The organism is Streptomyces indicus, assembly GCF_900100315.1.
GTDB lineage: Bacteria > Actinomycetota > Actinomycetes > Streptomycetales > Streptomycetaceae > Streptomyces > Streptomyces indicus.
Genome location: NZ_FNFF01000019.1, coordinates 55,846 through 112,841, shown reverse-complemented (window position 1 = coordinate 112,841; position 56,996 = coordinate 55,846). Strand labels below are relative to the sequence as shown.

48 protein-coding genes and 1 pseudogene (2 of these 49 only partly in view) are annotated in these 56,996 nt (G+C 70.9%); 22 read left to right on the top strand and 27 right to left on the bottom strand.

All coding sequences use genetic code 11. The features are described 5' to 3' along the window. From BLT97_RS32300 to BLT97_RS32280, 5 genes are all read right to left on the bottom strand, one after another. Positions 1-405, bottom strand: the 5' portion of a protein-coding gene (locus BLT97_RS32300) for an SDR family NAD(P)-dependent oxidoreductase (protein WP_093616674.1). The gene continues 342 nt to the left of window position 1, outside the view; the window shows 405 of its 747 coding nt (coding positions 1-405); the start codon lies at positions 403-405; its stop codon lies beyond the left edge, outside the window. Continuing rightward, the gene (locus BLT97_RS32295) at positions 402-1,751 is read right to left on the bottom strand and encodes a class I adenylate-forming enzyme family protein (RefSeq protein ID WP_093616672.1); all 1,350 of its coding nucleotides are present in this window, start codon (positions 1,749-1,751) and stop codon (positions 402-404) included. The genes BLT97_RS32300 and BLT97_RS32295 overlap by 4 nt, the downstream gene beginning before the upstream one ends. A gap of 44 nt (positions 1,752-1,795) precedes the next feature. Beyond that, positions 1,796-2,527 (bottom strand): HAD family hydrolase, encoded by a 732-nt coding sequence (locus BLT97_RS32290; protein WP_093616670.1) that lies wholly within the window; start codon positions 2,525-2,527, stop codon positions 1,796-1,798. Between the two features lie 572 nt (positions 2,528-3,099). Beyond that, positions 3,100-4,551: an MFS transporter gene (locus BLT97_RS32285; protein ID WP_093616668.1), complete on the bottom strand. Its 1,452-nt coding sequence runs from the start codon at positions 4,549-4,551 to the stop codon at positions 3,100-3,102. Between the two features lie 168 nt (positions 4,552-4,719). After that, positions 4,720-5,589, bottom strand: a complete 870-nt coding sequence (locus BLT97_RS32280) for a helix-turn-helix transcriptional regulator (protein WP_093616666.1) — start codon at positions 5,587-5,589, stop codon at positions 4,720-4,722. 179 nt (positions 5,590-5,768) lie between these two features. On the opposite strand from BLT97_RS32280, the gene BLT97_RS32275 reads away from it, so the two are divergent. Then, complete coding sequence (locus BLT97_RS32275) at positions 5,769-6,419, top strand: TetR/AcrR family transcriptional regulator (RefSeq protein WP_245769663.1); 651 nt, start codon at positions 5,769-5,771, stop codon at positions 6,417-6,419. A gap of 28 nt (positions 6,420-6,447) precedes the next feature. Here BLT97_RS32275 and BLT97_RS32270 read toward each other — a convergent pair whose 3' ends face one another. Continuing rightward, entirely contained in the window at positions 6,448-7,347 is a 900-nt protein-coding gene (locus BLT97_RS32270; RefSeq protein ID WP_093616662.1) for an NAD(P)H-binding protein, read from the bottom strand. Next, the gene (locus tag BLT97_RS32265) at positions 7,344-7,988 is read right to left on the bottom strand and encodes a ScbR family autoregulator-binding transcription factor (RefSeq protein WP_093616660.1); all 645 of its coding nucleotides are present in this window, start codon (positions 7,986-7,988) and stop codon (positions 7,344-7,346) included. Before BLT97_RS32265 ends, BLT97_RS32270 begins: the two co-directional genes overlap by 4 nt. A gap of 119 nt (positions 7,989-8,107) precedes the next feature. On the opposite strand from BLT97_RS32265, the gene BLT97_RS32260 reads away from it, so the two are divergent. The 3 genes from BLT97_RS32260 to BLT97_RS38115 all read left to right on the top strand — a co-directional run bounded on the left by BLT97_RS32260 (position 8,108) and on the right by BLT97_RS38115 (position 10,948). Next, the gene (locus BLT97_RS32260; protein WP_093616658.1) at positions 8,108-9,088 is read left to right on the top strand and encodes a ScbA/BarX family gamma-butyrolactone biosynthesis protein; all 981 of its coding nucleotides are present in this window, start codon (positions 8,108-8,110) and stop codon (positions 9,086-9,088) included. 107 nt (positions 9,089-9,195) lie between these two features. Continuing rightward, on the top strand, positions 9,196-9,744 hold the full coding sequence (locus BLT97_RS38750; protein ID WP_245769662.1) for a transposase family protein: 549 nt from the start codon (positions 9,196-9,198) through the stop codon (positions 9,742-9,744). Between the two features lie 739 nt (positions 9,745-10,483). Then, positions 10,484-10,948 carry a hypothetical protein gene (locus BLT97_RS38115; RefSeq protein WP_176953960.1) on the top strand — a complete coding sequence of 155 codons (465 nt, stop codon included), beginning with the start codon at positions 10,484-10,486 and terminating at the stop codon, positions 10,946-10,948. Between the two features lie 98 nt (positions 10,949-11,046). On the opposite strand, the gene BLT97_RS32250 is transcribed toward BLT97_RS38115, so the two are convergent. Then, on the bottom strand, positions 11,047-11,436 hold the full coding sequence (locus tag BLT97_RS32250) for a RidA family protein (RefSeq protein ID WP_093616656.1): 390 nt from the start codon (positions 11,434-11,436) through the stop codon (positions 11,047-11,049). 65 nt (positions 11,437-11,501) lie between these two features. On the opposite strand from BLT97_RS32250, the gene BLT97_RS32245 reads away from it, so the two are divergent. From BLT97_RS32245 to BLT97_RS32235, 3 genes are all read left to right on the top strand, one after another. Then, complete coding sequence (locus BLT97_RS32245; RefSeq protein WP_176953966.1) at positions 11,502-12,104, top strand: CGNR zinc finger domain-containing protein; 603 nt, start codon at positions 11,502-11,504, stop codon at positions 12,102-12,104. A gap of 137 nt (positions 12,105-12,241) precedes the next feature. Further along, positions 12,242-13,234 (top strand): sigma-70 family RNA polymerase sigma factor, encoded by a 993-nt coding sequence (locus BLT97_RS32240; RefSeq protein ID WP_176953965.1) that lies wholly within the window; start codon positions 12,242-12,244, stop codon positions 13,232-13,234. Positions 13,235-13,401: 167 nt separating this feature from the next. Next, positions 13,402-13,752: a hypothetical protein gene (locus BLT97_RS32235; protein WP_093616650.1), complete on the top strand. Its 351-nt coding sequence runs from the start codon at positions 13,402-13,404 to the stop codon at positions 13,750-13,752. Between the two features lie 11 nt (positions 13,753-13,763). Here the strand turns inward: BLT97_RS32235 and BLT97_RS32230 are convergent, their stop codons facing one another. Further along, positions 13,764-14,477 (bottom strand): D-alanyl-D-alanine carboxypeptidase family protein, encoded by a 714-nt coding sequence (locus BLT97_RS32230; RefSeq protein WP_093616648.1) that lies wholly within the window; start codon positions 14,475-14,477, stop codon positions 13,764-13,766. An 86-nt stretch (positions 14,478-14,563) separates the two neighbouring features. On the opposite strand from BLT97_RS32230, the gene BLT97_RS32225 reads away from it, so the two are divergent. From BLT97_RS32225 to BLT97_RS32215, 3 genes are all read left to right on the top strand, one after another. Then, positions 14,564-15,343, top strand: a complete 780-nt coding sequence (locus BLT97_RS32225) for a response regulator transcription factor (protein ID WP_245769661.1) — start codon at positions 14,564-14,566, stop codon at positions 15,341-15,343. Beyond that, positions 15,336-16,511, top strand: a complete 1,176-nt coding sequence (locus BLT97_RS32220) for a sensor histidine kinase (RefSeq protein WP_093616644.1) — start codon at positions 15,336-15,338, stop codon at positions 16,509-16,511. Before BLT97_RS32225 ends, BLT97_RS32220 begins: the two co-directional genes overlap by 8 nt. Before the next feature lie 127 nt (positions 16,512-16,638). Continuing rightward, positions 16,639-17,625, top strand: coding sequence for an endonuclease/exonuclease/phosphatase family protein (locus BLT97_RS32215; protein ID WP_425442793.1), 987 nt, complete (start codon positions 16,639-16,641; stop codon positions 17,623-17,625). Between the two features lie 57 nt (positions 17,626-17,682). On the opposite strand, the gene BLT97_RS32210 is transcribed toward BLT97_RS32215, so the two are convergent. Then, entirely contained in the window at positions 17,683-18,231 is a 549-nt protein-coding gene (locus tag BLT97_RS32210) for a hypothetical protein (protein WP_093616642.1), read from the bottom strand. 139 nt (positions 18,232-18,370) lie between these two features. On the opposite strand from BLT97_RS32210, the pseudogene BLT97_RS39020 reads away from it, so the two are divergent. Further along, positions 18,371-21,454, top strand: a pseudogene (locus BLT97_RS39020) (AfsR/SARP family transcriptional regulator); the annotation flags it as partial. A gap of 115 nt (positions 21,455-21,569) precedes the next feature. On the opposite strand, the gene BLT97_RS32200 reads toward BLT97_RS39020, so the two are convergent. Next, positions 21,570-22,814: a DegT/DnrJ/EryC1/StrS family aminotransferase gene (locus BLT97_RS32200; protein WP_093616640.1), complete on the bottom strand. Its 1,245-nt coding sequence runs from the start codon at positions 22,812-22,814 to the stop codon at positions 21,570-21,572. Positions 22,815-22,895: 81 nt separating this feature from the next. Beyond that, positions 22,896-23,993, bottom strand: a complete 1,098-nt coding sequence (locus tag BLT97_RS32195; protein ID WP_245769660.1) for a GNAT family N-acetyltransferase — start codon at positions 23,991-23,993, stop codon at positions 22,896-22,898. A 391-nt stretch (positions 23,994-24,384) separates the two neighbouring features. Here BLT97_RS32195 and BLT97_RS32190 point away from each other — a divergent pair, with 391 nt between their 5' ends. Next, positions 24,385-26,046 carry a TlrC/CarA/OleB/SrmB family ABC-F type ribosomal protection protein gene (locus BLT97_RS32190; protein WP_093616638.1) on the top strand — a complete coding sequence of 554 codons (1,662 nt, stop codon included), beginning with the start codon at positions 24,385-24,387 and terminating at the stop codon, positions 26,044-26,046. A gap of 28 nt (positions 26,047-26,074) precedes the next feature. Here BLT97_RS32190 and BLT97_RS32185 read toward each other — a convergent pair whose 3' ends face one another. Continuing rightward, entirely contained in the window at positions 26,075-26,503 is a 429-nt protein-coding gene (locus BLT97_RS32185; RefSeq protein WP_093616636.1) for a protein-tyrosine phosphatase family protein, read from the bottom strand. 120 nt (positions 26,504-26,623) lie between these two features. Between BLT97_RS32185 and BLT97_RS32180 the strand changes: the two genes are divergently transcribed. After that, on the top strand, positions 26,624-27,520 hold the full coding sequence (locus tag BLT97_RS32180) for a MerR family transcriptional regulator (RefSeq protein ID WP_093616634.1): 897 nt from the start codon (positions 26,624-26,626) through the stop codon (positions 27,518-27,520). A gap of 75 nt (positions 27,521-27,595) precedes the next feature. On the opposite strand, the gene BLT97_RS32175 is transcribed toward BLT97_RS32180, so the two are convergent. Then, on the bottom strand, positions 27,596-30,043 hold the full coding sequence (locus tag BLT97_RS32175) for a D-alanyl-D-alanine carboxypeptidase (protein ID WP_093616632.1): 2,448 nt from the start codon (positions 30,041-30,043) through the stop codon (positions 27,596-27,598). 262 nt (positions 30,044-30,305) lie between these two features. On the opposite strand from BLT97_RS32175, the gene BLT97_RS32170 reads away from it, so the two are divergent. The 3 genes from BLT97_RS32170 (at position 30,306) to BLT97_RS32160 (ending at position 32,865) form a co-directional block, all read left to right on the top strand. After that, complete coding sequence (locus BLT97_RS32170; RefSeq protein WP_093616630.1) at positions 30,306-31,049, top strand: GOLPH3/VPS74 family protein; 744 nt, start codon at positions 30,306-30,308, stop codon at positions 31,047-31,049. Positions 31,050-31,465: 416 nt separating this feature from the next. Beyond that, positions 31,466-32,326, top strand: a complete 861-nt coding sequence (locus BLT97_RS32165) for a helix-turn-helix domain-containing protein (RefSeq protein ID WP_093616628.1) — start codon at positions 31,466-31,468, stop codon at positions 32,324-32,326. Positions 32,327-32,655: 329 nt separating this feature from the next. Beyond that, positions 32,656-32,865, top strand: coding sequence for a DUF397 domain-containing protein (locus BLT97_RS32160; RefSeq protein WP_093616626.1), 210 nt, complete (start codon positions 32,656-32,658; stop codon positions 32,863-32,865). A 140-nt stretch (positions 32,866-33,005) separates the two neighbouring features. On the opposite strand, the gene BLT97_RS32155 is transcribed toward BLT97_RS32160, so the two are convergent. Next, entirely contained in the window at positions 33,006-33,845 is an 840-nt protein-coding gene (locus tag BLT97_RS32155) for a hypothetical protein (RefSeq protein ID WP_093616624.1), read from the bottom strand. 115 nt (positions 33,846-33,960) lie between these two features. Between BLT97_RS32155 and BLT97_RS32150 the strand changes: the two genes are divergently transcribed. After that, the gene (locus BLT97_RS32150) at positions 33,961-34,743 is read left to right on the top strand and encodes an SDR family oxidoreductase (RefSeq protein ID WP_093616622.1); all 783 of its coding nucleotides are present in this window, start codon (positions 33,961-33,963) and stop codon (positions 34,741-34,743) included. Between the two features lie 240 nt (positions 34,744-34,983). Beyond that, complete coding sequence (locus BLT97_RS32145; protein WP_093616620.1) at positions 34,984-36,558, top strand: sodium:solute symporter family protein; 1,575 nt, start codon at positions 34,984-34,986, stop codon at positions 36,556-36,558. A 96-nt stretch (positions 36,559-36,654) separates the two neighbouring features. Here BLT97_RS32145 and BLT97_RS32140 read toward each other — a convergent pair whose 3' ends face one another. Further along, positions 36,655-37,767, bottom strand: coding sequence for an ADP-ribosylglycohydrolase family protein (locus BLT97_RS32140; RefSeq protein ID WP_093616618.1), 1,113 nt, complete (start codon positions 37,765-37,767; stop codon positions 36,655-36,657). A gap of 249 nt (positions 37,768-38,016) precedes the next feature. Continuing rightward, the gene (locus BLT97_RS32135; RefSeq protein WP_093616616.1) at positions 38,017-38,919 is read right to left on the bottom strand and encodes a LysR family transcriptional regulator; all 903 of its coding nucleotides are present in this window, start codon (positions 38,917-38,919) and stop codon (positions 38,017-38,019) included. Between the two features lie 137 nt (positions 38,920-39,056). On the opposite strand from BLT97_RS32135, the gene BLT97_RS32130 reads away from it, so the two are divergent. Together BLT97_RS32130 and BLT97_RS32125 are read left to right on the top strand one after the other, a co-directional pair. After that, a complete protein-coding gene (locus BLT97_RS32130) occupies positions 39,057-39,569 on the top strand; it encodes a nuclear transport factor 2 family protein (protein WP_093616614.1) in 513 nt (170 codons plus the stop codon). Positions 39,570-39,628: 59 nt separating this feature from the next. Then, positions 39,629-40,363, top strand: coding sequence for an SDR family oxidoreductase (locus tag BLT97_RS32125; RefSeq protein WP_093616612.1), 735 nt, complete (start codon positions 39,629-39,631; stop codon positions 40,361-40,363). Between the two features lie 193 nt (positions 40,364-40,556). Here the strand turns inward: BLT97_RS32125 and BLT97_RS32120 are convergent, their stop codons facing one another. After that, positions 40,557-43,163 (bottom strand): bifunctional FO biosynthesis protein CofGH, encoded by a 2,607-nt coding sequence (locus BLT97_RS32120; RefSeq protein WP_093616610.1) that lies wholly within the window; start codon positions 43,161-43,163, stop codon positions 40,557-40,559. A gap of 90 nt (positions 43,164-43,253) precedes the next feature. Beyond that, positions 43,254-44,090 (bottom strand): LLM class F420-dependent oxidoreductase, encoded by an 837-nt coding sequence (locus BLT97_RS32115; RefSeq protein WP_093616608.1) that lies wholly within the window; start codon positions 44,088-44,090, stop codon positions 43,254-43,256. Positions 44,091-44,252: 162 nt separating this feature from the next. Between BLT97_RS32115 and BLT97_RS32110 the strand changes: the two genes are divergently transcribed. Next, positions 44,253-45,806 (top strand): CehA/McbA family metallohydrolase, encoded by a 1,554-nt coding sequence (locus BLT97_RS32110; RefSeq protein WP_176953964.1) that lies wholly within the window; start codon positions 44,253-44,255, stop codon positions 45,804-45,806. Between the two features lie 85 nt (positions 45,807-45,891). On the opposite strand, the gene BLT97_RS32105 is transcribed toward BLT97_RS32110, so the two are convergent. The 8 genes from BLT97_RS32105 to BLT97_RS32070 form a co-directional block, all read right to left on the bottom strand. Then, a complete protein-coding gene (locus tag BLT97_RS32105) occupies positions 45,892-47,460 on the bottom strand; it encodes an APC family permease (protein ID WP_093616604.1) in 1,569 nt (522 codons plus the stop codon). Positions 47,461-47,696: 236 nt separating this feature from the next. After that, the gene (locus BLT97_RS32100) at positions 47,697-49,154 is read right to left on the bottom strand and encodes an aldehyde dehydrogenase family protein (RefSeq protein WP_093616602.1); all 1,458 of its coding nucleotides are present in this window, start codon (positions 49,152-49,154) and stop codon (positions 47,697-47,699) included. Next, positions 49,151-50,890 carry an N-acyl-D-amino-acid deacylase family protein gene (locus BLT97_RS32095; protein ID WP_093616600.1) on the bottom strand — a complete coding sequence of 580 codons (1,740 nt, stop codon included), beginning with the start codon at positions 50,888-50,890 and terminating at the stop codon, positions 49,151-49,153. Before BLT97_RS32095 ends, BLT97_RS32100 begins: the two co-directional genes overlap by 4 nt. 218 nt (positions 50,891-51,108) lie before the next feature. Then, positions 51,109-52,230 carry an LLM class flavin-dependent oxidoreductase gene (locus BLT97_RS32090; RefSeq protein WP_093616598.1) on the bottom strand — a complete coding sequence of 374 codons (1,122 nt, stop codon included), beginning with the start codon at positions 52,228-52,230 and terminating at the stop codon, positions 51,109-51,111. 128 nt (positions 52,231-52,358) lie between these two features. Beyond that, entirely contained in the window at positions 52,359-53,141 is a 783-nt protein-coding gene (locus BLT97_RS32085) for an SDR family NAD(P)-dependent oxidoreductase (protein WP_093616596.1), read from the bottom strand. A 123-nt stretch (positions 53,142-53,264) separates the two neighbouring features. Continuing rightward, positions 53,265-54,206: an LLM class F420-dependent oxidoreductase gene (locus tag BLT97_RS32080; protein ID WP_093616594.1), complete on the bottom strand. Its 942-nt coding sequence runs from the start codon at positions 54,204-54,206 to the stop codon at positions 53,265-53,267. 140 nt (positions 54,207-54,346) lie between these two features. After that, positions 54,347-54,760 carry a PaaI family thioesterase gene (locus BLT97_RS32075; RefSeq protein WP_093616592.1) on the bottom strand — a complete coding sequence of 138 codons (414 nt, stop codon included), beginning with the start codon at positions 54,758-54,760 and terminating at the stop codon, positions 54,347-54,349. A 357-nt stretch (positions 54,761-55,117) separates the two neighbouring features. Continuing rightward, on the bottom strand, positions 55,118-56,350 hold the full coding sequence (locus tag BLT97_RS32070) for an amidohydrolase family protein (RefSeq protein WP_093616710.1): 1,233 nt from the start codon (positions 56,348-56,350) through the stop codon (positions 55,118-55,120). A 249-nt stretch (positions 56,351-56,599) separates the two neighbouring features. Between BLT97_RS32070 and afsR the strand changes: the two genes are divergently transcribed. Next, positions 56,600-56,996: the 5' end (the start) of an SARP-family global regulator AfsR gene (afsR, locus tag BLT97_RS32065; protein WP_093616590.1), read on the top strand. The gene runs 2,537 nt beyond the window's last position; the window shows 397 of its 2,934 coding nt (coding positions 1-397); the start codon lies at positions 56,600-56,602; its stop codon lies beyond the right edge, outside the window.

The following is a 56,996-nucleotide window of genomic DNA, read 5'->3' as shown; positions in this document are numbered from 1 at the left end:
GCTCTTGTCCCGCATCATGAACCGGGCACAGCTCTGGGACAGATGAAGCGGGGCGAGCAGGTTCGTCCCGATGATGTTGTCCATGCGCGCCGGCGCTGTGGTCAGGAACAGCTCCTGATGCAGCACGCCTGCATTGTTGACAAGCAGATCGATCCGCCCGAAGTACTGCGCGGCTGTGCGCCCGAAGCCTCGCACGGCGGTGGTGTCGTTGAGGTCGACCGGCTCCCAGAGGAAGGAGCTGCGGTACTTCTCGGCCGTGGTCTCCGTGAACTCGTTCGGGTTCCTGCTGAACGTGGCTACCCGCCAGCCGTCCGCGAGGAGCCGCTCGACCAGTGCGCGGCCGAGGCCGCGGCTCCCGCCGCTGACGACGGCGACGGGTGTGGAGAGCTCCTCGACCGTGGTCATGCCGCGCTCCTGGTCTTCTTGAAGCGCTGCGAGTGCTGATCGCGCTGGGAGACCTCAACGAGAAGCGGCACCTTGTACGCCTGGAGGCGCTCGCTGCAGTACCGCCGCACCTGTCGGGCCGCCTCACGCTCGTCGAGCGGTCGGGTCAGTTTCACAGTGGCCTGAACCACCTGCCCGGTGATGTGGCTATGGCGCCCGGACACCGTGGCATCGGCGACGATGTCCATTTCCAGCAGAACATTCTCAACCTCGCTGGGATAGACCTTCTCCCCCGCGACGTTGATGACTTCGGATTTACGCCCGAGTATGCGCACGTAATCACCGTCGACCTCGACCGCGTCTTGTGTGTTGAAGTATCCGTCCTCATCGAAGGGCGCGGGTGCGTTCAAATACCCGAGCATGGCGATGTCGGAGCGGATCCAGAGGATTCCGTCACGGATCTGATAGTCGAATCCCTCGCCGCCGAGCTTGACCCAGAGGCTGTTGTTGTCCCGGGACTTCGTGGACAGGATGCCGAGTTCGGACAGTCCGTAGGTCTGCTTGAGGCGCACGTCGGGCAGGGCCGCGTTGAGGCGCTGAAGGACCCCCAGGGGCATTGGTTCGGTTCCGTAGGTGATCAGTTGCAGTGAGCTCAAGTCGTGCCGGGTGTGTGCCCCGGAGATGAGCAGCATGTTGAGGAAGGTGGGCGTGGTCGGCAGAACCTGGATCCGATGTGCGGCAATCGCGGCGCAGACCGATTCGGGGCTTCTCTCGAGAATGGTGACGAGCGCCCCGCCCTGGCTGAGGGTGTGCAGGAGGGTGTTGATGCCTCCAATGTGATCGAGGCTCAGGAACCCCAGGGTGCGCTTGGCTCGTCGCGGTTCGCCGTACTTGCTGAGCATCTTCGCGAAGTTCAGCACCGTGGCCTTGCTGCGCCCCGTGGTTCCCGAGCTGAACAGCACCAGGCCAGGGGCCTTCGCGCTGCGCAGTCGGCGGTACAAGTCGTGGTGTGCGGTCCGGCCGGTGCGCCGCAGTTGCGGACGTTCGGACGGCGCACTGTTCACTTCGATCGTGGCCTCGACCTGTGCGATCTCGTGGAACTCGGCCCGTTTGGCATCGGGCAGCGGCGTCAGCGGAACGACGATGGCGCCACGCGCCATGAGCGCAAGCAGCCCCGCACAGGACTCCACGCCGCTGGGCCCCTCGAGAGCGACGACCTGCCCGGCACGCACGTCCTGCGCGTCGAGGAAGGAATCCCAGCGCGAGATCGCCTCGAGCAGGTCGGCATAGCTGTGTGTTGTGCCGTCGAAGATGATTGCGTCAGCGGAACTGAAGCTGTGCATCCGTTCAATGAACCAGGCAGTCATGTGCCCTCCGTTTGGGGTAACAGGCCAACGAGTAGGAGGATCGGTCAAACAGCGAGCCGGGGAGCCATGGCCATGCCGGCCTGCTGGTGCGGTGTGGGTTGTTCGGGCGGGCCGTCCAGGAGGCGCCATCCACGGGCACGCGCCAGTGCACGCAGTGCCGTGCCACCGCCGACGACGTAGGCCTTGCCAACCGCTTCGAGCATCGGCAGGTCGGAGAGGTGGTCTGCGTAGGCGGCGCAGTTGCCGGGGTCGAGGCCGGCGCGGAGGGCTGCCCGTCTCGCGGCGGCTCCCTTGGCGGGGCCGATCAGCGGTGCACCCTCGAACCCTCCGGTGTAGCGCCCGTGGATCATCTCAGGCTGGGTGCACTGGACATCCTCGACGCCCAGATCTCGAGCCATCGGGAGCACGAGCGCTGGGAAGGAGCCCGACAGGATGGCGATGTGGTCACCACGCTGCTGGTGACGGCGCAGTCGGTCCACCGTTGGCGCGTGGTAGTAGGCCCCGGAGGCTGTTTCTGCTGCGAACCAACTCTGTGCAACAGCGCTTACCGTACCGACGTCAAGGCCCTGGAGGTTTGCGAAGTAGGCGCGGTGGATGGCCTCGCGGCCGCAGCCGATTGCAGCCATGGCCCTGAGTTCGCTTGTCTGCTCCTGGAATTCGCGTCGTGAGCGCCCCATGGCTTCGCAATAGAAGGCAAGGAAACGGAGCATGCTCGACGGGGAAGTCAGGGTGCCATCCACGTCAAAAAAGGCAGCTCGCACAGAATTTCGGCTCATGAGGCAACTATTGCAGCGGCCTTATGAGCGCCCCAGACTTCAATGTCACCGGCTTCGCCGACAGCATCACCAGGGATGGTGTTGCCGCGGGCAACAGGCCTAAAGTAAAAGGATCCGGCACTGATTTCTCAGTGCCGGATCTGTCTTCCAAGAAGTTTCGGTGGATGAGATCACGTGCCCGTGCCCACACACCGAAGGGCACGGCCTGGCCCTGCGCTGGCTGATGCTGGCTCCATCAGTCTTGAGGCGCCCTGCTGCCGTCCGCCCGAGGTGCGTCGCGTGGGGACGACGCTGTTGACCAGTCGGCGCGCTGGGCTTTGGTCGCATCGATGACGCTGTCGTCAGAGAGGCGCCGAGCTCCAGGTCTGGTTCGCAACGCGTGCTTTGTCCCGTTAATCCGCGAGCAGGCGCCGCGCGGCCCTGATGCGGCTGCACCGGCTGGGAGCGAAGCATGGCGGTCTGTTCTGTGGCCGGGGACGGATGCGTGGCGGCGGTGTCGTGCACAGGGAATGTCGGGCCGCTGCCGATTCAGGCGGCCCGACTTCCCTATGTGTGCGCAGCAGTTGAGCAGCTCAGACGGTTTCGCCTGCTCGGCTGCGGGGCTCCGTCGCAGTGGCAGTCTGGGTGTTCTGCGTGTCCTGGGCAGGCTTGCGCAGGCCCAGCGCGATGAGGACAGTGAGCAGGATCAGGGCTGCCGATGTGTAGGTGGCGGCTTGGAGACCGTCGGACAGGTGCGCCTTGTCGGGGTGGGAGCCGGCTACGCCGTTGGAGACCGCGACCAGGACGGCGAGGCCGACGGCTGCACCCACTTGCTGCCCGCTGGTGGCGAGGCCGGAGGCGAGGCCCTGCAGTTTCTCTTCGACACCTGCGGTCGCCGCAGAGAACATGGCCGTCCAGATGACGCCCTGGGCCAGCGAGAAGACCACGATGCCGGGAGCCATTTGCGCGTACGTGGAGCCGTCTCCCAGGAAGGCCGCGAACAGTGCTGTGCCGACGGCTCCCACGACCAGCCCTAGGATCAGGGTGGCGCGCACGCCGTGCGAGGTCGCCAGCTTGCCTCCGATCATGGAGCCGACGAGCACGCAGGCGCACGGCAGGATGAAGGCGAGGCCGGTGGCCAGGGCGTTCCAGTCGCGCACAGTCTGCAGTGCGAGCGTGAGGAAGTACGCACTGGCGCCGAAGGTGGCCATGAACATGAAAGTGATCAGCGAGCCGAGGCGCAGGCTGTTGTAGGAGAAGACGCGCAGGGGGACCAGCGGGTCGGCGGTCCGGGACTCGATGATGATGAACGCCGCGATGAGGGCGACCGCGGCGATGAAGCTGATCACGGTGGAGGGTGCGGTCCAGCCGGATTCCGGGCCCTGGACGAGTCCGAAGACGAGCAGGAGGGCGCCGGCGGTGACGGTGATGCCGCCTGGCAGGTCGAAGCCCTGACGGCGCGCGGTCGGCGGGTCTGCGGGGATGGCGCGCAGCGCGAGCAGGGCGACGCCTGCGGCCAGCGGAACGTTGACGTAGAAGGTCGCGGCCCAGCCGAAGGCCTGGGTGAGAACGCCTCCGAGCAGCGAGCCGACGACCATGCCGCTGCTGCCGGTTGCGCCCCACACGCCGAGGGCGCGATTGCGCTCCTTGCCCTCGGCGAACGTGGTGGTGAGCAGGGACAAGGTGGCGGGTGCGAGGAAGGCGCCGCCGATGCCTTGCAGCCCTCGGGCCCCTACCAGGACTCCGGGGGTTGTGGCGAGACCGCCGATGATGGATGCAATGGCGTAGAGGGCGAGGCCGGTGAAGAACATCCTGCGGCGTCCGACGAGGTCGGCCATGCGTCCGCCAAGGAGCAAGAAGCCACCGAAGGCGACGGCGTAAGAACCGATCACCCACTGCAGTTGCTGCTCCGAGAAGCCGACACCGTTGCCGATGTCCGGCAGTGCGACGAACACGATGCTGTAGTCGAGTGCGATGATCAACTGCGCCAGTGCCAGGGCCGCGAGGATCAGCCCCTGGCGGCGTGTGGAGCCCGACGAGGTCATAAGTCCGTATCTTTCTGGTTGGGTTGGAGAAACCGGTCCGATCCGCCGGCCAAGAGGCAGGCAGGCGTTCGGGTCGTGTCCGGCGGGGTTTTCGGGAACGGCACGGCGCTGCGGGTGAGCTCGTGCACTGCACGCCCTCAGCCCCGCGTCCGGCCGGCGGTGCGGGCGTCAGGCCGGCACGCCGACGGAACGTGCAAGGGGTGCGGGCTGGTCGGCTGCGCCGCCCCCGTGAGGGCTGAGCAGGATCAGCTGGTGCCCTGGGCAGAGGGCGAGATCAAGACGGATCTGGGTGAAGGAGACCTGTCCCAGCCCGGGGTGGCGCACCACCAGTCCCTGCCCCGCAGCGTCGCTGACGCGGTGCTCGGTCCACAGGTCGGCGAAGATCCTGCTGCCCTCGCCCAGGTGTCCCACCAGCGCAGTGAGCCTGGGGTCCCCCAGGAACTCGCCGCTTTGGGCCCGGAACTGGGATACCGCGTCGGCGGCGTCGCGGCTCCAGCAGGGAAACCGGCTTGCCGCCAGCGGATCGAGGAACAGCATCTCCAGGTAGTTGGGATGCGGTCCGTCAAGGCCCAGGAGGTCCACTGCCGCCTGGTTCGCCGCAACGACATCCCAGTAGCGGTCGATGACGTAGGCCGGGCCCGGCAGAAAGCCGTCGACCACCGTGGCGCACAGCCGTCGGCCGGACTCTGCCACGGGCCGGGGGCGTCGGGGCGGCGCATAACCGGCCAGGCGCATCACGTAGCGGCACTGCGCCTCGTCCAGTTTCAGGACGTGAGCGACCGCCCCCAGGATCTCCGGGGAGACGTTCTTCGCCCTGCCCTGCTCGATCCAGGTGTACCAGGAGGCGCCGATGCCAGCGAGCATGGCCACCTCCTCGCGGCGCAGTCCGGGCAGCCGACGTGTGCCACCGCCCGGCAGGCCGACCTGTTCAGGGGTGATCTCTGCGCGTCGTGCAGCGAGGAAGTCACCGAGTTCGGCGAATCTCAGCTCTACCGGACTGGCAACTCGTCGCTCCTGGTTGGTGACTGGCAAGGCCATCCTCCTGAGTGAACGTGTAGGGCACCCCGCGCCCCTCCCGGCACGAGACCTCCATCATCATAGATAGCGTTATTTTTTTTTCAAGCGAAAGAGAGCGTTCTCTATGTTTCATCGCCCGCGAGCCGCCACGGGTAGGCGATCCGGCCACTGACTTGCATCGGAGGGCGCCCCACGGATAAATGAAAGCGATCGCTATCTTTAACGCCGGAGGGCCGGTACATCACATGGTCAGTCAGGAGCGGGCCGAGCGGACGCGGCAACGGCTGCTCCACGCCGCCGCCGAGGAGTTCTCGCTGCACGGATACGGCGGCACTTCGCTGCAGCGCATCAGTGCGGCAGCAGGGGGCACGATGGGGGCGCTCACCTTCCACTTCCCCACGAAGCTGGCGTTGGCCCGGGCCGTGTACTGCTGCGGGTCAGCGCTCACCCGGGATGCCGTGGCCCGGGCAGTCTCCCCCGTAGGCCACGCGGACGCCTCCCGTCTTCACAGGGTGATCGGCATCACTCAGGCGCTGGCTCGGCTGCTGCGCGAAGAGGCAGCCGTGCGGGCGGCCAGCCGGTTGTGCCGGGATCGGGTTCTGGGGCAGGACCACTGGCATGACGCATGGATGCCCGATGTGCGTCGGTTGGCCGAACAGGCCCATTGTGAAGGCGAGTTGCGTCCGGGCACTCCCCCGGACACGGTGGTGCTGCTCACGCGGTTCCTGGTGCTGGGGATGACGGAGCTGGCTCAGGCCGACAGCGAACCGGGTCCGCATGGCCGTGACTTGGAGGAGGTGTGGCAGGTGCTCCTTCACGGAGTGGCGGCCGGCGGCTCGAGCAGGTGGTAGAGCGAGCGCGAGCCCCGGCCGACGGCGGTCAGGAGAAGTGGCGTGTGTGGTCCGAGGCCCAGGCCGCGAAGGTGGCGGGGGGTCGGCCGATCAGCTTCTCCAAGGTCGGGTCGATCCGGGCTGAGGCTCCTTGGGCCCTGCGCCGGGCGCCTTCAAGGAGGGCGTCGGCAATCTGCTCCCCGTACCGGTCGGCCCACCTGGCGCGTGCCTGGTCGGCCGTGAGGTCGATGAATGTCAGCTGCTTGCCGAGGGCTTGAGACAGCAACGCCGCCTGGCTGCGCGCCGACAGTTCCTGCGGGCCGGTCAGCGAGTAGGTGGCGCCTGCGTGCGGGGTGGGTTCGGTGAGGATCTGTACCGCGGCCTGGGCGACGTCGCGGGGGTCGACACAGGCCGTGCGCGCCCCGCCCCCGAAGGCCTGCACCGTGGCGTGTTCACGGATCGAGGGCGCCCAGGCCAGCGTGTTCGACATCGGTGTGCGGATGCGCAGGACGGTCCACGGTATTCCGCTCTCGTGCAGTACCCGTTCACTGCGCCGGTTCCAGTCGGCGACCAGGTCGTCCGCGCCGGGATCGGCGACGCCCAGCCAGGAGAGCTTTACGGCGTGGCGGACGCCCGCTTGGCTCGCCGCGGCAAGGATGCTCTCGTCGTCCTGGGGGCGCAGCGGGTTTGCCGTCACGATGAAGACGGTGTCGGCACCATGGAAGGCCGCGCGCAAGCTGTTGCGGTCCCGGTAGTCGCCCTGGCTGACGGTTCCGGACAGGCCCAGCGCCGCAGCCTTGGCCGTGTCGCGCACCAGGAGTGTCGGCAATACGCCTGCTAGTTCGGACAGGAGCCGGGCCACATGGCGTCCCACTGCTCCGGTGGCCCCGGTGACCACCACCTTCGGGACTTCCGGGCGGTCGGGCGCAGTGGATGCGTGGGGACTCATGCCATCACCTCGCGGGGGTCGTCGACCCGGATGCGCCTGAGTGCGCTGGGCGTGCCGATGGCGGGCAGCAGCACGCTCCACATCTCCCCCACCCGCAGGGGCAGGTCCTGCCGGCCGTTTTCCAGGTAGGTCTGCATCTGCGCGCCGGTACAGGCGTGGACGATCAACCGCGCCACGTTCTCCACGTCGATGCTCGCGCGGACCTCGCGCAGGCGTTGCGCCTCGGTGAGCGATTCGGCGAACACCGTCGTCCACTGCTGGTGCGAGTTGCCGTCAGGGTCGGCAAACGAGTCCTGTTCCATGACCAGCCGCGCCCCTGCCAACAGATAGGGATCTTCAAGCAGTTGATGTGCCCAGGTCAGCGAGATGTCGACGGCACGTTGCAGGCCCTGGGACTCGCGGGCGGGAGTGACCCGCTCCGGCTGCCCTCGGACGATCTCGCGGGCCAGCGCTTCCTTGTTTTCGAAGTGGAAGTACAGCGCACCGAGCGTCAGCCCGGCCCGTTCCGTGATCTTGGTCACGCTCGCGCCGGCGAACCCGTACTCGGCGAACACCTCCGCGGCCGCCCGCGCGATGAGGACTCGTGTCCGGCCTGCACGTTCCTGCTTGATCTCGCGTTTGCCCGCCAGCTCGCGCGCCATGGAAGGTCCCTTCGCTCCTCGACAAAAAATAAGAACAGTCTCTATGTTACTGCTGCTCGCGCAGATCGCTCCGCCACAGCGCTCGAGGCGCGCGACGTCACCTTTCGGAGGTAGCTCGGATGTTTGCAGACATCAGGCGCAGTGTGGGCAAGACCAACCTCGACGAAGTGCTTGTTACCGGCTGGGACCGGCGGGATGACTCCACCCATTCCGCGACCGTGCGCTGGCCGCGTTCTCATACGTTCTATACGCCGACTCCGGTGCGGTACAGCCTGATGCTGTTCACGGAGAGCGTGCGTCAGGCGGTGGCCGTCACTGGTCAGCATGGCCTCGGCGTCCCTGCCGGGCACCGCATGGGCTGGGAGGAGATCTCCTGCACGCTTGCGCCACGCGCTCTGGCCGTCGGCGCCGGACCTGCGGCACTGGACCTGACGATCACTCATGCCCCGTTCGCGCCCCGCAGGTCGGGTTTGTTCCGTCTGACTGCGCACGTCGAAGCGTTCCGGGACGGTGTCCCTGTGGGCACGGCTCGCTTGCGGTACACCGCCTACCCCCCGGCGCTGTACAACCGACTGCGCGGTGAGTACGCGGATGCCCGTACGGCTTTCGCCCGCGCGCTGCCGGTGGGGCCGCCAGTGGAACCTGCCCTGGTCGGCCGCGGCAACCCTCGTGACGTCGTGCTCTCTCCCGAATCACCTGATGCTGCAACCGGCCGGCAACGGCACTGGAGGTTGCGGGCCGACACCACGCACGGGGTGCTTTTCGACCATCCACACGATCACATACCGGGCATGGTGCTGCTTGAGGCAGCAAGCCAGGCCGTCCAGGCAGCAGCGGCCCCCGGGCGGGTCGTGCCGATCGGCTTTGACGCCTCCTTCTTCCGCTACGTGGAGTTCGACCAGCCGTGCATCATCGTGGCCGAACCGTCCCAGGTTGCTTCTGCGAGCCGCCTGTGCCAGACCGTGAACGGCATCCAGGACGGCGAGGCGGTCTTCACCGCGCGGATTACCGGCGCCACGGAACCCTCTGTGCTTCACTCTCCTGTCAGGGCTCCGTCAACTTCCCCGGACGCACGGTTGGTTGGCGATCGGGGCCGGTAGGGGCGGGTAGCAGTGCAGGTACGGGGGTTCGTGATCATTGTGGTGACTAAGCCAGATGATCACGAGGATGTCCCGTGCCTGCCGTTGCATCTTCCCCTACCCCTGCCGTGCTGGAGAAGCTGGGCCCGCTGGATGCGGACCGCATCGCAGACCTGCGCCCTTACCTCGAATCGGTGCCCGATCCGCGCTCACGTCGGGGCCGCTGGTACTCGCTGGTCTCGGTCCTGCTGGTGTGCGCCTGCGCGGTCGTGTCCGGGGCGAAGAGCCTCGAGGAGATCGCCGAGTTCGCCGAGCGGGCCACGAACACGCTGCTGGCTTCCCTCGGAATCCGCCGTCACCTGCTCGGCTGGCGGCGCAGTCCGAAGCCGGTCACGATGGGACGCGTCCTGATGGCGCTCGACGGCGATGCTCTGGACCAGGCCGTCGGCGCCTACCTCGCCGACCAACACCGCACGTCCACGCGCGCGTCGGCGACTCGACCCGGGTGGGTCGTCGCCGTGGACGGCAAGACGCTCAAGGGCTCGGCCCGCCTGGAGGTACCGCGCCGTCACCTTCTCGGCGGTCACGCACCACCCCGTCGCCACGCTCTCCCAGGTCGAGGTCGGCGCGAAGACCAACGAGACGCGGCACTTCAAGCACCTGCTGGCGCCACTTGACCTCACCGACGCCGTGGTCACCTTCGACGCCCTGCACTCGGTGAAGGCCAACATCACCTGGCTGGTCGAGACGAAAAAGGCCCACTACATCGCGGTCATCAAGACCAACCAGCCCACCGCGTACGCTCAGCTCGCCGCCCCGCCCTGGACCTCGATCACAGTCCAGCACACCGCCTCCGCCACCTCTCACAGCCGGCGCGAGTCCCGGTTGATCAAGACCTGCGCCATCGCCGACAATCTCGGCGGCATCGCCTTCCCGCACGCCCGTCTCGCTCTCCGCGTACACCGGCGCCGCAAGCAGACCGGCCGACCGGAGAGCCGCGAAAGCGTGTACAACCTCGGAAGCGAACCGCACCAACACACTCCGAGCTCGGTGGCGTGCTCGTGCACTCCCAGGAAGCACCCGAGCGGGGGCTCATCAGCGATGCGGCTTCCGTGGTTCCCCACTCGCGGCAAGGACTCTCTCGCCGTGGTGGCGTCGCAGAGAGCGACTCCCACTCGGTTGCCGGGTCCTGCCCAGCACTCGAACCCGCACTACCGCATCCCCTTACCGCGCACGGGCACCATCTGCTCGATCGTGACCCGAGCCCCGGGAATACCGGGGTCACGCCGTTTCCCATCTGTCTGGTCTCCCGCCGGGGGCACGGGCAGAAGGGCCGGCTCAGAGGTTCTCCTGAGCCGGCCCTTCTCATGTCCGAGCGATGAAGGACCCACGCGACCTACGCCCTACGATCTCGCGATGAGCTACGACATCTACTTTCTGAGCCGGCACGAAGGGCAGTCCTGGGAAGAAGCCCTGGAGGCCACCGAGGTCGCAGCGGCAAGCACGGGCACTTCGCGCATCCCCGCCGAACTCCTGGCGGCCTGGCAGCGCATCGTGCCGCAGGCCTGCGCGCTGCTCGGCGACGTGGAAATCACGGAGCACGAGCAGGAATCACGCGACCTCAGTCAATCGGACACCGGTATCGACCTGTCCGTGCTCGGGGACGAGGTCAGCATCACCGTGCCCTACTGGCATGCCGACGCAGCTGCCGAGGGGGTAATCGCCCAGCTTCTGGCTCTCTCCGCGATCGTGGAGAAGGAGACCGGGCTGACCGCGTACGACCCCCAGATCGGGATGCCGTTGGCTGACGCGTCCCTGCCGCAGGCGACGGAGATCATGTCCAGCGTCGCGACCGATTTGCGGAGCCGGTACGGGGGATGAGCCCGGGTGGCAGCACCCTTCCGGGGGCACCGCCGCAAAGGCCCGGACCGTGAGCGTCCGGGCCTTTCGCCGTTTCCGAACTTCCGTATCCCGCCAGGTCAGATGACCGCGACCGCGTCGATCTCGACGAGGAACCCGGGGCCCAGGCCCGCCACCACGTGGACCGTGATGGCCGGGGGCGGGTCGGAGCGGTTCCAGACCTCCTGGAAGGCGGCGACGCCCTCGTCGAAGGTGTGGCCGTCCACCACGGCGATCCTCCAGTGGACGATGTCCGCCAGGCTCGCTCCCTCGCTCTCCAAGATGGCCTTGAGGTTCCGGAAGGCCTGCCTGGACTGTTCGCCGACGGTGGGGCCGACGACCTTGCCGTCGGCGTCGACGCCGTTCTGGCCTCCGATGTAGATCGTCTTCGCCGGCTGTTCGACCACGACGGCCTGGCTGAAGGCGGGACTGCGGTGCAGACCCTCGGGATTGATGCGGCGCACACCCATGTCTTGCTCCTCCGTGAGCGAAACCGGTTATAGAGGTTACGTCCAACACCACTTATAGTGGTGTCATGCGAACGAGCGCAACTGGACGGGTGTTGCACGACCCCAAGGGCGGGTCGTTCCGGTTCGACGCGGGCGCCCTCTGCCTGGATTTCGCCCACACCGGCGGCGAAGGCCGGTACGCGGTGTTCGAGACCCTGCACGAGCCGGCCGATTTGGGCGCATGGCTGGCCGAGCCGCCGCCGGCCGCGGTGATGTCCGTGCCCGTGACGTCCCGTGACCTGGCCGCGGCCAAGACCCTCCGCCAGGCGATCTGGGAGGCGGCGCACGCCCGGGCTGCGGCCCGCCCCCTGCCCGCGGAGGCGGTGGAGGCCATCAACCGGGCCGCGGCCGCCGCTCCCCTCGTCCCCGAACTCGCCGCCGACGGCACGACCACGGGCTGGGCGGAACCGGTGCGGGCCACGCAGGCGCTGTCGACCATGGCGCGGGAGATGATCGAGCTCCTGTCCGGCCCGCTCGCCGGGCGCATCCGCAAGTGCGCGGGCGACAACTGCCCACTGGTGTTCGTGGACTCCTCCCGCCCCGGCGCCCGCCGCTGGTGCGCCATGGAACGCTGCGGCAACCGCCACAAACTCCGGGCCCTGCGCGCCCGGCGGGCGACGGAGGCATGAGGCGGACACTCCGGCCTGACCAGGGACGGCTGCGCCCTGCGGCATGACTTCTCGCTTGCCCCGTATCGAATGCGAGGACCACCCCGTCGTACAGGTGTGCAGTGCCAGCACCCCGTACTCGCCCCGAGGAGTTCTTCGTGTCATCTCAAACCAGCTGGTCCGTTTCGTCCGGTGACGTGCTGCCGCAGGCGGTGGTCGATGCCGCGAGGGAGGTGCGGCGGGAGTTTCTCGGGGTGTTAGAGCCGTTGCGCGGGGAGTTGTTCCGGTACTGCCGGCGGCTGACCGGGGACGTGTGGGAGGCGGAGGATCTCGTACAGGAGACGCTTGCGCGGGCTCTGACGCGGGCGGCGCAGTCGCATCAGGCCGTCGAGCGGCCGATGGCATGGCTCGTGCGGATCGCGACGAACGCCTATCTCGACCAGGTGCGCCGGCCCGCTCCCCTGCTCGTCGAACCGTCCGAGCGTGCCGCGCCCGCCGCTGCCGATCCGGTGGAAGTACGGGACGCGCTCGCGGAGATGGCCACGCTGCTGTCCCCGCAGGAGCGTGCCGCCGTCGTGCTCAAGGATGTCTTCGACCTGCCGGTGAAAGAGATCGCCGGCATGCTCGGCACCACCGAGGGCGCGGTCAAGGCCGCTCTGCACCGCGGCCGGGGGCGTCTCGCCGATCCCGGGCGTGCGGCGGCGCTCGCCCGCCGCCCGGCGCCCGACCGGGGCACGCTCGACGCCCTGGCGAAGGCGTTCACCGCGTACGACCTGGACGGGCTGGCGAAGCTCTTCGCCGAGGACGCGGTCAGCGACGTCATCGGCATGGCCCATGAGGTCGGCCGGGAGCAGATCGCCGCCGGGTCCCTGCACCACACCCTTCTGCTGGAGACCTCCGTCCGCTGGCGTGCGGAAGTCCGGGAGTTGGACGGGGAGTTGGGCGGGGAGTTGGTCGTGTTGATGTGGGCCGCACCCGTCGACGGTGGTGGTGGTGCGGGCGCGGGTGAGGCGGTCGAGGATGTGTTGCGGGTGGAGACCGCCGGGGGTGGTGTCACGCGGCTGCGCTGGTACTACTTCTGCCCGGAGGTGCTGGCGGAGGTCGGTGAGCGGCTGGGGGTGCGCTGCCGGCCGCACGGGTACGCCGCGTAGTCCCGCGGCCCCTTCCGAGGCGGCTTCCGAGGCGGCTTCACTCCGACGAAGGACGCATGTTCGAAGTGATCTCGGTCGGTCTTGTCGTTATCAGTACGGCGGCCGGGTCTCCCTCGGCCATCGGGCTCCTCCCGCCCTTGCACCTCTGGAAGGACCTCTGACCGCTGATGGCCACCACCCGCACCCTCTGCATCCTGTACGTCCTCGGCGGGGCGCTCGCCGCGCACGCGGCCTCGGTGAGCGCCGTGCAAGGAGCCGTCGGCTACGCCGGCGGGTTCGGTGCGGTCGCGCTGCTCATGGTCGTCGCGTCCCTGCGGGAGTACCTCGCCGGTGACGAGCGTCGTGTCGCCGCGCTGCGCGCCGAGGCCCGCGCGCGGCCCCGGGTGCCCGACTACGACGCGATCGACGGTGCGGCGCGGGTCGCGCTCGCCGCCGCGTGCTGCGAGATGTGGTGGACGTCGGCGGGTACCGAGCACTCGGGCGGCTGCGGGCGGCGGCAGCAGCGCCGGGCCGCCTGAGTCCCGCGGGCTCACCGGTCCGCGTGCGCGTCACCGCTCATCCGCGGGTCCTCCGTCGGGTCCGCGTACATCGCCGGGCACCCCTTCGTCGCCGCCTCGGGGCGGAGTTCGTAGTGCCAGGGCTCGTTGCGGTAGATCTGGCAGAGGCCGTACGACTCGCCGTGGCGGGAGAGCCAGGACGTGGCGGTGGAGGGGCCGAGGTCGGCTGCCTTGCCGGCGACGTGCGGGGACGTGTCGGAGGTGGCCACCCAGCGGGCCGCCTCCTCCTGGGAGCCGTACTGCGATATCGCCTTCCGCAGGAGGTCGTCCTGGTACGCAGGGGAACGCCAGCCGCTGTTCAGGACGATCGTGACGCCGGAGCGCGCCGCGTCCGCCGCCGCGCGGCGCAGGGCGCTGCGCAGGGCCGGGTCGAGGTGGGTGAGCGCCGGGATCTCGGCGGTGAGGAGCGTGCCGGAGGGGACGGCGCCGTCCGCCCGGCCGAGCGGCCGGCTGCCTGCGTCGCGCGCGGACGGCCGTGAAGAGGGCGAGTGCGGTGAGGGGTGAGCTGTGTCTGCGTGCTGCGATGCAGGCGGCGTCGTATGCGGGTCGGTGGCCGCGAAGGAGGAGGAGGCCGGCTGCGACTGGCAGGCCGTGACGCAGGCGGCGAGGGCCGCGGTCGCGAGGGCGAGTGCCGCCGGGGTGCGGCGGGAGCGGGGTGCGGGAGGTGCCGGATTGATGGTGCGCATACCCGCAGTCAAGAACGGGGCGTGTTGTCCCCACGTATCCCGTTTTCGATATGCCGACGATATGTCCCGGCTCGTAGCCTCGGAGCATGCGAGTGCTGATCGTCGAGGACGAGCCCTATCTGGCGGAAGCAGTCCGTGACGGGCTGCGTCTGGAGGCGATCGCCGCCGACATCGCGGGCGACGGGGACACGGCGCTGGAGCTGCTGAGCGTCAACACGTACGACATCGCGGTGCTCGACCGTGACATCCCCGGCCCGAGCGGTGACGAGGTCGCCCGGAGCATCGTCGCGTCCGGGAGCGGGATGCCGATCCTGATGCTGACCGCCGCGGACCGGCTCGACGACAAGGCGAGCGGGTTCGAGCTCGGGGCCGACGACTATCTGACGAAGCCGTTCGAGCTGCAGGAGCTGGTGATGCGGTTGCGCGCGCTCGACCGGCGGCGGGCGCACAGCCGGCCGCCGGTGCGGGAGATCGCGGGCGTACGGGTCGACCCCTTCCGCCGCGAGGTCTTCCGTGACGGGCGCTTCGTCGCGCTGACCCGCAAGCAGTTCGCGGTGCTCGAAGTGCTCGTCGCCGCCGAGGGCGGTGTGGTGAGCGCGGAGGAGCTGCTCGAACGGGCCTGGGACGAGAACGCCGACCCGTTCACCAACGCCGTACGCATCACCGTGTCCGCGCTGCGCAAGCGGCTCGGCGAGCCGTGGGTCATCGCCACCGTCCCCGGCGTCGGATACCGGATGGAGAGCCCGCGGGCGGACGAGCCGCGGAGCAGCCGGCAGGACGAGGCAGGAGTCCGGCGGGACGCGCCCGGGAGCGGGCGGCGTGACGAGCCGCGGAGCAGCCGGCGGGAAGGTGCAGGGGATGGATAGGCAGCCCGGGCTGAGCGTGCGGCTCAAGCTCACCCTCAGCTATGCCGGGTTCCTGATGGTGGCCGGCACCCTGCTGCTCGCGGCGGTGTGGCTCTTCCTGCTGCGGTACGTGCCGGACCGGGCCACGCTCACCAGCGAGGACGCGAGCGGCCTCAAGGGCGTGTTCCCGATCCGCTCGCACCTCCTGAACGAGTTCGCCCCCAGGGCGGCCGTGGTCATGGTGATCCTGCTGGTGTTCGGGCTCGTCGGCGGCTGGCTGCTCGCCGGCCGCATGCTCGCTCCCCTGACCCGGATCACCGACGCCACCCGCCTCGCCACCCACGGCTCCCTCGCGCACCGCATCCGGCTGCCGGGCCGCAAGGACGAACTGCGCGAACTGGCCGACGCGTTCGACGGCATGCTCGCCCGCCTCGAGGCACACGTGGCCGAGCAGCAGCGGTTCGCCGCGAACGCCTCGCACGAACTCCGCACCCCGCTTGCCACCGCCCAGGCCGTGCTCGACGTGGCGCGCAGCGACCCGTCGCGCGACCCCGCCGAGGTGTACGCCAGGCTGCACGCCATCAACGCACGGGCGATCGACCTCACCGAGGCGCTGCTCCTGCTCAGCCGGGCCGAACAGCGGTCCTTCACACGGGAACCCGTGGATCTGTCGCTGCTCGTGGAGGAGGCGGAGGAGACGCTGCTGCCGCTCGCCGAGAAACGCGGCGTCACCGTCGAGGACTTCGAGGACTTCGAGGACTTCGAGGGCGAGCCGGCGACCGCGCACGGATCGCCGGCGCTGCTGCTTCAGATGACCACGAACCTCCTGCACAACGCGATCGTGCACAACCTGCCCGCCGGCGGCACCGTGCACGTGTCGACCGCGGCGGGCCCCGAGCACGTGGAGCTCACCGTCGAGAACACCGGGGAGCGGCTCTCCCCCGAGCTGCTGGCCACGCTCACCGAGCCCTTCCGGCGCGGCACGGAACGGCTGCACGACGACCATGCCGGCGTCGGTCTGGGCCTCGCCATCGTCAAGGCGATCGTCCGCGTGCACGACGGCACCCTCACCCTCGCCCCGCGGCCCGCGGGCGGACTGCGGATCTCCGTACGCCTGCCCGTCGCACCGGCCCCGCACCCGTACGACCGAGCACATACCGAGCAGTTCAGGACAGCGACCAGTGAGTGATGCAGTGACGGACACCGCCACCCGGGAGAAGCCCCAGGAGCCGAAGGAGTCCCCGGAGGCCCAGGAGGCCCTGGGAGACGCCGCGCCCCGGAGCGAGGGCACGACGCGGACGGGTGTCCTGCGGCGGCTGGCCCGCGGCCTGTCCCGCCCCGCCCCCTGGCGGCGCGGCCTCCTCCTCACGGCGCTCGCGCTGCTGCTCGGCCTGATGCTGCTGCTGCACGCGCAGCTGCCCGACGCGGCGGGGCTCGGGAGTCTGGTGGAGAGCGTGCTGCCGTGGTGCGGGCTGGGCGTTCCGGTGCTGCTCGCGGCCGCGCTGTGGCGCCGGTCCGCCTCCGCCGTGGTGGCGCTGCTGCTGCCGGTGTTCGCGTGGGTGAGCCTCTTCGGCGGGCTGCTCACCGACAAGTCCCGCGCGGGCCACGACCTCGTGGTGGCCGGCCACAACGTCGGCGCGGACAACCCCGACCCGGCCGGCACCGCCCGCACCCTCGCCGCCTCCGGCGCGGACGTACTCGCGCTGGAGGAGATGACCCCCGAGGCCCGTCCGACGTACGAACGGGAACTCGCGAAGACGTACCCGCACCACTACACGGTCGGCACGGTCGGGCTGTGGAGCAGGCTGCCCCTGTCGGACCCGCGGCCGGTCGACATCCGGCAGGACGTCGGTCCGCTCGGCGACGCCAAGCCGGAGGAGGAGAAGCTCCGCTACGCCCGCGCCCTGCGCGCGACGGTGGCGACGGAGCAGGGCCCGCTCACGGTGTACGTGGCGCACCTGGGCTCCGTACGCGTCATGCCCCGCAGCGGCTTCTGGTCCGAGTCGCGCGACCGCAACGCCGAGGCGCTCGCCGCGGCGGTCGCCGCCGACCCGAGCGAGCGCGTGGTGCTGCTCGGCGACCTCAACGGCACCATGGACGACCGCGCGTTCGACGCCCTCACCGCGCAACTGCGCTCCGTCCAGGAGGAGTCGGGCGACGGATTCGGCTTCACCTGGCCGAAGTCCTTCCCGATCGCCCGGATCGACCAGATCCTCGTCAAGGGAGTGGAACCGAGGAGCGCTTGGCTGCTGCCGGAGACCGGGAGCGATCATCTTCCTGTGGCGGCCGGGATCGGCTGGTGAGTCCCGGGGCCGCGTGGCCCGATGGTCCGGCCGTCGAACCCCGGCCGCTACCGCCGCTCACTCCCCGTCCCGCCCCCGGGTCTCGCGCCGCAGTGCGTACGGCTGTCCCGCGAGCCACAGCCGTCCCGCCATGTCGGCGTGGCAGTCGGCTCGTTCGGGCTCGCCGCGCAGGAATGCCACGGCTGCGGCCGTGAGGCGCAGGCTGCCGCCGCGGCCGGTGATGCCGGGCAGGGCGGTCAGGTGTGCGGTCCAGGAGCGGGGGACCTTCACGCGGTACGTGGCCGGGTTGCCCGTCGCCCGTTCCAGGGCGTACAGCACGTCGCCGTACCGGGCGTGCGCCAGCGCCGAGCGCAGGGCGGACTCCAGGCTCCACAGGCCCGCGTCCACCTGGTCGCAGGCGAAGATCCGGCCCGGGCGCGAGCGTGCGTAAGCGAACCACGTGCCGGTGCGCGACGGCAGCGCGTAGCCGATGGGATAGCCGCCCGGGAGCCCGTCCCGTACGCAGAGGTAGACGGCGGCCGTCGCGTCGCCCTCGTCCTTCGTGAGGAAGAGGCCGCGTTCGGCGAGGAGGGTGGTGAGCGACGGCGGGTCGGAAGGGGGGTCCACGCTCCTGGTTGTGTTCCTGGGCTCGGGCGTACCCCAGGTCTCGGGTGTGCCCCAGGTCTCGGGTGTGCCCCAGGTCTCGGGTGTGCCCCGGGTCTCGGTCGTGTTCCGGATATCGCCGGGTGCTGCTCCCCGGCTGTCCATGGTCGTCAACGGGCTGCTGCCTTCCGCGAGTCGGTGGCGGGAACGCGGCGGCCGGCTCCCCCTGGCGGCCGCCGCGCTTGCATACCGTGGCGCGAGGCGTTGCAATGCCGATGAAATTCCGATGATGCGCGGACCGCCGGTGGCCGCGCGCCGGACACGGGGCGGGCGCTCGGCACGCCCGGACGAGGGGGCTCGGGTGGTGCTGCGACTGGCCGTGCTCGGCCCCGTGCGCGCCGCCCGGGACACCGGACCGGTACCTCTCGGGCCCGCGCGCGGGCAGGCCGTGTTCGTGGCGCTCGCGCTGCGGGCCGGGCGGGTTGCGGGCCGGGAGCAGCTGCTCGACGCCGTCTGGGGCGAGCACCCGCCCGCGAGCGGCGGGAAGGTGCTGCCCAGTTACGTGTACGCGCTGCGCCGGCGGCTCGACCCGCCGGGCACACGCCCGGAGGACTCCCTCATCCGGGCGGAGCACGGCGGCTACCGGATCGATGAGCGTCAACTCCTGCTCGACAGCGACGAGTTGGAGGCAGCCGGCCGCGAGGCCGGGCTGCTGGACCCCGACGCAGCACTGCATCGCCTCGATCGCGCACTCGCCCTCGTACGCGGCGAACCGCTGGCCGGGCTGCCGGGACCGTTCGCCGCGGCCGAGCGGGCACGGCTGCGGCAGCGGGTGCGCGGGCTGCGCGTGCAGCGCCTTCAGCTCCTTGCCGAACTGGGGCGGTTCGCCGCGGTGTTGGAGGAGCCCACCGCCTTCTTCGACCCCTGCGACGAGCAGGTGGCCGCGCTGCGGATCCGCGCGCTGCACGGCAGCGGGCGGCAGGCCGAGGCGCTCCAGGCGTACGAGGAGATCCGCCGGCTGCTGCGGCACGAGCTCGGCGTGGACCCGGGGCCCGGGCTCCGGCGCGCCCATCAGGCGGTCCTGCGCCAGGAGCCGGGAGTCCGCGAGCCGGTCGCGCGTCAGAGACCAGGCCGCACACCGGACCAGGGGCCGGGCCAGGGATCAGACCACGCACACTCCCGCCCCCGCACCCCTCACCCCGCCGGACCGCTCAACACCCTCCCCGGCGACTCCGGCCGGCTCATCGGGCGCGACACCGAACTCGCCCTGCTGACCGCCCCGTCCGCGCCCGGGGCCGTCGGCGTCCTGACCGTGCACGGGCCGGCCGGGGTAGGCAAGAGCGCCCTGGTCGTACGGGCCGCGCGCGAGCTCAGCGCCCGGTATCCGGACGGCTGTCTGTTCGTGGACCTGCGCGGGCACAGCACCCAGCGCCGCCGGACCCCCGAGCAGGCCCTGCAACGGCTGCTGCGGACCCTGGGCGCGGCGAAGGGCGAACTCCCCGGCGACCTCGACGAGTTGACGGAGGCGTGGCGTGCCGCGACGAGCGGGTTGCGGCTGCTGCTCGTCCTGGACGACGCCCTGGACGCCGAACAGGTGCGGCCGCTGCTTCCGGCGGGCGCGGACAGCCGGGTCCTGGTGGCGGGACGGCGCCGCCTCGCGGACCTCGACGCCGAGCGGCGGCTCGCCCTCGACCCCCTGGACAGCGCCCAGGCCGTCTCCCTCCTGACCCATCTCATCGGAGACGAGCGGGCCGCCGCGGAACGCGAAGCGGCCGCCCGCCTCGCCCGGCTCTGCGACGGACTGCCGCTGGCGCTGCGCATCGCCGGCTCCCGGTTGCAGAACCGTGCCGCGTGGAGCGTGCAGTATCTGGTGGGGCGGATGGCCGGGGACGGGCGGCTGCTCGGTGAGCTGAGCGTGGGCGACCGGAGCGTGGAGGCCGCGTTCCGGCTGTCGTACGACCAGCTCGACGCCGAACAGCAGCGGGGGTTCCGGGCGTTGGGGCTCACCCCGACGGTGGAGTTCGACGTGCGTACGGCGGCGGCGATGCTGAGCCCCGGCCCGTACGCCGCCTACGACGCCGAGGGCTGCCGCGACACCGAGGAACTGCTCGAAGGGCTGGTGGACGCGAGCCTGCTCCAGGAGCCGCGCCCGGGCCGCTACCGGCTGCACGACCTCGTCCGTGTGCACGCGCGGCGGACGGCGCGGACGGTGCCGGAGGAGGCAACGGCCGTATGCACCAAGGGACTTCACCTGCATCTGGCGGCGGCGCGGCTCGCGAGCGACTGGGGGACGGCGGGCTTCCCCAGCGGGCCGGACGAGCCGGGCGGAGAGCAGGCTTTGGGCGGGGATCGGGTCTTCGGCGACTGGCGCGCGGCGGAGGCCTGGCTTGACTCCTTCGGCGGCGACCTGCCCGACGTGGTCGGGCATGCCGTCCTGTTCGAGGAGTACGACCTGGCCTGCTGGATCGCCGAGGCGTACACCGACTACTTCGTCCGGCAGGGGCGCTACCACGAGGCGCAGACCGCGCTGGAGCTGGCGCTCGCGCACACCGACCGCTGCACCGACCCGCGGATGCCGCTCGCGGTGCGCAGCTGCCTGGCGTACACCGCCATCCACCAGCGCCGCTACACGCAGGCGCGCGCCCTGTGCACCGAGGTGCTGGAAGCGGCGCGGCAGTGCGGCGCACGGGGCGAGGAGGCCCGCGCCCTCACCGGACTCGGCGCCACCGCGCTGAGCGTCGGCGAGGGGTCACGCGCCCTCGCGTACGTGACCGAGGCGGCGCAGCTGTGCGCGGCCCGGCAGGACAGCTGGCTGGGCGCGATGGCGCTGCTGATCCAGGGGCTCTCGCACCAGTTCGAGGGCTGCGACGAGGCAGCGCTCGCGAGCTTCGCCGCGGCCCGCGCGTGCGCGGAGGGCGCGGTCCGCACCGGGGAGCGATCCGTCGCGGCCAAGCGGCACCCCGTACAGACCGGGCAGCACCCCGCCGCGACCGACGAGCCCCCCATCACCGCCGGCCCCCCTTCCCCCGCAACCACCCCCCGCCCCCACATGCTCGGCCGGATTCTGAGCTGCAGTGCCGACATCCATCTGCGCAGCGGGCGGTACGGGGAGGCCGCGCGGCTGCTGACGGAGGCGGTGCGGCTGGTGGAGCAGGGCGGGGATGTGTTCCAGGGTGCCCGGAGCCTGACGCGGCTGGGGACGGCGGTGCACGGCCAGGGGGACCCGGGCGCGGCGATCGGGTTGCACCAACAGGCCCTGGTGCAGCTTCAGTTGCTGTCTCCGCTGACCGAACCCGGTTATGCCTGGCTGGAGATGGACATACGGTCCCGGCTCGGTGGCGCGCTCATGGCGACGGGACGTCTCACCGAGGCACTCCGCCAGTACGAGGGCGTGGTCCGGGCGCCGGACCGGGGCCGGGGACCGGGGACGGCAGAGCCGCCGGGCGGGCGCCCTCCCGGCCCAGAGCCCGCATCAGGCGGGGCGCCTCGCGCGGGTCGGCCGGCAGCACGTGGGCCGCGAACCAGCGGGCCGCCTCGGGGGACGGCGACGGGTCGGTGAACTCGGGGCCCGCGTAGTCGTCGAGGGGCGGGTCGTAGAGGTAGCCGGCGACCAGGCCGTGGTGGACGAGGCGGTCGATGAGGGCGTCCCGGTCCTGGACGAGGAGCGGTGCGCGGAACAGCGGGAGCGGGCCCTCGTGGGCCAGGTGCTCGCGCAGCGCGGGCGAGGCCCAGACGGTACGGGTCAAGGCGGCGACTCCCGCGCGGCGGCGGGCGAGATCCCGGTCGAGCCGGGCGAGCCGCGCCGCCAACTGGCCGCGCACCAAAGGGCCGTGGCGGTCGCGGTAGCTGTGCAGGTCGACGCGTAACCAGAGGTCGTACGCCGGGACGCTCGGCGCCCGGGTCGCGGCCACGGCCAGGCGCGGGGCCCGCAGCGGCATCCGGATGGCCTCGCGTTCCAGGAGGCCGAGGCGCTGGGCGGTGCGCCAGACCGGGCGGACCAGGTGCAGCGTGCGCACCGCCGAGCGGGCCAGCGGGAGCAGCGTGGTCGCCAGGTCCTCGTGCAGGCGCGCGGGCAGCAGCAGGTCGTCGCGCAGGCGCTCCAGTTCGCGACGGGTGCGGGCGTCCTCGACGGCGAGGAAGCCGCCCGCCTTGCCCTGCACGTGCTTGCCGAGGCTGAAGGCGCCCGCGGTGCCGAAGGTCCCGACCGGCTGTCCGCCGACGTGGGTGCCGATGGCGTGGGCCGCGTCCTCGATGAGCGGGATGCCCAAGGCGTCGCAGCGGCGCCGCAGTTCACGGACGCGGTCCGGCATGCCGTACAGGTTCGTGGTGAGCACGGCGTCCAGCGAGCGCCAGAGCGGTTCGGGCACGGCGGCGGGGTCGATGTTCCCGTCCGCCGCCGCGACCGGGGCCTGCACCGGGCGCAGGCCCGCGGCGAGCACCACGAAGAGGATCACGTCGTCGTTGACCGGCGACATCAGGACCCGGCCGCCGGGGCGGCACCAGCGCCGCAGCGCCAGGTAGAGCGCGAGGCGGGCCGAGGGGGTGTAGAGGCACTCCCGTCCGATCCGCCGCGCCATCGCATCCGCGAGCCTCGCTCCGTACGGCATGGTCACTCTCCTGGTGTGGGTGGGTAGGAGTCGTGCCGAGCGCGGGGGGGGGTGGTGTACGGACCGGGGTGCCGTCGGTCCTCAGCGGGCCGAGCGCGCCGTCCTGAGCGCACCCGCCGCCTTCAGGAGGCGGTCCGCCGGCTCGCGCAGGCGGGGGTGGGCGTTGACGGTGTTGCGCAGGCCGCGGACCGGGCGGCGCCAGGTCCGCAGGGCGAGGGCGGTGGGGTGCGGGCGGGTCGCGAACCCCTCGGCGACACGCAGTTCGCGGGTCTTCAGCCAGTCCTTGTACGTCTTGTCGCCGCGCCCGAAGTCCATCACCTGCACCCCTTGGCGGCCGGCCGCCTCGGCCATCCGCAGATGCATCATCAACCCCGGTGAGTAGTAGTGGAGTTCGGGGTCGTACGTGGTGAACCACGCGGCGAACACGGTGCGCGAGGCCGGCCCGAAGTGCACGGCGACCGGCCGCTCCCCCGCGTAGAGGACGGACAGGACGCCCGTGAAGTGCTCCTCGCGCACCTCGAAGAGATCCTCGACGAGCGCGACGATCCAGGGTTTGGCGAACCGGTCCATGCGGCCCGTCCTGCGGTACTGCGCGGACTTCCACTCCATCAGCTGCCGCAGCATGGCCGGGTCGCGCTCGTCGTACACGAAGCGCAGCTCGCCGTGGTCGCGCGCGAGCCGCCGCTCCTTCTTGAGGGTGGTCTTGGCGAGGCCGGGATAGGCGGCGCGCAGCCAGGCGGCGTACGTGCCGTCGCCGGGCCGTTCGGTGGTGAGGTCGACGACGGGCGAGGCGAAGGTGCCGGTGACGTACGGCCCGAACGGCCGCTGTTCCGCGACGAGATGGTCGAACTCGAAGACCGCGAGCGAGCAGGCACGCAGCACCTGGCGGGGGTTCCAGGCGACTCCGGGCCGGTGGACGAGGGCCTGGCTGTCGGAGAGGCCGAGGCCGATCGCGCGGCCGACGCCCAACGGGCCGCGCTCGTACGGCAGGAAGCCGACGGCCTCGCCGCCCTGCTGAAGCACCGCCACCCGGGCGGCGGGCCGGTGGCGGCCGACGCCCGCGGCGAACTCCGGTGCCAGGAAGGGGTTTGCGTAGTGCGGCGACAGGTCCATCGCCTCGTGCCAGGCCTTGCAGAGCTCGTCGCTCAGCTCCTGGGGTCTGTGGATCGAGATGTCCACGCGGTCCGCCCTCCGGCGTGAGAGCGGGGGCGGGCCCGTCGGGACGCGCACGGCAGCGGCGGCCGCCCCCCGGATCCCCCGACCCCTGCCGGGCTCAAACGTCGCGAACCCGTATGCGGACTGTCAAGGCTCCCTCTTGTAATGGATTGGTCATGAACGCGTATGGCCGGGCGAAAACGACAGGTGGCGGCCCGTCTGCCTGCGGATTCACGGCGCCCGACCCGACCCATTTCAACGAGACGAGACGAACCGTCTTGTCAAACGGCCGCCGGTGCCGTACGGTCGCAGACATGGGTTCCCTGTGATCACCGCCGACGCCCCCGCGTAGAGCCTCGCTCCGCGGGCGGCGTGCCGTGCCGTCATCCGCAATCGCCACCGAAGGGGGCCCACCTTGCGTGCGCCTGTAGCCCAACTGACCGTCCACGACCTCACCCACCGTTACGAGAGCGGCACCCGGCCCGTCCTCGACCGCATCAGCCTCACCGTCAAGCCGGGCGAGAAGGTCGGGATCATCGGCGACAACGGCTCGGGGAAGTCCACCCTCCTCAAGCTGCTCGCCGGCGTACTCGTCCCGACCGCGGGCGAGGTGACCGTCGCCGCACCCGGCGGCGTCGGATATCTCGCGCAGAGCCTGGACCTGCCCGCGCAGGCCCGCGTGCGGGACGCGATCGACCTCGCGCTCGCCGACATCCGTTCCCTGGAACGGGAGTTGAGGCGCGCGGAGACCGCACTCGAAGGACTACGGGGCGCGGACCTCGACCGCGCCCTGGAGTCGTACGCGGAACTCCTCGCCCGCTTCGAGGCGCGCGACGGCTACCAGGCCGACGCCCGCGTCGAGGTCGCCCTGCACGGCCTCGGCCTGCCGGGGCTCGCGCGGGAGCGGCGGCTCGGCACGCTCTCCGGCGGGGAGCGCTCCCGGCTGGCGCTCGCCGCGACCCTGGCCGCGGCGCCGGAGCTGCTGCTGCTCGACGAACCCACCAACGATCTCGACGACCGCGCCCTGACGTGGCTCGAGGACCATCTGCGCCGATGGCGGGGCACGGTGGTCGCGGTCACCCACGACCGGGTGTTCCTGGAGCACCTGACCAGCACGATCCTGGAGGTGGACGAGGCGAAGGCGACCCGGTACGGGGACGGCTACCGCGGTTACGTGGCCGCGAAGGCCGCCGAACGCCGCCGCCGTATCCAGGAGTACGACCAGTGGCAGACCGAACTCGCCCGCAACCGCAGGCTGGCCGGGTCCAACGTGGCCCGCCTCGACGCCATCCCGCGCAAGGTGCCGCTCGCCGTGTTCGGACACGGCGGCTTCCGGGCGCGCGGGCGCGGGCACGGGGCGATGGTCCGGATCCGCAACGCCAAGGAGCGCGTGGCGCGGCTCACGGCGAACCCGGCCCAACTGCCGCCGGATCCACTGGAGTTCAGCGCCAAGCTCGCACGGGCCGGTGAGGAGGAAGGACAGGGAGGACAGGGATACGCGGTCGAGGTGAGCGGTCTGCACGTGCCGGGGCGGCTCGACCTGCCGCACCTGCGGCTCGCGGCGGGCGGACGGCTGCTCGTCACCGGGCCCAACGGCGCGGGCAAGTCCACGCTGCTCGCCGTCCTGGCCGGGGAGTTGGCGCCGGCCGCCGGCACCGTACGAGTGCCGGGCCGGGTCGGGCATCTGCGGCAGCGGGAGACGCCGTGGCCGGCCGCGATGCCGCTCCTGCGGGCGTTCGCGCACGGGCGGCCCGGCACGGTGGACGAGCACCGCGAACAGTTGTTGTCCCTGGGCCTGTTCCGGCCCGCCGACCTGAGGCTGCGGGTCGGCGAGCTCTCGTACGGGCAGCGCCGGCGGATCGAACTGGCCCGCCTCGTCACGGAGGAGGTGGACCTGCTGCTCCTGGACGAGCCGACCAACCACCTCTCCCCCGCCCTCGTCGAGGACCTGGAGGAGGCGCTCGCTTCGTACACGGGCGCGTTGGTGGTGGTCACGCACGACCGGCGGATGCGGGAGCGCTTCGAGGGGACGCGCCTGGAGCTGGCCCGGGGGTGTCCGCTCGCGGTGGGTGCCTGACCGCGACAGCCAGGGGTGCGGCCCGGGCTCAGCGTGCGGCGTCGAAGCGGCGTACGTACCGCTTCTGCCAGGGCGTCTCCACGGCCCGTCGGTCGTAGTGCCGGCGCACGTAGGCCACCGCCTCGTGCGCCGGCACCCCGTCGAGCACGGCGAGGCAGGCGAGCGCGGTGCCGGTGCGGCCCCGGCCGCCGCCGCACGCCAGCTCCACCCGCTCACCGGCGGCCCGCTCCCAGGCCGTGCGCAGCACGGCGGGCGCGTCGGCGGCGGGCAGCCAGAAGTCGGGCCACCGCAGCCAGGCCGCTTCCCAGCCCACCCGGGGCGGCTCCTTGCCGAGCAAGTAGAGGCCGTACGTCGGCTCGGGCCCGGCGGGCAACGGGTGCCGCAGCCCGCGTCCGCGCACCAGCCGCCCCGAGGGCAAGGTCAGCACCCCGGCCGCACCGGGCTCCCATGTCTCCATGGCCCCACGCTAGCCGGGCCGCGGGCGTCCCGTCCGTGCCTCGCTTGACCTTGTCCCTGGGGCAGAGCCCAGGGTCGTGGACACCGGGAGGAACCGCTCCCGGTCACGGAGGATGGACCCATGACGGACAGCGACGGCGTAGGCGAGGGCTGGGACGGGGACGGGGACGGGGACGGGGACGGGGAGTGGCTGACGATCGGGGCGTTCGCGTCCCGCTCGCGCCTCTCGGCGAAGGCCCTGCGGCTGTACGACCGGCTCGGGCTGCTCTCGCCGGCCCGGGTCGACCCGGTCAGCGGCTACCGCTTCTACCGGCCCGCGCAGATCGAACAGGCCCGCCTGGTCGCCCTGTTGCGCCAGCTCGACATGCCGCTCGCGACGGTCAAGGAGACCGTCGCGCTCGACGGCCCGCGCGCCGCGGACGCCGTCGAGGCGTACTGGTCCCGGGCCGAGGAGCGCTTCGCCGCGCAGCGCACGCTGGTCCATTACCTCCGTGGACGGCTGTCAGGGAGGAGTTCCGAGATGTACGAGAAGTTCGAGGTCCGCACGGTCGAGGTGCCGGAGCAGACGGTGATCTGCGAGAGCCGGCATGTCCTCGCCCCGGAACTGACCGCCTTCATCGGGGAGTCGCTGGGGCGGCTCGAGAAGGCGGCGCAGGAGTGCGGAGGCGTGGTCGCGCCGCCCTTCGTGGCGTACCACTCCGAGGTGACGCAGGAGAGCGACGGACCGGCCGAGAGCTGCCTGCCGGTGGCGGACGCGGCGGCCGCACGCGCGTGGGCGGGTGTGCAGGGCCCGGCGGTCACGGCCCGTACGGAGCCCGCGCGCCGGCTCGCGTACGCGCGGATCACCAAGGCGCAGGTGCAGTACCCGCAGATCATCGCCGCGTACGAGGCCGTCGAGCACTGGATCGAGCAGCAGGGTCTGACGATCGACGGGCCGTGCCGCGAGGTGTACTTCGCGGAGTGGGACACGATCGGGCCGGACGACGAGGCGTGTGACATCGCGTATCCGGTGCGGTAGCCGGAGCTTGTACGAGAGGGGCCGTCGCAACAGTGCGACGGCCCCTCTCGTACGCGATCCGGTACGTGGTCCGGCTCAGAAGATGTGCGTCAGCTTCGCGCCGAAGCCCGGCTCCTGCTTGTCGGTCTTGAGGGCGACCGGGACGCTGACCGCCTTCCCCTTGCCGTCGCCGACCGTGAGGACGGCGACCTTCGTACCGGCCTTCGCCGTGTCCGGGATCTTCCCGCCCTTGCCCTCGACGAGGTCGAGCTTGACCGTGAGGCCGGACCAGCCGACCGCCTTGACGTCCTCGGTGGCCACGAGGTCGGTCGTGCCGCCGAGTCCGTCGTCGAGCTGTCCGACGACCTCGCCCTTCTTCACGATCGTCTTCGACTTGAGGGCCTGCTCGGCGGCCTCCATCAGCTTGCGGCTGTTGGCGGTGACCTCGTCGATGTTGGCCTGGGTGTGCTTGGCGAACTGGGCGAGCGCCGCGCCGATCACGATCTGCTCCTCGCCGTCGACGTCCGTGGTCGAGGAGAACAGCAGGTTGCCGCCGGCCGCCGTGGTCGTGCCGGTCTTGATGCCGGAAGCGACGGTCGGCACGAGGTTGTTGAAGTTGCACCAGTACTGGCCGGCCTTGTCGGTGCCGCTCAGGCAGTTCGGGTCACCGCGCCCGCTGCTGGGCTTGTAGTACGGCTGTCCGACGATCTCCTTGAACACCGGGATCTCCATCGCGGCCCGGCCCAGCTTCACCAGGTCCTCGGCGGTGGACACGGTGGTCTTGTCCAGGCCGCTGGCGTCCGTGAACTCCGTGTTCTTCATGCCGAGGTCGGCCGCAGCGTCGTTCATCTTCTGCACGAACGCCTTCTCGTCGCCGCCGGAGTCCCAGCGCGCGAGCAGCTTCGCCACGTTGTTGGCCGACGGCAGCATCAGCGCCTGGATGGCCTCGTACTCGGGGAGCTTCTCGCCCGCCTTGACGTCGACCACGGACTCCAGGTCCTTCTTGCCCGAGACATAGTGGTCCTCGGCCGCCTTGTCGACCTCGATGGTCGCGCCCTTCTTGTCGCCGCCCTTGATCGGGTGCTCCTTGAGGATCACGTACGCGGTCATGACCTTGGCGATCGAGGCGATCGGCACCGGCTTCTGCTCGCCGGACGTGCCGAAGGAGCCGATGCCCTCGACGTCGAGCGCGGCCTGGCCCTGGTCCGGCCACGGGATCTGCGGCTTGTCGCCCTCGAAGGTGACCGTCTTCTGAGCGGTGAGGTCGAGGGAGGCGGCCGGCAGCGGGCGCACGAACTGTACGACCGCAAAGATGACCGCCAGGAGCAGGACCAGCGGGGTCCAGATCTTGATCCGGCGCGTGACCGTGCGCAGCGGGGTCTCCGGCGGCGGCGGCCGGTTGGTCAGCTCGGCGAGCAGGTCCAGCGGCGCCTTCGGCGGCAGCGGCTGCTGAGCGGTGCGCTCGGGGCCGGCGTTGGGGGCGGAGGGCTCGCTCGCGGCGTCGGGGGTGGCGGGTGCTGCGGCGGATGCGGCGGCGGGTGCGGCCTCGGGCTTGGCGCCGGCCGCGGCCTCCGGGCCGGGGGCCGGCGCGGGCTTCGGGTCGACGGGCCGCGCGGGCTTACGGGCGGGCTCGTCGAGCGGCTTCAGAGCGACGAACTTGCTGGTGCGCTCGGCGGGGGACTCGGGTGCGGGGGCGGCCTTTTCGGTCTCGTTTGCTTTGCCCTTTGCATCCGCGGGCTCCGGCTTCGCGTCCGCGGGCTCGGGCTTCGCGTCCGCGGGCTCGGGCTTCGCGTCGGAGGGAGCGTCGCTCTTCTCGTCGGCGTCGGCTTCGGCTTCGGCGTCCGGGCGTACGGCGCGGAACACGGCCGTCTGCTGGTCGACCGACGGCAGCTTGAACACGGCGGTGGCCTGGTCGACGGGCGGCTCGCCCTCGGACGCCGCGCCCGTGTCCGCGTTCTCGTCCTCGGACTCCGAGGCGTCGGCGTCCTCGGACTCCGGTGCGGTCTCGGCGTCCGCTTCCGACTCGGCGTCGGCTTCGGCTTCGGCTTCGGCTTCGGCTTCATCCTCCGGCCGCTCATCCGCTACGGCTTCGGTCTCAGGCTCCAGCTGATCGCCACCCTCGGACTCGCGACCCTCGGGCTCACCGCCCTCGGACTCGTCACCCTCAGCCCCCGCCCCGGCCACCCAAGCCGCCACAGCAGCCCGCAGCCGAGCATCCTCCGAGCCCTCGCTCGCGCCCTCGCCCTCAGCGCTCTCCGAACCCTCAGCGCTCTCCGAACCCTCAGCGCTCTCCGAACCCTCAGCGCTCTGAGCGCCCTCCGACTCCTCCGGGCCTTCCGGCTCCCCGGAACCCCCGACCCCCCGCAACGCAGCCGTCGAGAACACCGCCGTCGCCTGGTCCGCGCGCGGCTCGGTCTCCCGGGAGACGGCGAGGCGCGGGTCCGCGGCACGTTCGCCGGACGCCGGCGAACCGGTCGGCGCCGCCGAACCGTCCGCGTCCGGGGACTTCCGCTGCTGCGCCTTGTCCGGGGTCTCGCCCGCCACCGATGCCTCCCTAGCTCCGACCTGTACGACCCGTACAGCCTGAACGACCCGTACGAATCACCGCTCCAAGTGCCCCCTCGGGCACCCGCACCGCCCGGACGCCGGTGTCCGAACCATGTACCAGTGTCCCTGTCTGCGGGGTTGGCCCACTGGCTAGACGAGAACGACATACCTACTGGTTCCCGTACAAAGCCCCCAGGCACTCTCGACAGATGAATGTGAGAGGGGTCACCCTGTCATTCATCCACGCGGGGAGGCATGGATGGGCAGGAGCCGCAGAACTATTCCGGAGGAGCTTCTGCTGCTCGCTCTGGACCCGGCCACGGGTACCACAGCGCAGCCGCAGTCGCTCGACCTAGGTCTCGCCGGAGCACAGCTAGTAGAGCTGGCGCTGGCCGGACGGATAGCCCCAGACGGGGATCGTATCGCCGTGGTGACACCACGGCCGACCGGAGATCCGACACTGGATTGCGCACTGGAGCTGCTGCGAAGGCGTGGCGCCCCGGTCCGCGCGGTCCACTGGATCGGCGGGCCCCGCCTGGGGCTGCGCCAGACGTATCTCTCGCATCTCGAACGCTGCGGCATGGTGCAGGCCGTGGCAGGACAGATGTGCGGGGTGCTGCCGACGACTCGCTACCAGGCGACGGACACGGCGATCAGCCGCGAGATCAGGGCACGCCTTGACTCGGCGATCCGCACCGGCGTACCGCCGGACCCGCGGACCGCGGCACTTGCCGCACTGGCCCACGCGGTCGGTCTCGGCAAGCACCTGTATCCGGGGAACGAGGGGCGTTCATCGCGCTCCCGGCTCCGCGATCTGATCAGGCACGACCCCATGGGCGGTCTCGTGGCGCACGCCGTCATGGACGTCCAGAACGGGGTGGCGGCGCAGCCGCGCCGTTCGCCTGCGGGCGGCCGTCCGCAGCAGGTCAGGGCCACGACGGACGGCGGCCGCGTGCCGTCGCAGCCACGTCGGGGTTCCATGGCACGCGTCGTGGCGCACTAGGGCCTGTCTTCAATCTCCCGTCGTTCGCCCCGAAGGGGCGGCCGGGCGGCGTCTGGTGCGTGCGATCGCAAGGCGGAGGAGGGAGTCGACGCGGAGCGTCGGCGACCGACGACAACGCAGCGAGCGTGCGTGCCAGGCGCCGCCCGGCAGGCGGGAGATTGAAGACAGGCCCTTAGCACCGCAGCATCATCCACGTCCTCGCGCGGGGTGGTGGCCGGCAGCCGTCGGCCACCACCCCGCGCGGGTGTGTTTGGCCTGGTTACAGGGGGTTGCGGGGTCTTGGAGATGCCTCATTTCCCAGCGCGGGCAGGCCTGTTGGTGGCAATCTGCTGAACTAGCAGACACAGAGCGGATATACGCACGATCGGAGCGGGTATCCGTTCGATCAGACCGCTTGCCGGAGAGGTGGCACACCCGTGGCGTCCAACGTCAATCCCACAGTCAGGCGACGCCGCTTGGGCCAGGAGCTGCGCCGGCTGCGCGAGCTCAAGGGCATGACGGCCGAGGAGGTCGCCGAGCGCCTGCTCGTCTCGCAGTCGAAGATCTCCCGCCTGGAGAACGGGCGCCGGTCGATCTCGCAGCGCGACGTCCGCGACCTGTGCGGGGTCTACGAGGTGGAGGACCACCGCATCGTGGACTCCCTGATGCAGATGGCCAAGGACAGCCGCCAGCAGGGCTGGTGGCACGCCTTCGGCGACATCCCGTACTCGGTGTACATCGGCCTCGAGACCGACGCGGCCTCGCTCAGGGTCTACGACCCGCAGGTGGTGCCCGGCCTGCTCCAGACGCGCGGCTACGCGGAGGCGCTCATCACGGGCGCGCTCCCCGAGACGCAGCAGAGCGACATCGACAAGCGCGTCCAGGTGCGCGTGCGCCGTCAGGAGCGCATCCAGTCCGCGGAGAATCCGCTGCGGCTGTGGACCGTCCTGGACGAGGCGGCGCTGCGCCGGATCGTCGGCAACAAGCAGCTCATGATCGAGCAGTTGGAACACCTCGTGGAAATGTCCCAACTGCCCCATGTAACCGTCCAGGTGATCCCTTTCGAGATGGGCGCGCACCCGGGAGTGAACGGCCAGTACGCGATTCTGGAATTCCCGGACACGGCCGATTCCAGCGTGGTCTACATCGAGGGCGTCACCAGTGATCTCTACTTGGAGAAGGCGAACGACGTCCACAAGTACAGCGTGATGTACGAACACCTCCGGGCACAGGCGCTGAATGTGGAGCAGACCCGGCAATTCATCACGGAGATCGCCAAAGAGTACGCCCGCGGGTAAGGCGTGGCCGGATCCCACCCGTCACTCGAGCCCCACGGGGCGGGGCGGGGGCCTCGCCGGAGCGCATGAAATCGGCCATCGCGGGAAGACGGCGGCAAGGTACACCCTCGCCTCGTCGCACGGGAAGACCCGCATGGAATATGCCATCCGGTTGAGTGAATGGCCGCGTCATATACCGATGTTGGCGAGTAGCGTCGATCACGTCGATCAAACCAGAGCTATCAGAAACCTCATGAAGCTCGCTATGGAAGATCGGCACCAACCGTCATCGGCCCGAGGGGCCTGGGACGGTGACACTGCACTCATCAACAGTACAAAGCGGAGCGAACATGGCAATCCAGCAAGGCGCCACGAATACGTGGACCAAGTCTTCGTATTCCACTGGAAACGGCGCGTGCATCGAGGTCAGGTCCCCCGTCCTGCGCGAAGTCGCAGTGCGTGACTCCAAGGTTCCCGAGGGACCTGCCATCGCCTTCGAGCCCGACGCCTGGTCCGCCTTCGTGGGCCAGGTCAGCCGAGGGGCCTACCACCTCGGCTGAGTTCGGAACAGTGCGTACGACAACTCAACAAGCAGTACCGAAGAGCCCTCTCGACTGGTCCGCCGTCCCGGCCGAGGGGGCTCGGCCTTCCCCGGCCGCCTCAGCCGGCTTCCCCGCGCCGCCCCGGCCAGTCTCCCCCGCTACCTCAGCTGGTCCACGTACGTGTCGGTCCCCGGCACCGTCGGGATGAACGGCGCCACCAGCTCCACCCGTCCGAGCCCCGACTCGGCCACCTCCTCGTCGCGGCGCGTGAAGTGCCCCTCCCAGCGGTCGCGGGGGTCCGTGCCGAGGAACCACAGCAGCGTCAGGCGGGTGTCCACGCCCTCGACCTGCTTCACGTAACTCATCCGGTCCACCGGCAGCGGCGTCGGACGGAAGATGACCACCATCGCCGCGGGCGAGTCCTTGAGCTTCGCCGGCAGGTGCTTGGAGCGCAGCCACTCCAGCAACTGGGCGCGCTGCTCGGGCCCTTCGGCGTCGATCACCTCGACGACCAGGCCCTGGTAGGGGTGGTCGAGCGCGTGGTAGTCGCGCGGTCCGGCCGCCCCGTCGCGGTAGACGGTCGCCTCGTGGTCCTGGAACGAGGTGAACACGTGCGTGCGGTCCTGGTAGACGCGGCCGTCGCGGTTGAGGCGCTTGTTGATGCCGACGGTCCACTTCATGTGGTCGTCGTAGCGGCCCTCGGTGACCCAGTACGTGGAGATGTAGCAGCCGGCCGTGACGGGCTGGGCGACCGCGGACTTCTCGGGGTAGCGCAGGAGTTGGAGGTCGCGCGTGGCCACCCAGCGCCGGCCCGCGTACATCCAGGGCATCGCCATCGCGCCCGCGTAGTAGTGGTCGTCCTCGTACCAGCGGTTGTACGCGAACTCGTGGCCCGGATGCGGCTCCACCATCGTGATCAGCGCGTGCCCGGGCCGCACTCCGTACGGGCCGACCGAGGCCAGCTCCGCGTAGACCTCGCTGCGGGTCTCCTCACCCATGACCTTCCCCTTCTGTCCTTGGCCGTTCTCCTGTGTGCGCCGCTCTTCCGTCCTCCGCCGGACGCCCCTACTCTGACGGCCCGTCAGGAAATCCACCAGATGCGGGGAGGCACCTGTGCTGCTCCAGGACAAGACCGTGATCGTGTCGGGGGTCGGCGCCGGGCTCGGCCAGCAGGTGGCCGCCGCCGTGGTGCGCGACGGGGGCAACGCCGTGCTCGGGGCGCGCACCGAGGCGAACCTCGCGAAGGCGGCCGCCGAGCTCGACCCGGACGGCAAGCGCACCGCGTACAAGGCCACCGACATCACCGACGAGCGGCAGTGCGAGGCGCTCGCGGCGCTCGCGGTGGAGAAGTTCGGCCGCCTTGACGCGGTGATCCATGTGGCCGCCTGGGACAGCTACTTCGGCGGTCTGGCGGACGCGGACTTCGAGACGTGGAAGGGCGTCATCGACACCAACCTGCTCGGCACGCTGCGGATGACCCGGGCCTGCCTGCCGGCACTCAAGGAGCGCGGCGGCGCGGTGGTCATCGTCGGTACGCAGTCGGCGATCGCCTCTCCTTCGCAGGTCAAGCAGGCGGCGTACGCGGCGTCCAAGGGCGCGCTCACCTCCGCGATGTACTCGCTCGCGCGTGAGCTGGGCGAGGACCGGATCCGGGTCAACACCGTGCTGCCGGGCTGGATGTGGGGTCCGCCGGTGGAGGCCTGGGTGCAGTTCACCGCGCACACGGAGGGCGCATCCGAGGAGGAGGTGAAGGCGCGGCTCACCTCGCGGATGGCGCTGCCGGACCTGGCCACGGACGGGGACGTGGCGGACGCGTGCGTGTTCCTGGCCTCGGACCGGTCCCGCGCGATCACCGGACAGCAACTCCTCGTGAACGCGGGCGAGATCATGCGCTAGACCCCAGCATCACCGCAGGTCGTCGGCGGTACGGGAGCCTTCTCCCGTACCGCCGACGCGCGTTTGCGGACTGCCTCAGACGGTCACGTACATGAACACAGATCCTCAACTGGAACGATTTTACTGTCCCTTGACCTTACGTCCGGTTGTCGCCGCCGTGTACGCGAACCCACCATGAGCGGGCCCGCGGCTGTTGGTGCGGGCCCGCGGCAGGCGCACACGGACCCCTGGAGGGGGCACATGAAGAGTCTCGACTGGGTCGTTCTCGGCGGCTATTTCTTCGTCATGGTCGGCATCGGCGTGTTCGCCAAATCGCGGGTCGAGACCGTGGCCGACTTCTTCACCGCACGCGGCCGCATCCCGTGGTGGCTGTCGGGCATCTCGCACCACATGTCCGGCTACAGCGCGATCATGTTCGTGACCTTCGCGGCCGTGGCGTACAACGACGGTGTCACCGTGTACTTCTGGTGGCCGCTGACCATCGGACTCGGCGTCGGCGTCGGCGCGTTCCTCTTCGCTCCCCGCTGGAACCGGCTGCGCGCCAAGCACGGCGTCAACTCCCCGCTGGCCTATCTCGCCGTGCGCTACAACCTGCCGACCCAGCAGGTCCTCGCGTACTCCGGGGCGCTGCTCAAGGTCGTGGACATCGCCGCGAAGTGGGTCGCGATCGCCGTCCTGCTCCAGGGCTTCGCGGACATCCCGCTCGGCTGGGGCATCGCCATCACCGGCGTCTGCACGATGTTCTACATGGCCTTCGGCGGTCTGTGGGCCGATGTCCTCACCGACTTCGGGCAGTTCATCATCCAGGCGGTGGCCGGCTTCGCGATGCTCTTCGCGGTGCTCGCCCATCTCGGCGGATTCACCTCGCTGTTCACGTTCTGGGGCGACCTGCCCGAGGGCCACTCCGACCCGGTCAACGGCTCCATCACCACCGGCCTGATCATCGCGTTCCTGTTCGTGAAGACCTTCGAGTACAACGGCGGCATGTGGAACCTGGCCCAGCGCTACATGGCCGCGCCCACCGGCTCCCGCGCCAAGAAGTCGGCGCTCCTGTCCAGCTTCCTGTGGCTGGTCTGGCCGTTCATCCTCTTCGTGCCGATGATCGCGGCGCCGCTGATCGTGCCGGGTCTCGAAGGCGGCGAGGGCGCGTACATCGCACTCGCCAAGGAGCTGCTGCCCACCGGCATCATCGGCCTGGTCCTCGCGGGCTTCTTCTCGCACACGATGGCGATGGTCGCCTCCGACTCCAACGTCATCACGGCGGTCATCACCCGCGACCTCGCGCCGGTCATCGTCAAGAAGGTCCGCTACTTCACCCAGGCCCAGCAGCTGCTGTTCGCCCGGATCACCACGGTCGCCTTCGTCACCGTCTCGATGACGATCGCGCTGACCGCGGATCCGAAGGGTTTCATCATGACGGTGGTGGTCTCGATCTTCGCGGCCACGATGGGGCCGATCTCGATCCCGCTGATGCTGGGTCTGCTGCCCTGGTTCAAGCGCGTCGGTCCGACGGCGGCGCTGGTCTCGTGGGCGGGCGGTCTGACCGTCTGGGCCATCCTCTACTGGGGTGTCGAGGACGCCAGCCAGACGGTCACCGTCTCCAGCCCGCTGGTCACCTCGCTCGTCCTGTACCTGGTGATCGGCCTGCTCAAGCCGGAGGGCACCCCGGACCGCGCGGCGATCGTGGACTCCCTGGACGACGACCCGAGCGACGCGGAACGCGAGGAGCTGGAGCGGAAGTTCCTCGCGGACCCGGTGCTGATCCCCGGGCAGTCGACGGTGGGCGCCGGGGAGCGGCCGGGCGTGCCCAACTAGCGCTCGGGCGTACCCCACTGGAAGTCGCCCCGTCCGCCGGTGCCCGTGGCCCCCGCCACGGGCACCGGCGGCTCCACGTGCGGCGACCCTCCGCGCTCAGGCCCTCGGGTACCGCGCCAGCCACCCCGGCGAGGACGCGCCGGGCCCGTGCAGGGCGGCGCCCTGGGTCATCTCCATCGCGAAGTCGTCGGCGAGTTCGAGCAGCGTGGCGCGGCCCTCGAGCTCGGCCACCCACGCCGGCGGCAGCGCGGTCTCACCGTGCATCGCGCCCAGCAGCGCGCCGGCCAGCGCGCCCACGGCCGCCGAGTCCCCGCCGTGGTTCACCGCGAGCCGCAGCCCGTGCCGTATGTCCTCGCAGACCAGCGCGGCGTACACGGCGGCGCCGAGGGCGGCTTCGGCCGTACGGTCCGCGGCCAGCTCGTCCACGCGCCCGGCGGTGGGGATGCCCTGGCGCACCGCGCCGAGCGCCTGTTGCAGCGCGTCCGTCACCGGCTGGTGTCCTGGCCGGGTGGCGAGCAGCGCGAGCGCCCGCTGCACCCCCGCGTCCAGGGACTCGCCGCGAGCGAGGGCGTGGACGAGCACCGCGAAGGCGCCGGCGCTCAGATACGCCGTGGGGTGTCCGTGGGTCTGGGCCGCGCATTCCACGGCCAGTTGCAGCACGAGCTGCGGCTCCCAGCCGACGAGCAGCCCGAAGGGCGCGGACCGGGTGGTGGCCGAAGGGCCGCGCTCGGTGGGGTTCTTGGGGGCTTCCAGGGTGCCGAGCCGCTCGTCACCGAAGCCCGTCAGGAGGGCGCGGTCGGGGTCGCGGCGCGCGTACAGCCACTCCTCGCGGGCCAGCCAGCCGTCGTCCTTGCGCCGCTCGTCGGGGCCCCATTCGCGCTGGGTGACCGCCCAGCGCAGGTGTGCGCGGTGCACGTCGGTGGGCGGGTGCCAGGCGCCGGTGTCCCGGCGTACCTGGGCCCGTATCAGCCCGTCGACCGTGAACAGGGTCAGCTGGGTCGCCGCCGTGACGGCGCCGCGTCTGCCGTACGCGGGCACGAGGTCCCCGATGCCTTCGGGGCCGTGCGCCGTCCTCACCTCGTCCAGCGCGAGCGAGGCCACCGGCGCGCCCAGCGCGTCACCGAGGGCGCCGCCGAGCAGCGTCCCGCGCACCCGGCTGCGGAAGTCCTGCTGCTCTACGCGCCCCCACACGGGTGTCCCGGCACTCACCGCTGCCTCCCCTCGGCCTCCCCACCGTCCGCAGCACTGTAATCGACCGCGTGCGCGCGGATCAGGCCCGGTGCGGCATGGGGATTCTCACCCTTCGACCGGGCTCCGGCCAGCGTTCACCAGGTGTTTCCGGGGGCGCGCAGCATCCGCGGGACGCTGGGATCCGGACGCCGGCGACGGCCGTGGCGCGACGCCCGCAGTGGCCGAGAACCCGGGCGCTCGGCCTGCATGCCGGCGAACTGCGGCAGCTCACGCAGGAGTTGCCGGTGGGATGACCTCACGGGCCGCGGCGGCGAACGCGCGCACCCGCGCCGACACGGCCCCCTCCCGCCAGACCAGCCCCCACCGCACCGGCTCGGCTCCTTCGAGCGGCACGTACGCCACGTCGGGGCGGGTGAAGTAGCGCCGCGTGTGCGCACCCACCAGCGCCGTGCCCGCCCCCGCACCGACCAGCGTGAGCAGCTCGTTCAGGGTGCCGGCCGCCGGGCCGTGCCCGATCTCGCGACCGCCGGGTGTGGCGGCGGGGGCGAGGTCGGCGTGCAGCGCCGGCGGCAGACCGGCGGAGGGCCGCAGAAGGAGCACGCGGGAGAGGTCCTCCGGGGTGAGGGAGGGCGCGCGGGTGAAGGGATGGTCCGCCGGGACCGCGAGCATCCGCGCCTCCGTGACCAGGACGGGTCCCAGGACCACGTCCTCCTCGTCGTGCGGATGCCGGGTGAGGGCCAGGTCGGCCTCGCCCGCCCGCAGCCACGGCCCGACCTGGTCGAGCTGCGCCTCCCGCATCCGGACCTCGCAGTCCGGGTGGCGCTCGCGGAAGGCCTGCGCGATGCCCACCACCAGCTGCCCGGCCGCGGGCCCGGTGAACGCGACGGTCAGGGCGCCGGCCAGACCGCGGCCCGCGTCCACGGCGCGCGCGACCGCTTCGGTGATCTCACGCCAGGCGGGCCGTACCGCCTCGGCCAACTCCCTTCCCACCGGCGTGAGTTCGACCCGGCGGCTCGTACGGTCGAAGAGGCGCACCCCGATCCGCCGCTCCAGCTTGGCGATCGTCTGGCTGATCCGGGCGGTGGAGACATGGAGCCGCTCGGCGGTGCGGCCGAAGTGCAGCTCGTCGGTCAGGGCGAGAAACGCCTCCAGCTCGTGCTTCTCCAGCATGTACGCCGCCCCGCCCCCATCGTTGACCCTCGCTTAACGATCCTTGCACAGGCGCTCATTGATGGGGCCCGCGGCCCTCAGCAGGATCGGTGGTGCGGGCGAACGGGCCCGCGGCCGTACCGACCCGAGGAGTCACCGTGTTCGTCACCGCCCCCGCCGCGCTCGCCGCCCCCGCCCACGACACCGCCGCCGCGCTGGGCGAGCTGAGGGACCGCGCCGAGATCACCGACGCGCTGTACCGGTTCGCCCTCGGCCAGGACCTCAAGGACAAGGACCTGTTCGCCTCCGCCTTCGCCGCCGACGCCGAGCTGGACTTCGGCCCGGCCGCCGCGAAGTGGGGCGCCGCCCCGCCGGTCATGACCGGCCGGGACACCATCGTCACGACCATCCTCGGGCTGTTCGCGGGCCGCGTGGACACCACGCACCAGGTCACCAACCCGCGGATCGCGATCGACGGGGACACCGCCCGGCTCACGGCCCTGGTCGAGGCCCAGCATCTGCTCTCCGCCGACCCGACGACGTACGCCCTGCTCAAGAACCCCTACGACGTGGAGCTCGTGCGCGCGGAGGGCGGCAGCCGCTGGCTGATCCGCAGCATGGTCATCCACAACACCTGGTTCACGGGGGACCCGACGGCCATCTTCGGCTGAGCGGCTCCCGCGGACTCTCCCGCGGACTCGAAGGATCAAGCCCTCCCGAAAGGACCACCGTGAAATTCGCCGTGCTCGGCGGCACCGGCCGCATCGGCTCCCGGATCGTGGCGGCGCTGGCCGCCGACGGCCATACGGCCGTCCCGCACTCCAGGGCCACCGGCCTCGACCTGTCCACCGGCCGCGGTCTGCGGGCCGCACTCGACGGCATGGACGCAGTGATCGACGCCGCGCAGGCGCCCGCCGCGGACGCCACGTCCCTGGACTTCTTCCGCGGCTCGGCCACGCGCCTGGCCGAGGCGGCGGGGGACGCGGGCGTGCGTCACCTCGTGGCGCTGTCGATCGTGGGGGTGGACACCTTGCCCGACTTCCCTTACTACCGGGCCAAATCGGAGCAGGAGAACATCCTGCGCTCGGGCCCCGTCCCCTACTCCCTCGTCCGCGCCACCCAGTTCTTCGAGTACCTCGACGAGATCTTCTCCTGGACCACGGACGGCGACACCGTACGGCTGCCCTCCACCCCGCTTCAGCCCGTGGCCGCCGCGGACGCCGCACGGGCCGCCGCCCTGATCGCCGCGGGACCGCCGCTCCAGGGGATCCGGGAGGTGGCCGGACCGGAAGTGCTGCCGCTGGACGAGCTGGGACGGATCGTGCTCGCCGCGCGCGGCGACGGGCGCCGGGTCGTGACCGACGATTCGGCCGGACCGTTCGCACCCGCACCGGGTCGCCGTGACACCGCGGCCCCGGGCGCCGAGATCGCGCCGACCGGCATCAGAACCTGGCTCGCCCCCTGACGCCTCCTACGGGGTGACGAGCCTCCGGCATCCGCACCCCGTCGGCGAGCACACCCCCTTGGCTCGCGCGCCCACCTCGAAGCCGTTCACCGCGACCGCTCTGATCCGCATGGTCGCCGAAGGCGGGCTCGCACTCGAACGGGGCGGCTTTCCGTGCGGCAGTAGGTCCGCACGGAAAGCCGGGCGCCTCCGCTCAGCTGTCGAGGACCGGCAACAACTCCGGCAAATGCCCATCCGAAGCCCCCGCCACCCGCACCCGCTCCTCGGGGACCTCGCCGTACAGCGTCGTGCGGGGGCGGGACGGGCGGCCTGCGGCGGAGGCGATGTCGGTGAGGTCCTTGATGGAGCGGTACGAGCCGTAACTCGAGCCCGCCATGCGGGAGATGGTCTCCTCCATCAGCGTTCCGCCCAGGTCGTTGGCGCCCGAGCGGAGCATTTCCGCCGCGCCCTCCGTGCCCAGCTTGACCCAGCTGGTCTGGATGTTGGGGATGTGGGGGTGGAGGAGGAGGCGGGCCATGGCCGTGACCGCGCGGTTGTCGCGGTCGGTGGGGCCGGGGCGTGCGATGCCCGCCAAGTACACCGGTGCGTTGGTGTGGATGAAGGGGAGGGTGACGAACTCCGTGAAGCCGCCCGTCTCCTGCTGGATCGCGGCCAGGGTGCGCAGGTGGCCGAGCCAGTGGCGGGGCTGGTCCACGTGGCCGTACATCATCGTGGAGGAGGAGCGGATGCCGAGGTCGTGCGCGGTTTTGATGACTTCGATCCACGTCGCCGTGGGGAGTTTGCCCTTCGTGAGGACCCAGCGGACCTCGTCGTCCAGGATCTCGGCCGCCGTGCCGGGGATCGAGTCCAGGCCGGCTTCACGAGCGGCGGTGAGCCATTCCCGTATCGAAAGGCCTGTGCGGGACGCCCCGTTGACCACTTCCATGGGCGAGAAGGCGTGGACGTGCATGCCCGGGACCCGCTGCTTCACCGCGCGTGCGATGTCGAAGTACGCCGTGCCGGGCAGGTCGGGGTGGATGCCGCCCTGCATGCAGACCTCGACCGCGCCCACGTCCCACGCCTGCTGGGCGCGGTCGGCCACCTGGTCGAGGGAGAGGGTGTACGCGTCGGCGTCGGTGCGGCGCTGGGCGAAGGCGCAGAAGCGGCAGCCGGTGTAGCAGACGTTGGTGAAGTTGATGTTGCGGGTGACGATGTACGTCACCTCGTCGCCGACCGTGGATGCACGGACGTCGTCCGCGATGCGGGTCAGGGCGTCGAGCGCCGGGCCGTCCGCGTGGAGGAGGGCCAGGGCTTCGGAGTCGGTGAGCCTGGTCGGGTCGTCGGCGGCCACGGCGAGTGCGGACCGTACGTCCGCGTCGATCCGCGAGGGCACCATCCCGGGCGCCGCCGCCTCCCGCAGCGCCTCCCAGTCCCCGTAGACGACATCGAAGTCCTCGCGCCGGTCGCCGGTACGGCCCTCGGTGTCGATCGTGGCGTGCAGGTCCGTGCGGCCGGCCGAGGTGAAGCCCTCGTCCGGCTCCTGCCAGGGGTGGCCCACCACCGGGGCGTCCGGCACCGCGAGTCCGGTGGCGGGATCGGACAGCGCCTGTACGTGCGGCAGCACGCGCGGGTCGAGCCACGGCTCACCCCGCGTCACGAACTCCGGGTACACACACAGGCGTTCACGCAGCGAGAAGCCGGCCGCCGCCGAGCGCTCGGTGAGCTCCTCCAGCTGCGGCCAGGGCTTCTCCGGGTTCACATGGTCGATCGTGACCGGTGAGACCCCGCCCCAGTCGTCGATGCCCGCGCCGATCAGGCGCTCGTACTCGCCCGCGATCAGGTTCGGCGGGGCCTGGAGGTTGCCGGCGGGGCCCATGATGTGGCGGGCCACCGCGACCGTCGCGACCAGTTCGTCCAGCTCCGCGTCCGGCATGCCGCGCATCGCCGTGTCCGGCTTGGCGCGGAAGTTCTGGATGATCAGTTCCTGGATGCCGTGGTACGCGCGGGAGACGCGGCGCAGCGCGAAGAGGGACTCGGCCCGCTCCTCGTACGTCTCGCCGATGCCGATGAGCAGACCGCTCGTGAAGGGGACAGAGGAGCGGCCCGCGTCCTCCAACACCCGCAGCCGTACGGCCGGTTCCTTGTCCGGGGAGCCGTAGTGCGGCATGCCCGGCTCGGACCACAGCCGGGTCGCCGTCGTCTCCAGCATCATGCCCATCGAGGGCGCGACCGGCTTGAGCCGCTGGAAGTCCGTCCAGGACAGCACCCCGGGGTTGAGGTGCGGGAGCAGACCCGTCTCCTCCAGGATGCGGATCGAGATGGCCCGTACATACGCGATCGTGTCGTCGTAGCCGTGCGCGTCCAGCCACTCGCGGGCCTCGGGCCAGCGGTCCTCGGGCTTGTCGCCGAGGGTGATCAGGGCTTCCTTGCAGCCCAGTTCGGCCCCGCGGCGGGCGATGTCGAGCACCTCGTCGGGGGACATGAACATCCCGTGCCCGGCCCGGCGCAGCTTTCCGGGGACCGTGACGAAGGTGCAGTAGTGGCATTTGTCCCGGCACAGGCGGGTGAGCGGGATGAACACGCTCTTCGAGTACGTGATGACGCCCGGCCGGCCCGCGGCTTCCAGGCCCGCGTCCCGCACCCGCGCGGCGGACGCGGTCAGATCGGCGAGGTCCTCGCCGCGCGCCTGGAGCAGCACGGCCGCCTCGGTGACGTCGAGCGCCACACCGTCCCGCGCGCGCTTGAGGGCGCGGCGCATCGCGTTGGCGGTGGGGCCGGTGTGCTCCTGCGCTGCGGGCTTCGCGGGCTGCTGATCAGTCATGGATCGAGCATACGAGCGGGCACCGGCGTGCGGACCAGCGCCGTTGATCACACGCCTGGCCTGCCCGTTTGCTTCGGTCCGTCCCCTTGTTCACACATACCTCCCGAAGTCTTCAAGCACCTTCAAGACCTCGGCCTCCCCGCGCGCCGGCAGCTGAAGGATCACCTCGTCCACCCCCGACGCGGCGTAGTGCTCCAGCTTTCCGGCCTCGGGGACGACCGCCGTGACCGCCACGTACAACTCCTCGGGAACCCGTCCCGATTCCCGCCATACGTTCCTCAGTTCCCCGAGCCGTGTGGGCAGCCCGCCGCCCCCGACCGGCATCCACCCGTCCGCGAACTCCGCGATCTCCCCGTAGAGCCGCGGCCCGGGCGCACCGCCGATCAGCGTCCGCGGGCCGACGAGGGCTCCCCGGCGGGCCGGCTTGGGATGGACGTGGCTGGCCGCCACGCTCCCGAACTCCCCCTCGTACGCGGTCGGTTCCGCACTCCACAGCGCCCGCATCAGCGCCATCCGGTCCCGTACGAGCGCCCGCCGTGTCGGCCAGTGCACCCCGTGGTCGGCGGCCTCCTCGCGGTTCCAGCCGTAGCCGATGCCGAGGGTGAGCCGGCCGCCGCTGAGGTGGTCGAGCGTGGCGATCTGCTTGGCCAGGTCGATGGGGTCGTGCTGGCCGACCAGCGTGATGTTGGTGCCGAGCCCGAGGCGTTCCGTCACGGCGGCGGCCTGCGCGAGGGCGACGAAGGGGCTGAGCATCCGCGCGCACTCGGGCGGCATCTCGCCGCCGGGGTAGGCGGAGGCGCGGGAGACGGGGATATGCGTGTGCTCGGGCAGATACAGCCCGGCGAAACCCCGCTCCTCCAGCTCCCGCGCGAGACGTACGGGGGTGATGGTCTCGTCCGTCAGGTACAAGGTCGCCGATATGCGCATGGGGCTTCCTAACCTCCGGGGCCGGTCAAGTCCATAAGCGAGGCCTGCTGCGTACGTCACTGTTCATCCGCCGCACAACTCCCTCCTCTTGCACCCGAGTTCACCCCTGACTACGAAGGTCACACCACGCACCACACCTCCAACCACCCGGGGAGCCAGGGCATGTGCGAGGCACACGAGTCAGGGAACTGCACGGAGCACGCGAGCAGTCACGGCGGTGAACACCTCATGGGCAGACGCGCGTTGCTCGTGACGGGCGCGGCGAGCGCGCTTACGTTGGGCGGCGTGACCTTCGCGAGCGCCGATGAGCGCGGGCCTTCCGACAGCGGCGAGGAGACCAAGGTGGTGCGCGGCACGCTGCCCACCGGGTCTCCCGACTTCGTCTACCTGCCCGTCGAAGTACCGGACGGGGTACGCGAGATCCACGTCGCGTACACCTACGAGAAGCTGCCCGTACCCGCGGGCACCCCGGGCAACGCGCTCGACATCGGCATCTTCGACGAGCGCGGCACCGACCTCGGCGGCAAGGGCTTCCGCGGCTGGTCGGGCGGTGCGCGCACCGAGTTCTTCCTCCGCTCCGACGACGCGACGCCCGGCTACATCCCCGGCCGCATCCGCCGCGGCACCTGGCACATCGCGCTCGGCCCGTACACCGTCGCCCCGCAGGGCCTCCCGTACGAGGTGACCATCACGCTCAAGTACGGGGAGCAGGCGCCGGCCCCGAAGCCCACGTACCCGCCCGAGCGCGCCAGGGGCCGCGGGCGCGCCTGGTACCGGGGCGACTGCCACATCCACTCCTGGTACTCCGACGGCAAGCGCACCCTCGCCGAGATCGCCGCCGCCGCCCGCGCGGCCGGCCTGGACTTCATCAACTCCTCGGAGCACAACACCCACTCCGCACACGCCCACTGGGCCCCGGAGGCCGGCGACGACCTCCTCATCCTCACCGGCGAGGAGATCACCACCCGCAACGGCCACATCGTGGCCCTCGGCATGGACCCCGGCACCTTCGTGGACTGGCGCTACCGCGCCCGCGACAACCGCTTCGGCCACTACGCCCGCCAGGTCCGCCGCGCCGGCGGCCTGGTCGTGCCCGCCCACCCGCACGCCACCTGCATCGGCTGCAACTGGAAGTTCGGCTTCGGCGAGGCGGACGCCGTGGAGGTGTGGAACGGCCCCTTCACGCCGGACGACGAGGTCTCGCTCCAGTCCTGGGACAACACCCTCCAGGTCGACCCGCGCAACTGGACCCCGGCCATGGGCAACAGCGACGCCCACTCCCCCGCCGACCGCATCGGCACCCCGCAGACCGTGGTGCTCGCGGACGACCTGACGCGCGAGGCGATCCTCGCGGGCATCCGCGCGGGCCGCTCCTACGTGGCCGAGTCGAAGGAGGTCGAGCTGTCCTTCTCGGCCACCGGCGGCCGCGGCCGGCACGCCGGCATCGGCGAACGCCTGGACGTCGACCGCGACGACGAGGTGACCGTCCGCCTGGAGGCGAAGGGCGCCCCGGGCTGCACCCTGCGCTTCGTCACCGACCAGGGCACCCTCTTCACCAGCGCCACGGTCCCCGACTCGGGCACGCTGACGGCCGAGTGGCGCACGACGTCCTCGTACGCCTCGTACGTACGCGCAGAGGTCCGCCGCCCGGCCCAGGTCCCGCCGCTGCCGGGGCCGCTTGCGGCGTTCACGAATCCGATCTTCCTCGGGCGCTGAGGCCGGGCGGACGTCACGGGAGAGCACGGGCATGACGAAGGGGCCCGACCGTCTCGCGGTCGGGCCCCTTCACCGGTTCGAGCGCTCAGTCCTTCATGACCAGGGCGGGCGTCTCCTTGGTGAGCACCTCGCCGCGGAAGAAGGCCGGGCTGCGGCGCTCCGTGACGACCATGATGACCAGGCCGAGCGCGAGCAGGCCCACGCCGATCACGAAGACCGAGCCGACGCCGAGGACGGAGGAGCCGGAGCCGTACGCCGGGTCCCACATGTCGTAGAGCGTCTTGCAGAAGACGGCCGCGAGGAGCACACCGCCGAGCAGCGGGAGGGCGCCCTTGAAGACGAAGTCGCGGGCCGAGGCGGTCAGCTCGCGGCGGAAGTACCAGACGCAGGCGAAGGCCGTGATCGAGTAGTAGAAGCAGATCATGAGGCCGAGCGCGTAGATCGTGTCGACCAGGACCTTGTCGCTGACCAGCGTCATCACCGCGTAGAAGACACCGGTCGCCACGCCCGCCAGGACGGTGGCGCGGCCGGGGGTCTTGAAGCGCGGGTGGGTGCGGCCCAGCGAGGGCGGCAGGGCCTCGTACGCGGACATGGCGAGGACCGTGCGGGCCACCGGGATGAAGGTGGTCTGCAGGCTCGCGGCCGCGGAGGCGAGCACCGCGACGAAGAGCAGGATGCCCAGGCCGGGGCCCATGACCGGGCCCGCGAGGGCGGCGAAGACGTTGTCCGAGGTCTCGGGGTTGGCGAGGCCGAGGCCCTTGTCCCCGGAGCCGACGGCCATCTGGGCGGCGATGCCGGTGGCGAGGTAGGAGCCGACCAGGACGACCATCGAGATGAGGGCCGCGCGGCCGGGGGTCTTCTCGGAGCCGATGGTCTCCTCGTTGGCCGTCAGGCAGGCGTCCCATCCCCAGTACATGAAGATCGACAGCGAGATGCCGGCCGTGAAGGCGGCGAAGGAGCCGACCGAGAACGGGTTCAGCCAGGACCAGGAGAAGTCCACGCTGGTGGCGAACGAGTCGGCCTTCTGGAGCGCCATCACCACGAAGAGGGCGAGCACGACGAGCTGGAGTCCGACGAGCGCGTACTGCACGCCCTTGGTCGCCGTCATGCCGCGGTAGCTGATCGCGGTCGCGACGGCGATGAGGCTCAGGCAGGTGACGATGTGGACGGCCTTGTTGCCGTCGAGGGCCGCGATCTCGGGGTTGTTCGTGATCTCGCCGGCGAGCAGCCAGAAGTACGAGGTCGCGACGCCCGCGAGGTTCGACAGGACGATGATCGTGGCGACCACCAGGCCCCAGCCGCACATCCAGCCGATCCGCGGCCCGAAGGCCTTCACGGTCCAGGTGAAGGAGGTGCCGCAGTCCGGCACGGCCTTGTTGAGCTCGCGGTAGGCGAAGGCCACGAGCAGCATCGGCAGGAATCCGGCGAGGAAGATCGCGGGCATTTGCAGGCCGACCTCGCCCGCGGTGGAGCCGAGGGTGGAGGTGAGGCAGTAGACGGGGGCGACGGTGGAGATGCCGATGACGGCACTGCCCGTCAGGCCGACCGAGTTCCGGCCGAGCCCCTTGGCGCGGACACCGTCCTGCCCGCCGCCGTCGGTGGCGGCCGTCCGTACCGTGTCTCCGGCCTGAGGCCGGGCATCCAGCTGCGTCATGAACAGGACGTTAAGCGGTGCGGTTTCCACATCCGGAGGTTGAGACTCCGTTGTCTCACCCTTGAATTACGGGGGAGGAATCGGAATTCGACCTTTGGATGAACGGGGAAAGCCGAGCCGCACCTCTCGTAGAGAGGTACAGCCCGGCTTGTTCGTTATGCGGAAACCGCGCGAGTGTCCCTTTTGCCCCGTTTCAAAATTTTCCCTCGGAGGTTCGCACGGTCCTCGCGCACCCCTCAGGTCGTCCACACCACCGACTGCACCTCGCTGTACGCCGCCAGCGCGTACGAGCCGCAGTCGCGGCCCACGCCCGACTGCTTGAAGCCGCCGAAGGGGGCCTCCATGTTGCGGCCGATGGTGTTGATGCCCACGCCGCCCGAGCGCAGGCGGCGGCCCACGCGGAAGGCGCGGGCCACGTCGCCGGACCACACGTAGGACAGGAGGCCGTAGTCGCTGTCGTTGGCGAGGCGGATGGCCTCCTCCTCGTCGTCGAAGGGCAGGACGACGACCACGGGGCCGAAGATCTCCTCGCGGACCACCCGCATGTCGTTGGTGCAGTCCGCCAGGAGGGTCGGGGCCACGTAGAAGCCGCGGTCCATGGCCGGGCGCTCGCCGCCGGCGACCACCCGCGCGCCCTCCTTCCTGCCGAGTTCGATGTACGACTCGACGCGGTCGCGGTGCGCGGCCGAGATGACGGGACCGACCACCGTGCCCTGGGCCGCGGGGTCGCCCACCTTCATGAAGCCGATGTACTGGGTGAGCTTGTCGAGGAGCTGCTCGTAGATGGAGCGGTGGGCGATCACGCGGGTGGGGGCCGTGCAGATCTGGCCGCTGTAGAAGGCGTACGTGGTGCCGATGCCCATCATGGCCGAGTCGAGGTCGGCGTCCTCGAAGACGATCGCGGCGCCCTTGCCGCCGAGCTCCATGAGCTGGCGCTTCATCGTGCGGCCGCAGACCTCGCCGATCGCCTGGCCGACGGCGGTGGAGCCGGTGAAGCTGACCATGTCGACGTCGGGCGAGTCGACGGCGGCCTGCCCGACCTCCACACCCGTACCGGAGACGACGTTCACGACGCCCGCGGGGGCGCCGGCCGCCTCCAGGGCCTCCGCCATCCTGAACACCGACAGCGGGTCCTGCGGCGCGGGCTTCACGACCACCGTGTTGCCCATCGCGAGCGCGGGCGCGACCTTGCCCGCCGGGTTCGCCCACGGGTTGTTGTACGAGGTGATGCAGGTGACCACGCCCACCGGCTGGCGCACCTCGAGGGCTCCGAAGGCGCCCGCCTTGCCCATCGGTCCGGCCTCGTTGATCTGCGGCGGGAGCGCGTGCTCCACGGGCTCGAGTGCGCCCTTCGCGTACCGCTTGAAGCGCGCCGTGCCGACCGCGACCTGCATGCCGCGCGCGGTCCCGGTGGTGGCGCCCGTCTCGGCGCGGGCGAGTTCGGTGTACTCGGCCGCGTGCGCCTGGATGTGCTCGGCCGCCTTCGCCAGGATCGCGGCGCGCTCCTCGGGCGAGGTGCGCGACCAGGTCTCGAAGGCCTCGCGGGCCTGCGCGGCCGCCTCGTACACCTGCTCCTTCGAGGCCTCGGGGGCGAGTCCCACGACCTCCTCGGTGGCCGGGTTGATCACCTCGTAGTGACCGCCGTCGGGCTCGACCCACGCGCCGCCGATGAAGAGCTTCTGAGCGTCGCTCACTTGGTGCTCACCGTCCTGGTGTCCTGGCCGGACCGCAGCACCTTGCCGGGCACGGCGCCGGTGACCCGGTCCTCGCGGATGGCCTCGACGCCGTTGACCCAGACGGCGTTGACGCCGATGGCCTTGGAGTCGAGGCGGGGGCTGTCGCCGGGCAGGTCGTGGACCAGAGTCGCTTTCCCGGCGTCGATCTTCTCGGGGTCGAACAGGACCAGGTCCGCGAAGTAGCCCTCCTGGATCCGGCCGCGGTCGATGAGACCGAAGAGCTGGGCCGGGTCGTCGGTGAGCATCTTGACCGCCTGCTCCAGGGTGGTGAGCTTGCGGCCTCGCAGGCAGTCCCCGATGAAGCGGGTGGTGTACGGGGCTCCGCACATGCGGTCCAGGTGGGCGCCCGCGTCGGAGCCGCCGAGCATGATGTCCTCGTGCTCCCAGGCCTGCTTGCGCAGCTCCCAGGAGTCGGGGTCGTTGTCGGTCGGCATGGGCCACAGGACCGTGCGCATCTCGTCGTTGGCGCAGATCTCGACCAGGCACTGGAAGGCGTCCTGGCCGCGCTCGGCCGCGATGTCGTCGACGATGCGGCCGGTGAGGCCCTCGTTCTCCTTGGAGTACGTGTCGCCGATGACGTACCGGCCGAAGTTGGCCAGGCGCCGGAAGACTCCCGCCTCCTTGGAGTCGGCGCGCCTCAGCATCTCCGCCCGCACCTCGGGGTCGCGCAGCTTGGCGATGCGCTCGGGGATGGGCAGGCCCAGGATCTCGCCCCAGCCGGGGATGAGGTTGAGGGCGCAGAAGGTACCGAGGGACATGTTCATCGGCGCGAGGATCGGCATGGTGAGGGCCACGATCCGGCCGCCGGCCTTGCGGGCGCGCTCGGAGGGCACGAGCTGGCGCGGGACGCGCTCGGGGACGGCGGCGTCGATGGTGAGCACGTTCCAGTTGAGGGGCCGGCCGGCGGCGGCGCTCATCTCCACGAAGAGGTCGATCTCTTCGTCGCTGAACTGGTCGAGGCAGCCGGCCACGATCGCTTCCAGCTGCGTGCCCTCGTGCTCGCCGACCGCCTTCGACAGCGCGAGCAGCTCCTCGGGCTTGGCGTGCCGCGAGGCCACCGGCTTGCCGTCGCCGTCGGAGTGGGTGGAGGACTGCGTGGTGGACAGGCCCCAGGCGCCCTCGTCCATGGCGGTGTGCAGCAGGTCGAGCATCTGCTGGAGCTGCTCCTCGGTGGGCTGTCCGCCGACGGCGTCCGGGCCCATCACGTACCGGCGTATCGCGCAATGCCCCACCATGAAGCCCGCGTTGACGGCGATCCGGCCGTCCAGGGCGTTGAGGTAGTCGCCGAAACTCGACCAGTTCCAGGGCGCGCCCTCTTCGAGTGCGACCAGGGACATGCCCTCGACCTTGGACATCATCCGCCGCGTGTAGTCGGCGTCCTCGGGCCGTGCGGGGTTGAGCGGCGCGAGCGTGAACCCGCAGTTGCCGCCGGCGACCGTGGTGACGCCGTGGTTGAGGGAGGGGGTGGCGTACGGGTCCCAGAAGAGCTGGGCGTCGTAGTGGGTGTGCGGGTCGACGAAGCCGGGCGAGAGCACCTTGCCCGTGGCGTCCTCGCTGGTGCGCGCCTCCTCGGCGACGGTGCCCGGCTCGGCGATGACGGCGATCCGGCCGTCGCGGATCCCCACGTCCAGGACGCGAGCGGGGGCGCCGGTGCCGTCGACTACGGTCGCGCCCTTGATCAGGTGGTCCAGCATGACGGTTCCCTTCGGGTGCGGTGCGTTGTTCCTTGTACGTGGGGGTCGTTGGCGTGACACAGACGTCGCGGTCACGCGTACGCGGCGGTGGTGCATACGTGGCTGTGTCCCGGCCGGGTCCCGCACGGTGTGGCCGCCACCGTGCGGGGACCCGGCCGGGTCCGTACGGGGCGGTGCGGTCCGGGAAGACGCACGGCCCCGCTCCCGGGCGGCGGCGCTCAGGCCGCCTGCCGGAACCTCGTGGTGCGGTGCACCGGATCGGTGTCGATCTTCGGGATCACGTGCTCGCCGACGAGTTTCAGCGTGGTCAGCACGTCCTCCTTGGCCACCCCGACCGGGATGCCGAAGCTCAGCTGATCGGCGCCGGCCTGCTCCCAGCGCTTGCACTGGGCGAGCACCTCGTCGGGGTCGCCGCAGACCAGCAGCTCTTCCTGGATGAGGAGTTCGACGATCTCCTCGTTGAACTCGGGCAGCATCTCCGGCCAGACGGGCAGGCCTTCGGGCTTGGGGAAGGTGTCGTGGTAGTAGAAGACGAGGGACTGGAGCCGGTTGAGGCCGCTGTTCACGGCGATCCGCACGGCCTCGTCGTGGGTCTCGGCGCAGATGGCGGTGGTCGTCACCATCACGTTGTCGTTGACGAAGCCGCCGACCGGTTCCGCCTCCGTGATGGCGCCCTTGTACTGCTCCAGGACCCACTCCATGTCCTGCACGCGCTGCACGCTGAAGCCGAGGACCCCGAGCCCCTTCTTCGCCGCCATCGCGTACGAGGAGGGGGAGCCCGCCGCGTACCACATCGCGGGGTGCGACTTCCCGTACGGCTTGGGGAAGACCTTGCGCGGCGGCAGCGACCAGTGCTTGCCCTGGAACCCCTCGTACTCCTCCTGGAGGAACATCTTGGGGAACTCCGCGATGGTCTCCTCCCACATCTCCTTGGTGGCGTTCATGTCGTCGATGCCGGGCAGGAAGCCGAGGATCTCGTGGCTGCCGGCGCCGCGGCCCGTGCCGAACTCGAAGCGGCCCTCGGAGAGATGGTCGAGCATGGCGACCTTCTCGGCGACCTTCACCGGGTGGTTGACGGCCGCGAGCGGGTTGAAGATGCCGGAGCCGAGGTGGATGCGCTCCGTCGCGTGGGCGAGATAGCCGAGGAAGACCTCGTTGGCCGACAGGTGCGAGTACTGCTCCAGGAAGTGGTGCTCGGAGGCCCAGGCGTACTTGAAGCCGGACTTGTCCGCCTGGATCACGTACTCGGTCTCGTCGATCAGGGCGTGGTGCTCGGCCTGCGGGTCCACGGCGCGTCGGGGGTCGGGCACGTAGCCCTGCACGAATATCCCGAATTCCACGGAGGTTCACCGTCCTCAATCGGTCCGGCCTCGGTTTCTGACGAACCGTCAGATCGAATGCTCCGACTGTTCCACCCCCCGACCGGACCGTCAATACTGACGGCCCGTCAGGGATGGGGCAGGGGCGGTCAGATCACGCTGACGCCCGCGAGCCAGCCGCCGTCGACCACGAAGGGCTGGCCGGTGATGTACGAGGAGTCGGGACCGGACAGGAACAGCGCCAGGTCGGCCACCTCCTTCGCCTTGCCCACGCGGCCGAGCGGCACGAGCTTGCGGTAGAGCTCGTCGAGCGCCGCGCTCATCTCCTCCTGGTCCACGTCCGGGTCGAGCTGGGCGGGGTTGGACATCGGGGTGTCGATGGCGCCGGGGCAGACCGCGTTGACGCGGATGTTCATGCCGGCGAGCTCAAGGGCGGCGACGCGGGTGAGCCCGACGATGGCGTGCTTGGTCGCGGCATACGTGCCCACCGCGCCCATGCCGGTCAGGCCGGTGTAGGAGGCGGTGTTCACGATGGTGCCGCCGCCCGCCTCGCCGATCAGGGGCGCGATGGTCTTGATGCCCAGGAAGGCGCCGACCTGGTTGACCTGGACGACCGTCATGAACTCCTCGAGCGGGGTGTCGACGAGGGCGTTGAAGCGGAGGATGCCCGCGTTGTTGACCAGCCCGTCCACCTTACCGAAGGCCTCCTTGGCCCGCTCGGCCGCGGCGGCCCACTGGTCCTCCCGGCTCACGTCGAGGTGCACGTACACCGCGCTGTCGCCGATCTCCTTCGCGACCGCCTCGCCCTGCTCGTCGAGCACGTCGGCGAGGACGACCTGCGCGCCCTCCGCCGCGAAGAGCCGGGCCTCCTGCTCGCCCTGGCCGCGCGCGGCACCGGTGATGAGGACGACACGTCCGTCGAGCTTGCCCATGTGGGGTCTCCTTGAGTGGATGGGGTGCGGGGTCGGTCAGGCGTTGAGGGCTCAGGCGCTGAGGGGTCGGTCGCTGAGGGGTCGGTCGCTGAGGACTTAGTCGCCGCGTCTGTCGCTGAGGACTCAGTCGTTGAGGAGCGGGGCGACCTCGGCGCCGAAGGCGGCCATCTGGTCGGTGAGTTCGGTCAGGCTGCGGTTCGGGAAACGGATCTGGATCTGCTGGACCCCCATCGCCCCGTACGCGCGCAGCGATTCGGCGATCGCCTCCGCCTTCCCGCTGACCGTCCAGGGTCCGGCGTCGAATCCGGGGTCGCCGATGTAGAGGGGTTCGGTGATGGCGCCGACGACGAGCGGCGCCTCGACCCCCGCCGCCTCGCGCATCCGCCGCAACTCGGCGATTTTCGCCGGGAGTTTCGTCCGCGGGTCGCCCTGCGGCAACCACCCGTCCCCGCGCTCCGCCGCGCGCCGCATCGCGGCCTTCGAGGAGCCGCCCACCCAGATCGGCACCCGCTCCTGGGCCGGGCGCGGACACTGGCCGAGACCGCTGAACTGATAGCGCTCACCGTGGTGTTCGGGGTACTCCTCCTGGCCGAGGGCCGCCTTGAGCGCGTCCACCGTCTCGTCCAGAACGCGCCCGCGCCCGGCGAAGTCGGCGCCGAGTGCCTGGAACTCCTCCTCCACATGTCCGGCCCCGACCCCGAGGATCAGCCGGCCGCCGGAGAGATGGTCGACGGTGGCGTACGCCTTCGCCGTGGCCAGCGGGTGCCGCAGCCCGACAATCGCGACATGGCTGAGCAGCTTGACGCGCTCGGTGACGGCGGCGAGGTAGGAGAGCGTGGCGACCGGGTCGTACCAGGTGGTGCGCATGGCGTCGGCGAGACGCCGCGGAATGGCGACGTGGTCGCAGTTGGCGATGTAGTCGAACCCGGCGCGGTCGGCGGTGCGCGCGATCTCGACGAGGTCCGCGGGCCCGGCGTCCGCCTCCCACGGCTCGGCGAAGAGGGCACTCTGTGCCTGAATGGGCAACTGCATCCCGTACACCAGCCGCCCCTGCTCGTACGTCATGCCGCACACCCCTAATCTGACGAACCGTCATATCCAGGTACCGGCACATCGTGGTACCTGACGGTGCATCAGGCAAGGGGTGCGGAGGGGCGGGCCGACCGGTGGGTACGGGCGGGCGACGGCGCACCGCGCACCCGTGCTCAGCCCAGCAACGCGTACACCGTGCTCGCCCGGGCCGCCGGCTCCGTCGCGCCCTCGGCCCTCATCTCGATGTCGGCGAAGGCCATCCTGCGGCCGAGCTTGGTGAGGCGGGCCTCGACGAGCACGTCCGCGTCGAGGACCGCGCGCTGGAAGGTGGTGGACTGCTGGACCGTGGTCATCGGCACGAAGCCGCCGCGTGCCGCGGACACGGCGATGACGGTCGCCGTGTCCGCGGCCGCCATCAGCGCCTGCCCCGAGAGCCCGCCGCCCTCGCGGGCCAGCCGCGCGGACCACGGCAGCCGCAGCACGGCACTCAGGTCACCGGTCCCGACGACGGTGAGGCCCAGATCGAGCACCCAGGGCGCGAAGTTGACGGCGAGGATCTTCTCGGCCTCGGCAGGGGTGAGAGTCATGCGGAGGTTCTCCCCTGCCGGGGCGGGGATCACGCGCGGGCTGTGCGGGCACGCGCGGGCACGCTCAGCTTGAGCGGTCCGCACGGCTGGAGCGGTCCGCACGGCCTGAGCGGGCAGGCGCGGACGATCGGCCACGCCTGGCCGGTCGATCGCGCCGCGCCGGGCCGGGCCGGAGCGATCATGCCCGGCCGATCGATCGCACCGCGCCGAGCCGAGCCGGTGCGATCACGCCCGGCCAGTGGATCGCGCCGCACCGAAGCGATCACGCCCGACCAGAGCCGGGCGCGCCCGTCCGGTCGGACACACCCGACCACGACAGGCACGCCCGACCAGGACAGGCACACCCGACCGAAGCGCTCACGCCTTGGGCGCCGAAGGACCCCACAACCCGTCCTCCGTGAGGCCGAGGAGGTCGATCGCGTTGCGCCGTACCAGCTGGTCCACGACGTCCGGCGGCAGGTGGCCCATCTGGGACTCGCCGACCTCCTTGGACTTGGGCCAGGTGGAGTCGGAGTGCGGGTAGTCCGTCTCGTACAGGACGTTCTTGACGCCGATCGCATCCAGGTTCTTCAGGCCGAAGGCGTCGTCGAAGAAGCAGCCGTAGACGTGCTCGGCGAAGAGCTCGGACGGCGGGCGGTGGACCTTGTCCGCCACCCCGCCCCAGGCGCGGTTCTCCTCCCAGACCACGTCGGCGCGTTCCAGGATGTACGGGATCCAGCCGATCTGGCCCTCGGCGTACATGATCTTCAGGTTCGGGAAGCGCTCGAACTTGCCGCTCATCAGCCAGTCGACCATCGAGAAGCAGCAGTTGGCGAAGGTGATGGTGGAGCCGACGGCCGGCGGGGCGTCCGCGGAGGTCGAGGGCATCTTCGAGGAGGAGCCGATGTGCATCGCGATGACCGTGCCGGTCTCGTTGCACGCCTCCAGGAACGGGTCCCACTCGTCGGTGTGGATCGAGGGCAGGCCCAGGTGCGGGGGTATCTCGGAGAAGGCGACCGCCCGGACCCCGCGGGCCGCGTTGCGCCGGACCTCCTCGGCGGCCAGACGCGCGTCCCAGAGCGGTATGAGGGTGAGCGGGATGAGGCGGCCCTGCGCGTCGGGCCCGCACCACTCCTCCACCATCCAGTCGTTGTACGCCCGCACCCCGAGCAGTCCGAGCTCGCGGTCCTTGGCCTCGGTGAAGGTCTGGCCGCAGAAGCGCGGGAAGGTCGGGAAGCAGACGGCCGACTGGACGTGGTTGATGTCCATGTCCGCCAGGCGCTCGGGCACGCTGAAGGATCCGGGCCGCATCTGCTCGTACGTGATGACCTCGAGCTTGATCTCGTCCCTGTCGTAGCCGACGGCCGTGTCGAGGCGGGTGAGCGGGCGGTGCAGGTCCTCATAGACCCACCAGTCGCCGATCGGCCCGTCGTCTCCGGGTGCGCCCATCACCGGTGCGAACTTGCCGCCGAGGAAGGTCATTTCCTTCAGGGGCGCTCGTACGATCCGGGGGCCGATGTCCTGGTACTTGGACGGGAGCCGGTCCCGCCAGACGTTGGGGGGCTCAACCGTGTGGTCGTCCACCGAGATGATCTTCGGGAAGGTCTCCATGTGCACCACGGTAGCCCCTATCTGACGGATCGTCAGCTCCCTGGATGGCACCGGTTCTCGCCGGGGCGCGACCCTCCGCACGCACCTCCCGCCGTACGCGGGCCCCGTGAGAGGTGCACCACGCACCTGACGCCACGGCCGCCCGCAGGGCAAACTGGGGCGGGTGATTCCCGTACGCCCGACGGGAGTTGCCGCACTTCCAGGGCGAAACAGAGCAAGTCGGGCAACACAGGGGCCAGGGGGACCAGGATGGACGGCGTACCGCGCGTACCTGCCCAGCGGCGTCCGGGAGCCGCGCCGCTGCAGTTCAGCGTGCTCGGGCCGGTGCGGGCCTGGCGCGGCGGCGACCCGCTGCCGACCGGCTCGCCTCAGCAGCGCGCGCTGCTCGCCGCGCTGCTCCTGCGGCACGGGCGCACCGCCACGGCGGCCGAGCTGATCGACGGCATCTGGGGCGAGGAGCCGCCCTCGCAGGCGCTGGCCGCGCTGCGGACGTATGCCTCGCGGCTGCGGAAGATCCTCGATCCCGACTCGTTGGTGAGTGAGGCGGGCGGGTACGCGATGCGCTTCGAGCGCGACGCCCTCGACCTGGCCCTCGCCGAGGAGCTGTGGGGCGAGGCCGAGAAGGCCCGGGCCGCGGGTGATCTGT

What these genes read in the sequence shown, in the direction of transcription:
- BLT97_RS32295 (WP_093616672.1), bottom strand. Translation starts at nt 1,751, where the DNA reads ATGACTGCCTGGTTCATTGAACGGATGCACAGCTTCAGTTCCGCTGAC.
- BLT97_RS32290 (WP_093616670.1), bottom strand. Translation starts at nt 2,527, where the DNA reads ATGAGCCGAAATTCTGTGCGAGCTGCCTTTTTTGACGTGGATGGCACC.
- BLT97_RS32285 (WP_093616668.1), bottom strand. Translation starts at nt 4,551, where the DNA reads ATGACCTCGTCGGGCTCCACACGCCGCCAGGGGCTGATCCTCGCGGCC.
- BLT97_RS32280 (WP_093616666.1), bottom strand. Translation starts at nt 5,589, where the DNA reads ATGGCCTTGCCAGTCACCAACCAGGAGCGACGAGTTGCCAGTCCGGTA.
- BLT97_RS32275 (WP_245769663.1), top strand. Translation starts at nt 5,769, where the DNA reads ATGAAAGCGATCGCTATCTTTAACGCCGGAGGGCCGGTACATCACATG.
- BLT97_RS32270 (WP_093616662.1), bottom strand. Translation starts at nt 7,347, where the DNA reads ATGAGTCCCCACGCATCCACTGCGCCCGACCGCCCGGAAGTCCCGAAG.
- BLT97_RS32265 (WP_093616660.1), bottom strand. Translation starts at nt 7,988, where the DNA reads ATGGCGCGCGAGCTGGCGGGCAAACGCGAGATCAAGCAGGAACGTGCA.
- BLT97_RS32260 (WP_093616658.1), top strand. Translation starts at nt 8,108, where the DNA reads ATGTTTGCAGACATCAGGCGCAGTGTGGGCAAGACCAACCTCGACGAA.
- BLT97_RS38115 (WP_176953960.1), top strand. Translation starts at nt 10,484, where the DNA reads ATGAGCTACGACATCTACTTTCTGAGCCGGCACGAAGGGCAGTCCTGG.
- BLT97_RS32250 (WP_093616656.1), bottom strand. Translation starts at nt 11,436, where the DNA reads ATGGGTGTGCGCCGCATCAATCCCGAGGGTCTGCACCGCAGTCCCGCC.
- BLT97_RS32245 (WP_176953966.1), top strand. Translation starts at nt 11,502, where the DNA reads ATGCGAACGAGCGCAACTGGACGGGTGTTGCACGACCCCAAGGGCGGG.
- BLT97_RS32235 (WP_093616650.1), top strand. Translation starts at nt 13,402, where the DNA reads ATGGCCACCACCCGCACCCTCTGCATCCTGTACGTCCTCGGCGGGGCG.
- BLT97_RS32230 (WP_093616648.1), bottom strand. Translation starts at nt 14,477, where the DNA reads ATGCGCACCATCAATCCGGCACCTCCCGCACCCCGCTCCCGCCGCACC.
- BLT97_RS32225 (WP_245769661.1), top strand. Translation starts at nt 14,564, where the DNA reads ATGCGAGTGCTGATCGTCGAGGACGAGCCCTATCTGGCGGAAGCAGTC.
- BLT97_RS32220 (WP_093616644.1), top strand. Translation starts at nt 15,336, where the DNA reads ATGGATAGGCAGCCCGGGCTGAGCGTGCGGCTCAAGCTCACCCTCAGC.
- BLT97_RS32200 (WP_093616640.1), bottom strand. Translation starts at nt 22,814, where the DNA reads ATGCCGTACGGAGCGAGGCTCGCGGATGCGATGGCGCGGCGGATCGGA.
- BLT97_RS32185 (WP_093616636.1), bottom strand. Translation starts at nt 26,503, where the DNA reads ATGGAGACATGGGAGCCCGGTGCGGCCGGGGTGCTGACCTTGCCCTCG.
- BLT97_RS32180 (WP_093616634.1), top strand. Translation starts at nt 26,624, where the DNA reads ATGACGGACAGCGACGGCGTAGGCGAGGGCTGGGACGGGGACGGGGAC.
- BLT97_RS32170 (WP_093616630.1), top strand. Translation starts at nt 30,306, where the DNA reads ATGGGCAGGAGCCGCAGAACTATTCCGGAGGAGCTTCTGCTGCTCGCT.
- BLT97_RS32160 (WP_093616626.1), top strand. Translation starts at nt 32,656, where the DNA reads ATGGCAATCCAGCAAGGCGCCACGAATACGTGGACCAAGTCTTCGTAT.
- BLT97_RS32155 (WP_093616624.1), bottom strand. Translation starts at nt 33,845, where the DNA reads ATGGGTGAGGAGACCCGCAGCGAGGTCTACGCGGAGCTGGCCTCGGTC.
- BLT97_RS32145 (WP_093616620.1), top strand. Translation starts at nt 34,984, where the DNA reads ATGAAGAGTCTCGACTGGGTCGTTCTCGGCGGCTATTTCTTCGTCATG.
- BLT97_RS32135 (WP_093616616.1), bottom strand. Translation starts at nt 38,919, where the DNA reads ATGCTGGAGAAGCACGAGCTGGAGGCGTTTCTCGCCCTGACCGACGAG.
- BLT97_RS32120 (WP_093616610.1), bottom strand. Translation starts at nt 43,163, where the DNA reads ATGACTGATCAGCAGCCCGCGAAGCCCGCAGCGCAGGAGCACACCGGC.
- BLT97_RS32115 (WP_093616608.1), bottom strand. Translation starts at nt 44,090, where the DNA reads ATGCGCATATCGGCGACCTTGTACCTGACGGACGAGACCATCACCCCC.
- BLT97_RS32110 (WP_176953964.1), top strand. Translation starts at nt 44,253, where the DNA reads ATGTGCGAGGCACACGAGTCAGGGAACTGCACGGAGCACGCGAGCAGT.
- BLT97_RS32105 (WP_093616604.1), bottom strand. Translation starts at nt 47,460, where the DNA reads ATGACGCAGCTGGATGCCCGGCCTCAGGCCGGAGACACGGTACGGACG.
- BLT97_RS32095 (WP_093616600.1), bottom strand. Translation starts at nt 50,890, where the DNA reads ATGCTGGACCACCTGATCAAGGGCGCGACCGTAGTCGACGGCACCGGC.
- BLT97_RS32085 (WP_093616596.1), bottom strand. Translation starts at nt 53,141, where the DNA reads ATGGGCAAGCTCGACGGACGTGTCGTCCTCATCACCGGTGCCGCGCGC.
- BLT97_RS32080 (WP_093616594.1), bottom strand. Translation starts at nt 54,206, where the DNA reads ATGACGTACGAGCAGGGGCGGCTGGTGTACGGGATGCAGTTGCCCATT.
- BLT97_RS32075 (WP_093616592.1), bottom strand. Translation starts at nt 54,760, where the DNA reads ATGACTCTCACCCCTGCCGAGGCCGAGAAGATCCTCGCCGTCAACTTC.
- BLT97_RS32070 (WP_093616710.1), bottom strand. Translation starts at nt 56,350, where the DNA reads ATGGAGACCTTCCCGAAGATCATCTCGGTGGACGACCACACGGTTGAG.